Origin of the sequence: Caballeronia zhejiangensis, from assembly GCF_000698575.1 — a bacterium.
Lineage (GTDB): Bacteria > Pseudomonadota > Gammaproteobacteria > Burkholderiales > Burkholderiaceae > Caballeronia > Caballeronia zhejiangensis.
Genome location: NZ_JFHD01000020.1, coordinates 56,364 through 113,635 on the forward strand (window position 1 = coordinate 56,364; position 57,272 = coordinate 113,635).

The 57,272-nt window shown below is 64.1% G+C and carries 53 protein-coding genes and 1 tRNA gene (2 of these 54 cut by a window edge); 33 read left to right on the forward strand and 21 right to left on the reverse strand.

Translation table 11 applies throughout. From position 1 onward, the window contains the following. From BG60_RS23000 to pssA, 5 genes are all read left to right on the forward strand, one after another. A protein-coding gene (locus BG60_RS23000) for an acetolactate synthase 3 catalytic subunit (protein WP_008341907.1) crosses the window boundary here: on the forward strand, positions 1-1,084 show its 3' portion. Its footprint begins 680 nt before the window's first position; the window shows 1,084 of its 1,764 coding nt (coding positions 681-1,764); its start codon lies off the left edge, out of view; its stop codon occupies positions 1,082-1,084. A 108-nt stretch (positions 1,085-1,192) separates the two neighbouring features. Beyond that, positions 1,193-1,684: an acetolactate synthase small subunit gene (gene ilvN, locus BG60_RS23005; protein WP_008341906.1), complete on the forward strand. Its 492-nt coding sequence runs from the start codon at positions 1,193-1,195 to the stop codon at positions 1,682-1,684. 65 nt (positions 1,685-1,749) lie between these two features. Next, entirely contained in the window at positions 1,750-2,766 is a 1,017-nt protein-coding gene (gene ilvC / locus BG60_RS23010; RefSeq protein ID WP_008341903.1) for a ketol-acid reductoisomerase, read from the forward strand. A gap of 106 nt (positions 2,767-2,872) precedes the next feature. Next, entirely contained in the window at positions 2,873-3,517 is a 645-nt protein-coding gene (locus BG60_RS23015) for a phosphatidylserine decarboxylase (RefSeq protein WP_034473054.1), read from the forward strand. Positions 3,518-3,530: 13 nt separating this feature from the next. Then, positions 3,531-4,397: a CDP-diacylglycerol--serine O-phosphatidyltransferase gene (gene pssA / locus BG60_RS23020; RefSeq protein ID WP_034473055.1), complete on the forward strand. Its 867-nt coding sequence runs from the start codon at positions 3,531-3,533 to the stop codon at positions 4,395-4,397. 71 nt (positions 4,398-4,468) lie between these two features. Here pssA and BG60_RS23025 read toward each other — a convergent pair whose 3' ends face one another. From BG60_RS23025 to BG60_RS23050, 5 genes are all read right to left on the reverse strand, one after another. Then, positions 4,469-5,197: a glycine zipper 2TM domain-containing protein gene (locus BG60_RS23025; protein WP_034473056.1), complete on the reverse strand. Its 729-nt coding sequence runs from the start codon at positions 5,195-5,197 to the stop codon at positions 4,469-4,471. 285 nt (positions 5,198-5,482) lie between these two features. Continuing rightward, a complete protein-coding gene (lysS, locus tag BG60_RS23030; protein WP_034473058.1) occupies positions 5,483-7,009 on the reverse strand; it encodes a lysine--tRNA ligase in 1,527 nt (508 codons plus the stop codon). 76 nt (positions 7,010-7,085) lie between these two features. Then, positions 7,086-8,190, reverse strand: a protein-coding gene (gene prfB, locus BG60_RS23035) for a peptide chain release factor 2 (RefSeq protein ID WP_144403574.1) whose coding sequence is annotated in 2 segments (ribosomal slippage) — positions 7,086-8,108 and positions 8,110-8,190 — 1,104 coding nt in all. Because the reading frame shifts where the segments join, the coding sequence is not laid out codon by codon here. Between the two features lie 83 nt (positions 8,191-8,273). Next, positions 8,274-9,977 carry a single-stranded-DNA-specific exonuclease RecJ gene (gene recJ / locus BG60_RS23045; RefSeq protein ID WP_034473059.1) on the reverse strand — a complete coding sequence of 568 codons (1,704 nt, stop codon included), beginning with the start codon at positions 9,975-9,977 and terminating at the stop codon, positions 8,274-8,276. Positions 9,978-9,988: 11 nt separating this feature from the next. Further along, complete coding sequence (locus BG60_RS23050; RefSeq protein ID WP_008341889.1) at positions 9,989-11,083, reverse strand: hypothetical protein; 1,095 nt, start codon at positions 11,081-11,083, stop codon at positions 9,989-9,991. Between the two features lie 156 nt (positions 11,084-11,239). On the opposite strand from BG60_RS23050, the gene BG60_RS23055 reads away from it, so the two are divergent. The 9 genes from BG60_RS23055 (at position 11,240) to ftsB (ending at position 22,303) form a co-directional block, all read left to right on the forward strand. Further along, complete coding sequence (locus tag BG60_RS23055; RefSeq protein ID WP_033535777.1) at positions 11,240-12,493, forward strand: lipoprotein-releasing ABC transporter permease subunit; 1,254 nt, start codon at positions 11,240-11,242, stop codon at positions 12,491-12,493. Then, positions 12,486-13,199, forward strand: coding sequence for a lipoprotein-releasing ABC transporter ATP-binding protein LolD (gene lolD, locus BG60_RS23060; protein ID WP_008341887.1), 714 nt, complete (start codon positions 12,486-12,488; stop codon positions 13,197-13,199). The genes BG60_RS23055 and lolD overlap by 8 nt, the downstream gene beginning before the upstream one ends. Positions 13,200-13,225: 26 nt before the next feature. Continuing rightward, complete coding sequence (locus tag BG60_RS23065) at positions 13,226-14,014, forward strand: TatD family hydrolase (RefSeq protein WP_034473060.1); 789 nt, start codon at positions 13,226-13,228, stop codon at positions 14,012-14,014. Positions 14,015-14,075: 61 nt separating this feature from the next. Next, positions 14,076-16,562, forward strand: a complete 2,487-nt coding sequence (locus tag BG60_RS23070; protein WP_034473061.1) for a DNA internalization-related competence protein ComEC/Rec2 — start codon at positions 14,076-14,078, stop codon at positions 16,560-16,562. Positions 16,563-16,586: 24 nt separating this feature from the next. After that, on the forward strand, positions 16,587-17,408 hold the full coding sequence (locus tag BG60_RS23075; RefSeq protein WP_008341881.1) for an alpha/beta fold hydrolase: 822 nt from the start codon (positions 16,587-16,589) through the stop codon (positions 17,406-17,408). A gap of 161 nt (positions 17,409-17,569) precedes the next feature. Further along, complete coding sequence (locus BG60_RS23080; RefSeq protein ID WP_008341880.1) at positions 17,570-19,258, forward strand: CTP synthase; 1,689 nt, start codon at positions 17,570-17,572, stop codon at positions 19,256-19,258. Beyond that, on the forward strand, positions 19,255-20,109 hold the full coding sequence (kdsA, locus tag BG60_RS23085; protein ID WP_008341878.1) for a 3-deoxy-8-phosphooctulonate synthase: 855 nt from the start codon (positions 19,255-19,257) through the stop codon (positions 20,107-20,109). The genes BG60_RS23080 and kdsA overlap by 4 nt, the downstream gene beginning before the upstream one ends. Before the next feature lie 329 nt (positions 20,110-20,438). After that, positions 20,439-21,722 carry a phosphopyruvate hydratase gene (eno, locus tag BG60_RS23090; protein ID WP_008341877.1) on the forward strand — a complete coding sequence of 428 codons (1,284 nt, stop codon included), beginning with the start codon at positions 20,439-20,441 and terminating at the stop codon, positions 21,720-21,722. Between the two features lie 113 nt (positions 21,723-21,835). Further along, positions 21,836-22,303, forward strand: coding sequence for a cell division protein FtsB (ftsB, locus tag BG60_RS23095; protein ID WP_008341875.1), 468 nt, complete (start codon positions 21,836-21,838; stop codon positions 22,301-22,303). 86 nt (positions 22,304-22,389) lie between these two features. Here ftsB and BG60_RS23100 read toward each other — a convergent pair whose 3' ends face one another. The 3 genes from BG60_RS23100 to BG60_RS23110 all read right to left on the reverse strand — a co-directional run bounded on the left by BG60_RS23100 (position 22,390) and on the right by BG60_RS23110 (position 24,430). Next, positions 22,390-22,740 carry a hypothetical protein gene (locus BG60_RS23100; RefSeq protein WP_008341874.1) on the reverse strand — a complete coding sequence of 117 codons (351 nt, stop codon included), beginning with the start codon at positions 22,738-22,740 and terminating at the stop codon, positions 22,390-22,392. Positions 22,741-22,904: 164 nt separating this feature from the next. Continuing rightward, a complete protein-coding gene (gene hslO, locus BG60_RS23105; protein WP_034473062.1) occupies positions 22,905-23,855 on the reverse strand; it encodes an Hsp33 family molecular chaperone HslO in 951 nt (316 codons plus the stop codon). Positions 23,856-23,905: 50 nt separating this feature from the next. Further along, complete coding sequence (locus BG60_RS23110) at positions 23,906-24,430, reverse strand: gamma carbonic anhydrase family protein (protein WP_008341871.1); 525 nt, start codon at positions 24,428-24,430, stop codon at positions 23,906-23,908. Positions 24,431-24,605: 175 nt separating this feature from the next. On the opposite strand from BG60_RS23110, the gene BG60_RS23115 reads away from it, so the two are divergent. From BG60_RS23115 to BG60_RS23160, 10 genes are all read left to right on the forward strand, one after another. Continuing rightward, positions 24,606-25,445, forward strand: a complete 840-nt coding sequence (locus BG60_RS23115; protein WP_034473064.1) for a ferritin-like domain-containing protein — start codon at positions 24,606-24,608, stop codon at positions 25,443-25,445. Between the two features lie 58 nt (positions 25,446-25,503). Next, a complete protein-coding gene (locus BG60_RS23120; RefSeq protein ID WP_034473065.1) occupies positions 25,504-26,388 on the forward strand; it encodes an alpha/beta fold hydrolase in 885 nt (294 codons plus the stop codon). Between the two features lie 85 nt (positions 26,389-26,473). After that, entirely contained in the window at positions 26,474-27,304 is an 831-nt protein-coding gene (locus BG60_RS23125; RefSeq protein WP_008341867.1) for a 3',5'-nucleoside bisphosphate phosphatase, read from the forward strand. Between the two features lie 157 nt (positions 27,305-27,461). Further along, entirely contained in the window at positions 27,462-28,091 is a 630-nt protein-coding gene (locus tag BG60_RS23130; RefSeq protein WP_008341865.1) for an L-threonylcarbamoyladenylate synthase, read from the forward strand. 130 nt (positions 28,092-28,221) lie between these two features. Then, complete coding sequence (locus BG60_RS23135) at positions 28,222-28,887, forward strand: site-2 protease family protein (protein ID WP_008341863.1); 666 nt, start codon at positions 28,222-28,224, stop codon at positions 28,885-28,887. Positions 28,888-28,891: 4 nt separating this feature from the next. Beyond that, positions 28,892-30,094 (forward strand): tryptophan--tRNA ligase, encoded by a 1,203-nt coding sequence (locus tag BG60_RS23140; protein WP_008341861.1) that lies wholly within the window; start codon positions 28,892-28,894, stop codon positions 30,092-30,094. Next, a complete protein-coding gene (locus BG60_RS23145; protein WP_034473067.1) occupies positions 30,094-30,681 on the forward strand; it encodes a class I SAM-dependent methyltransferase in 588 nt (195 codons plus the stop codon). The genes BG60_RS23140 and BG60_RS23145 overlap by 1 nt, the downstream gene beginning before the upstream one ends. Positions 30,682-30,744: 63 nt before the next feature. After that, positions 30,745-31,650, forward strand: coding sequence for a 4-hydroxy-tetrahydrodipicolinate synthase (gene dapA, locus BG60_RS23150; protein WP_008341856.1), 906 nt, complete (start codon positions 30,745-30,747; stop codon positions 31,648-31,650). 182 nt (positions 31,651-31,832) lie between these two features. Continuing rightward, a complete protein-coding gene (bamC, locus tag BG60_RS23155; protein ID WP_034473069.1) occupies positions 31,833-32,975 on the forward strand; it encodes an outer membrane protein assembly factor BamC in 1,143 nt (380 codons plus the stop codon). Positions 32,976-32,998: 23 nt separating this feature from the next. After that, on the forward strand, positions 32,999-33,772 hold the full coding sequence (locus BG60_RS23160) for an MBL fold metallo-hydrolase (RefSeq protein ID WP_008341854.1): 774 nt from the start codon (positions 32,999-33,001) through the stop codon (positions 33,770-33,772). Between the two features lie 127 nt (positions 33,773-33,899). On the opposite strand, the gene BG60_RS39660 is transcribed toward BG60_RS23160, so the two are convergent. Further along, complete coding sequence (locus BG60_RS39660) at positions 33,900-34,154, reverse strand: hypothetical protein (RefSeq protein ID WP_074168913.1); 255 nt, start codon at positions 34,152-34,154, stop codon at positions 33,900-33,902. A gap of 268 nt (positions 34,155-34,422) precedes the next feature. Then, positions 34,423-35,661, reverse strand: a complete 1,239-nt coding sequence (locus BG60_RS23165; protein ID WP_034473071.1) for a cupin domain-containing protein — start codon at positions 35,659-35,661, stop codon at positions 34,423-34,425. A gap of 33 nt (positions 35,662-35,694) precedes the next feature. Between BG60_RS23165 and BG60_RS23170 the strand changes: the two genes are divergently transcribed. Beyond that, the gene (locus BG60_RS23170) at positions 35,695-36,243 is read left to right on the forward strand and encodes an FKBP-type peptidyl-prolyl cis-trans isomerase (protein WP_008341850.1); all 549 of its coding nucleotides are present in this window, start codon (positions 35,695-35,697) and stop codon (positions 36,241-36,243) included. 43 nt (positions 36,244-36,286) lie between these two features. Here the strand turns inward: BG60_RS23170 and BG60_RS23175 are convergent, their stop codons facing one another. The 5 genes from BG60_RS23175 to BG60_RS23195 all read right to left on the reverse strand — a co-directional run bounded on the left by BG60_RS23175 (position 36,287) and on the right by BG60_RS23195 (position 43,400). Beyond that, the gene (locus tag BG60_RS23175; RefSeq protein WP_034473072.1) at positions 36,287-37,564 is read right to left on the reverse strand and encodes a hypothetical protein; all 1,278 of its coding nucleotides are present in this window, start codon (positions 37,562-37,564) and stop codon (positions 36,287-36,289) included. 49 nt (positions 37,565-37,613) lie between these two features. After that, positions 37,614-40,307 carry a DNA mismatch repair protein MutS gene (mutS, locus tag BG60_RS23180; protein WP_034473073.1) on the reverse strand — a complete coding sequence of 898 codons (2,694 nt, stop codon included), beginning with the start codon at positions 40,305-40,307 and terminating at the stop codon, positions 37,614-37,616. Between the two features lie 222 nt (positions 40,308-40,529). Next, positions 40,530-40,898: an ElaB/YgaM/YqjD family protein gene (locus BG60_RS23185; RefSeq protein WP_008341847.1), complete on the reverse strand. Its 369-nt coding sequence runs from the start codon at positions 40,896-40,898 to the stop codon at positions 40,530-40,532. Between the two features lie 204 nt (positions 40,899-41,102). Then, the gene (lplT, locus tag BG60_RS23190) at positions 41,103-42,401 is read right to left on the reverse strand and encodes a lysophospholipid transporter LplT (RefSeq protein WP_034473075.1); all 1,299 of its coding nucleotides are present in this window, start codon (positions 42,399-42,401) and stop codon (positions 41,103-41,105) included. Positions 42,402-42,596: 195 nt separating this feature from the next. Continuing rightward, positions 42,597-43,400 (reverse strand): inositol monophosphatase family protein, encoded by an 804-nt coding sequence (locus BG60_RS23195; RefSeq protein WP_008341842.1) that lies wholly within the window; start codon positions 43,398-43,400, stop codon positions 42,597-42,599. A gap of 251 nt (positions 43,401-43,651) precedes the next feature. Between BG60_RS23195 and BG60_RS23200 the strand changes: the two genes are divergently transcribed. Then, positions 43,652-44,422: an RNA methyltransferase gene (locus BG60_RS23200; RefSeq protein WP_033535788.1), complete on the forward strand. Its 771-nt coding sequence runs from the start codon at positions 43,652-43,654 to the stop codon at positions 44,420-44,422. 127 nt (positions 44,423-44,549) lie between these two features. Beyond that, positions 44,550-45,356 carry a serine O-acetyltransferase gene (gene cysE / locus BG60_RS23205; protein ID WP_008341838.1) on the forward strand — a complete coding sequence of 269 codons (807 nt, stop codon included), beginning with the start codon at positions 44,550-44,552 and terminating at the stop codon, positions 45,354-45,356. Here the strand turns inward: cysE and BG60_RS23210 are convergent. The 4 genes from BG60_RS23210 to BG60_RS23225 all read right to left on the reverse strand — a co-directional run bounded on the left by BG60_RS23210 (position 45,353) and on the right by BG60_RS23225 (position 48,049). Then, positions 45,353-46,156 (reverse strand): UDP-2,3-diacylglucosamine diphosphatase, encoded by an 804-nt coding sequence (locus BG60_RS23210; RefSeq protein ID WP_008341837.1) that lies wholly within the window; start codon positions 46,154-46,156, stop codon positions 45,353-45,355. The two genes, cysE and BG60_RS23210, sit on opposite strands and share 4 nt — an antisense overlap. A 13-nt stretch (positions 46,157-46,169) precedes the next feature. After that, positions 46,170-46,661 (reverse strand): peptidylprolyl isomerase, encoded by a 492-nt coding sequence (locus BG60_RS23215; protein ID WP_008341836.1) that lies wholly within the window; start codon positions 46,659-46,661, stop codon positions 46,170-46,172. 74 nt (positions 46,662-46,735) lie between these two features. Next, entirely contained in the window at positions 46,736-47,317 is a 582-nt protein-coding gene (locus BG60_RS23220; RefSeq protein WP_008341835.1) for a peptidylprolyl isomerase, read from the reverse strand. A 54-nt stretch (positions 47,318-47,371) separates the two neighbouring features. Continuing rightward, positions 47,372-48,049, reverse strand: coding sequence for a tetratricopeptide repeat protein (locus BG60_RS23225; protein ID WP_167561861.1), 678 nt, complete (start codon positions 48,047-48,049; stop codon positions 47,372-47,374). A 555-nt stretch (positions 48,050-48,604) separates the two neighbouring features. Here BG60_RS23225 and cysS point away from each other — a divergent pair. The 6 genes from cysS (at position 48,605) to BG60_RS23255 (ending at position 55,476) form a co-directional block, all read left to right on the forward strand. Further along, entirely contained in the window at positions 48,605-50,002 is a 1,398-nt protein-coding gene (gene cysS / locus BG60_RS23230) for a cysteine--tRNA ligase (RefSeq protein ID WP_008341833.1), read from the forward strand. 47 nt (positions 50,003-50,049) lie between these two features. Further along, the gene (locus BG60_RS23235; protein ID WP_008341832.1) at positions 50,050-51,069 is read left to right on the forward strand and encodes an endonuclease III domain-containing protein; all 1,020 of its coding nucleotides are present in this window, start codon (positions 50,050-50,052) and stop codon (positions 51,067-51,069) included. Between the two features lie 119 nt (positions 51,070-51,188). Next, positions 51,189-52,160, forward strand: a complete 972-nt coding sequence (locus BG60_RS23240) for an acetyl-CoA carboxylase carboxyltransferase subunit alpha (protein WP_008341830.1) — start codon at positions 51,189-51,191, stop codon at positions 52,158-52,160. Positions 52,161-52,203: 43 nt separating this feature from the next. Further along, the gene (gene tilS, locus BG60_RS23245) at positions 52,204-53,631 is read left to right on the forward strand and encodes a tRNA lysidine(34) synthetase TilS (RefSeq protein WP_034473076.1); all 1,428 of its coding nucleotides are present in this window, start codon (positions 52,204-52,206) and stop codon (positions 53,629-53,631) included. A gap of 327 nt (positions 53,632-53,958) precedes the next feature. Next, complete coding sequence (locus BG60_RS23250) at positions 53,959-55,209, forward strand: aspartate kinase (protein ID WP_008341825.1); 1,251 nt, start codon at positions 53,959-53,961, stop codon at positions 55,207-55,209. A 174-nt stretch (positions 55,210-55,383) separates the two neighbouring features. Beyond that, positions 55,384-55,476, forward strand: a tRNA-Ser gene (locus tag BG60_RS23255). Positions 55,477-55,682: 206 nt separating this feature from the next. Here BG60_RS23255 and loiP read toward each other — a convergent pair. Together loiP and mdcH are read right to left on the reverse strand one after the other, a co-directional pair. Beyond that, positions 55,683-56,441 (reverse strand): metalloprotease LoiP, encoded by a 759-nt coding sequence (loiP, locus tag BG60_RS23260; protein WP_033535773.1) that lies wholly within the window; start codon positions 56,439-56,441, stop codon positions 55,683-55,685. 169 nt (positions 56,442-56,610) lie between these two features. Further along, positions 56,611-57,272, reverse strand: partial view of a malonate decarboxylase subunit epsilon gene (mdcH, locus tag BG60_RS23265; protein WP_033535786.1) — the 3' portion only. Its footprint extends 274 nt past the window's final position; only the last 662 of its 936 coding nucleotides appear in the window; its start codon lies off the right edge, out of view; it ends in the stop codon at positions 56,611-56,613.

Sequence of the window (57,272 nt, forward strand, 5' to 3'; positions counted from 1 at the left end):
TACCGGCGGCGGCATCATCCTCGCCGATGCATCGCGCGAGCTGAACCAGTTCGCCGATCTGCTCGGCTATCCCGTCACCAACACGCTGATGGGCCTCGGCGGCTATCGCGCATCGGACAAGAAGTTCCTCGGCATGCTCGGCATGCACGGCACGTACGAAGCCAACATGGCGATGCAGAACTGCGACGTGCTGATCGCCATCGGCGCGCGCTTCGACGACCGCGTGATCGGCGATCCGAAGCACTTCGCGTCGTCGCCGCGCAAGATCATCCATATCGACGTCGACCCGTCGTCCATTTCCAAGCGCGTGAAGGTGGATATCCCCATCGTCGGCGACGTGAAGGAAGTGCTCAAGGAGCTCATCGAGCAGCTTCAGCACGCCGAGCACGGCCCGGACACGCAGGCGCTCGCGAAGTGGTGGGACGAGATCGAAGGCTGGCGCTCGAAGGATTGCCTGTCCTACGACCGCAAGAGCGAGATCATCAAGCCGCAGTACGTCGTCGAAAAGCTCTGGGAACTGACCGACGGCAACGCGTTCGTGTGTTCCGATGTCGGCCAGCATCAGATGTGGGCGGCGCAGTTCTATCCGTTCAACAAGCCGCGCCGCTGGATCAACTCGGGCGGTCTCGGCACGATGGGCTTCGGCCTGCCGGCGGCGATGGGCGTGAAGATGGCCTATCCGGACGACGAAGTGGTCTGCATCACGGGCGAAGGCTCGATCCAGATGTGCATTCAGGAGCTCTCGACGTGCAAGCAGTACAACACGCCCGTCAAGATCATCTCGCTGAACAACCGCTATCTCGGCATGGTGCGCCAGTGGCAGCAGATCGAATACAAGAAGCGCTATTCCAGTTCGTACATGGACGCGCTGCCCGACTTCGTGAAGCTCGCTGAGGCGTACGGTCACGTCGGCATTCGCGTCGAAAAGACGGCGGACGTCGAGCCGGCGCTGAAGGAAGCGCTGCGCCTGAAGGATCGCACCGTATTTCTCGACTTCCAGACCGATCCCACCGAAAACGTATTCCCGATGGTGCAGGCAGGCAAAGGCATCACGGAAATGCTGCTCGGGTCTGAGGATCTATAACGCGGCTTCGACTCGCGAGGCCCGCGCGCGCCTGTCTTCACAAAGGACATGTGACGCGCGCGGGTTTTTCGGACGAACGCCTCTTCTGGACACATTCGGGAAAAGACAATGAAACACATCATCTCCGTTTTGCTGGAGAACGAACCGGGCGCGTTATCGCGCGTCGTCGGGCTCTTTTCGGCACGCGGCTATAACATCGAAACGCTGACGGTGGCGCCGACCGAAGACAGTTCGCTGTCGCGGCTGACCATCGTCTCCATTGGCTCGGACGACGTGATCGAACAGATCACGAAGCACCTGAACCGCCTGATCGAGGTGGTGAAAGTGGTCGACCTGACAGAGGGCGCCCACATCGAGCGCGAGCTGATGCTCATCAAGGTAAGGGCGGTCGGCAAGGAACGCGAAGAAATGAAGCGCATGGCGGATATCTTCCGCGGCCGCATCATCGACGTGACCGAGAAGACCTACACGATGGAACTGACGGGCGCGTCCGACAAGCTCGACGCGTTCATCCAGGCGCTCGACGCCACGGCGATCCTCGAAACGGTTCGCACGGGCAGCTCAGGCATCGGCCGGGGCGAGCGGATTCTCAAGGTCTGACGCCTTTCCAGTCAAAACGAAGCAAAGTAGCGCAACCAAATTCAACGCACGATCAAGGAACCACCATGAAAGTTTTCTACGACAAGGACGCCGACCTCTCCCTCATCAAGGGCAAGCAAGTCACCATCATCGGTTATGGCTCGCAAGGCCATGCACACGCGCTCAACCTGAAGGAAAGCGGCGTGAACGTGACGGTCGGCCTGCGTAAGGGCGGCGCATCGTGGAGCAAGGCCGAGAACGCGGGCCTCAAGGTGAAGGAAGTGGCCGAAGCCGTGAAGGGCGCGGACGTGGTCATGATGCTGCTGCCGGACGAGCAGATCGCTGAAGTCTACAAGAACGAAGTGCATGACAACGCCAAGCAGGGCGCGGCGCTCGCGTTCGCGCACGGCTTCAACGTGCACTACGGTCAGGTGATCCCGCGCGCCGATCTGGACGTCATCATGATCGCGCCGAAGGCGCCGGGCCACACCGTGCGCAACACGTACACGCAAGGCGGCGGCGTGCCGCACCTGGTCGCCGTGGCGCAGGACAAGTCCGGCTCCGCGCGCGACGTGGCGCTGTCGTATGCGGTGGCGAACGGCGGCGGCCGCGCGGGCATCATCGAAACGAACTTCCGTGAAGAAACCGAAACGGACCTGTTCGGCGAGCAGGCCGTGCTGTGCGGCGGCACCGTCGACCTGATCAAGGCCGGCTTCGAAACGCTGGTGGAAGCCGGCTACGCGCCGGAAATGGCGTACTTCGAGTGCCTGCACGAACTGAAACTGATCGTCGACCTGATCTACGAAGGCGGCATCGCCAACATGAACTACTCGATCTCGAACAACGCCGAATATGGCGAATACGTGACGGGTCCGCGCATCGTCACGGAAGAGACGAAGAAGGCGATGAAGGCCGTGCTGAAGGACATCCAGACGGGCGAATACGCGAAGAGCTTCATCATCGAGAACCGCGCGGGTGCGCCGACGCTGCAATCGCGCCGCCGTCTGACTTCGGAGCATCAGATCGAGCAAGTCGGCGAGAAGCTGCGCGCGATGATGCCGTGGATCGCGAAGAACAAGCTCGTCGACCAGTCGAAGAACTAAATCTTTCGCTAGTCACGCTTTTTGCTGCATCGAAAGCCGCCCGGATGCCCTGTGCGCCGGGCGGCTTTTGCTATCCTACGGTTTTTATAAAACACAGAACTCGTTCATGAACTATCCTCATCCGATCATTGCCCGCGAAGGCTGGCCGTTCATCGCCATCGCGGCTGTCGTCGCCATCCTCGTGCAGGCGATCGGCGGCTTTGGCTTCGCCTGGATCTTCTGGCTGATCGTGATTTTCGTCGTCCAGTTCTTCCGCGATCCGGCCCGCCCGATTCCGACCCAGCCCAACGCGGTGCTGTGTCCGGCGGATGGCCGCATCGTCGCGGTCGAAACCGCGCACGATCCGTACGTGGGCCGCGAAGCGCTCAAGATCAGCGTGTTCATGAACGTGTTCAACGTACACTCGCAGCGCTCGCCGGTGGACGGCGCCATCACGAAGGTGCAGTACTTTCCGGGCGCGTATTTGAACGCGGCCGTCGATAAAGCGTCGACCGAGAACGAGCGCAACGCGGTCGTGCTGCAGACGGCGGGCGGGCATACCGTGACGTCGGTGCAGATCGCGGGCCTCATCGCGCGACGCATTCTCTGCTACGTGCATGTGGGCGAGCCGCTCACGCGCGGCCAGCGCTACGGCTTCATTCGCTTCGGCTCGCGTGTCGACGTGTATCTGCCGGTTGGCAGCCGGCCGCGCGTGTCGATCGGCGAGAAGGTTTCGGCTTCGTCGACGATCCTCGCCGAATTCGCGGAATAACGCGGAGGATTCGATGGCGGCATTCAAACCGCGCCGTAATCGCGCGAACGCGACGCCTCCGCGCGCGTTCCGCCGCAACAAGGCCGCGCAGGACGTCGGCGCCGTGGAGACGCGGCGCGCGAAGCGGCAGCAGTTCCTCAGAAAACGCGGCATTTACCTGCTGCCCAACGCGTTCACCACGGCCGCGCTTTTTTGCGGCTTCTTCGCCGTCGTTCAGGCGATGAACGTGCGTTTCGAGATCGCGGCCATCGCCATTTTCGTCGCGATGGTGCTCGATGGCATGGACGGACGCGTCGCGCGCATGACGCACACGCAGAGCGCGTTCGGCGAGCAGTTCGACAGCCTTTCGGACATGGTGTCGTTCGGCGTCGCGCCGGCGCTCGTCATGTACGAATGGGTGTTGAAGGATCTCGGGCGCTGGGGCTGGCTCGCCGCGTTCGTCTACTGCTCGGGCGCGGCGCTGCGGCTCGCGCGCTTCAATACGAACGTCGGCGTGGTCGACAAGCGGTACTTCCAGGGCTTGCCGTCACCGGCCGCGGCTGCGCTGATCGCCGGTTTCGTCTGGCTCGCGACCGACAATCGCGTGCCGCTCAAGCTCGTGTGGCTGCCGTGGGTCGCGTTTGCGCTGACCATCTACGCCGGCGTGACGATGGTATCGAACGCGCCGTTCTACAGCGGCAAGGCGCTCGACGTGCGCTATCGCGTGCCGTTCGCGGGCGTGTTGCTGATCGTGGTGGCGTTCGTACTGGTGTCGTCGGATCCGCCGGTCATGCTGTTCTGCCTGTTCGTGCTGTACGGCTTCTCGGGCTATATCTGGTGGGGCTATCTTGCGATGCGCGGACGGCCGAATCCCGCGCGCAGTTCGCAGCGGGAACACTAGGCCTCGACGCTTTCAAACAAAAAAGGCGGCAACCGATGAGGTTCGCCGCCTTTTTGCTTTTTGCGCGCCGATCAACCCGCGACCAGCGTGCCGTTCTGAATATGCACGCGCTCGCCTTGCTGGAACGGCGGCGGATTCTTGTACGTGAAGGTCCGAGTCTTGCCGTTTTCCATCCGCACGTGCACCGAGTAATCGGTTTCGCTGCGGATATGCTTTTCGACCGAATTGCCGGCCAGACCGCCGCCGAGCGCGCCGAGCAGCGTCATCGCCGTGCGCCCGCCGCCACGGCCGAACTGATTGCCAACGACGCCGCCCGCCACCGCGCCGCCGACCGCGCCGATGCCGGTGCCGTGGCCTTCATGCTTGACGGCTGAAATCGACTCGACGGTGCCGCACGTCGAGCAATACGCCGGATGCTGCGGCGGTTGCTGCGCATACGATGGCTGCGCGGGTCGTGGCTGCGCCGGGGCCGGTTGCGCCTGCTGCTGTGCCGCTTGCTGTTGCTGGGCGGCTTGTTGCTGCGCCGCCTGCTGTTGAGCGGCGGCTTGCTGCTGCGCCGGGCTCGGCGCGGTGGAATCGACTACTGGCTGCTGCGCGACCGCCGCCGTCTGTGTCTGCGGGTTCTGCGGGGAATTGCTCGATGCTCTCGGGAACAGTCCCGTCATCGCGGCGGTAGCCACGAGGCTCGCGACGATGACTGCGCCCGCCGCCGTGGCGATGAGCGGATGCAGACGCCGCTGCGGCGGCTGAGCGCTGCCGGAAGAGGGTGACGTGCTGAGTTTGCTGGTTCCGTTATCCATTATCGAACCTCCGTTTCGAGGCGAACTGCCGCTACCGATGTCGGCAATCACGCCCATTCTCGGGGAAGCGCCGACTTTCCGCTTTTTCGGCGTGTAACAAATTCGCGGAGATTGTCTCTTTCGAGGAAAGCAGGAGCGATGCCAATCCCGATGGCTCGAGCTGTGCGCCCTTCCGGGCCGAATACGGCTTGAAATTTTTACCAGCGGTTACAACAACGATCGTTCCATCGAAAAAAACGCGCCTCGAAAGGCGCGCTTTTTTTCGCTGAAACCCGAGGCGAAAGCTCAGTCCTCGCGACGCAGATGCGGGAACAGAATCACGTCGCGAATACTCGGGCTGTCGGTCAGCAGCATCACCAGACGGTCGATGCCGATGCCGCAACCGCCCGTCGGCGGCATGCCGTATTCGAGCGCGCGGATGTAATCGGCGTCGAAGTACATCGCTTCTTCGTCGCCGGCGTCCTTCTGGTCGACCTGCTTCTGGAAGCGCGCGGCCTGATCTTCCGGATCGTTCAGCTCCGAGAAGCCGTTGGCGATTTCGCGGCCCGTGATAAAGAGCTCGAAACGCTCGGTGATGCCCGGCACCGAATCCGACGCACGCGCGAGCGGGGACACTTCGATCGGATAATCGACAATGTACGTCGGCTCCCACAATTGCGATTCCGCCGTCTCTTCGAACAGCGCGAGCTGCAGCGAACCGAGACCGGCGTTGAGGAACGCGGGCTGCGTCGTATCCACACCGAACTTCTTCAGTTCCGTGCGCAGGAACGCGGCATCGGACAACTGCGCGTCGGTGTATTGCGGCGCGTACTTCTGAATCGCCTGATTGATCGTCAGACGATGGAACGGCTTGCTCAAATCAAGCTCGCGCCCCTGATACGTGATGGTGGCGGTGCCGAGCGCATCGATCGCGGCCTGGCGGATCAGTTGCTCGGTGAAGTCCATCAGCCAGCGGTAATCGGTGTACGCGGCGTAGAACTCCATCATCGTGAACTCCGGATTGTGACGCGGCGACACGCCTTCGTTCCGGAAGTTACGGTTGATCTCGAACACGCGCTCGAAACCGCCGACGATCAGCCGCTTCAGATACAGCTCGGGCGCGATGCGCAGGAACATTTGCATGTCGAGCGCGTTGTGATGCGTGGTGAACGGCTTGGCCGCCGCGCCGCCGGGAATGGGGTGGAGCATCGGCGTTTCGACTTCCATGAAGCTCGCCTGCGCCATGAAATTGCGGATCGACGTGACGGCTTTCGTGCGCGCCATGAAGGTCTTGCGCGATTCCGGCGTGACGATCAGATCGACATAGCGCTGGCGATAGCGCGTTTCCTGATCGGCGAGGCCGTGGAACTTGTCCGGCAGCGGACGCAGCGCCTTCGAGAGCAGACGCAACTCCGTGCAGCGCACCGACAGCTCGCCCTTGTTCGTGCGGAACAGCACGCCCTTGGCGGCGACGATATCGCCCAGATCCCACTTCTTGAATGCGTCGTAGGTTTCGGCGCCGACGTCCGCGGGCGTCACGAAGAACTGGATCTGGCCGCTGCCATCCTGAACCGTCGCGAAGCTCGCCTTGCCCATCACGCGCTTCAACATCATCCGGCCGGCGATCGCGACGGGCAGGGGATTCGCTTCGAGCGCGTCTTTATCCGTTTCGGCGTAGTCGCTCTGCAGCGCGGCGGCCTGATGCGTCGGGCGGAAGTCGTTCGGATAGGCGATGCCTTGCTCGCGCATCGCGCGCAGCTTGTCGCGTCGCTCGCCGATGATCTGGTTCTCTTCCAGTTCGGGAGCGGCGCCCGGTTGAATCGGTTCGGTCATGATGATTGTGGCTTTTTGATGCGAGGCGGGCTGAATTGAAAACGCGGATATCGAAGTCGATACCCGCGTCGGCGAATTAAACGCCCTGTTTCAGACTCGCGCTGATGAAGTCGTCGAGGTCGCCGTCGAGCACGGCGCGCGTGTTGCTCATTTCCACGTTGGTGCGCAAGTCCTTCACGCGGCTCTGGTCGAGCACGTAGGAGCGGATCTGATGGCCCCAGCCCACGTCGGTCTTGCTCGATTCGAGCTTGTCTTGCTCGGCCTGACGCTTGCGCATCTCGAATTCGTAGAGACGCGCCTTGAGCATTTGCATGGCTTCCGCGCGATTGCGGTGCTGCGAGCGGTCGTTCTGGCACTGCACGACGATGCCCGTCGGCGCGTGCGTGAGTCGCACGGCGGAGTCGGTCTTGTTGATGTGCTGGCCGCCCGCGCCGGATGCGCGATACGTGTCCGTGCGGATATCGGCGGGATTGATCTCGATCTCGATCGAATCGTCGATTTCCGGATACACGAACACCGACGAAAACGACGTGTGACGCCCACCCGACGAGTCGAACGGCGACTTGCGCACGAGGCGGTGAATGCCGGTTTCGGTGCGCAGATAGCCGTATGCGTATTCGCCTTCGACCTTGATCGTCGCGCTCTTGATGCCCGCGACGTCGCCTTCGGACTCTTCGAGCACTTCGGTCTTGAAGCCCTTGCGTTCGCAGTAGCGCAGGTACTGGCGCAGCAGCATGGACGCCCAGTCGCACGCTTCGGTGCCGCCCGCGCCCGCCTGGATGTCGATGAAGCAGTTGTTCGGGTCGGCCGGGTTCGAGAACATCCGGCGGAATTCCATGTCTTCGACGCGCAGGCGCAGCGCATCCGCATCGGATTCGGATGCGACGAGCGTGTCCTCGTCGTTTTCCTCGCGCGCCATGCCGAACAGTTCGTCCGCGTCGCGCAGGTCGTTGTCGAGGGCGGTGAGTGCGGAGACCACGCCGTCGAGCAGCTTCTTTTCGCGACCGAGCGCCTGGGCGTTCTTCGAGTCGTTCCAGACGTTCGGGTCTTCGAGTTCCTTATTGACTTCGGCTAGACGCGCGGACTTGGCGTCGTAGTCAAAGATACCCCCGTAGCTCGCCCGCGCGGCGGCGCAGGTCGGCCAGAAGGCTTTCGATCGCGTTGAGACGTTCCGCTTCCATTGTCGATCTTCGGCTTCGTAAAAAGATGAAATTATAGCCGATCGACAGGGTTTCCCCGGCCTTCGGGGTGCGCGGCGGGCCGCTCAGCCCGCGTGCTCCACGATCAGCTGCACCCGCGCGACGCCGTTCCACGAATCGCTGACGAGCCGGTACGCGACGGTCGCGCGGGGCGGCAGCGGATCGACGTGGTTGAACCAGATCGCGTTGAAACGCTGCCGCCCGCGCAACAGTGACAGCTTCAGATGCTTGTCCTTCACGAGCGCCTGCGACGCGACTTCGAACTCGCCGGAGAAGGTCGGCGCGGGAAAGCCCTGTCCCCAGACGGCGGCGTCGAGCATTTCGACGAATTGCGGCGTGAAGTACGCGTCTTCGAGTTCGCCATCGGTTTCGACGGTGCGCGACAGCGCTTCGGCCGTCAGCCATTCGCGCCCGATCGCTTCGAACGCGGCGGTGAAGCGCGGGATGTCGGCGGTGGAAAGCGTCAGGCCCGCGGCCATTGCGTGTCCGCCGAACTTGTGGATGAGGCCGGGCTCGCGTTTGGCGATCAGATCGACGGCGTCGCGCAGATGAAAGCCCGGAATGGAGCGGCCGGAGCCCTTGCTGAGCGTGCCGCTGTCGTCGGCGTGCGCGAACGTGAACGATGGCCGATGAAACCGCTCCTTCAGCCGCCCCGCGACAATGCCGATCACGCCCTGATGCCAGCTCGCGTCGTAGAGCGTGAGCGTGGCGCGCTCGCCCGGATCGATCGTCTGCAATTCGGCGAGCGCCTGCTGCTGCATGTCGGCTTCGATTTCGCGACGCTCGCGGTTCATCGAATCGAGTTGCTGCGCGAGCTCCCAGGCGCGGCCGACATCGTCGGTCGTCAGGCATTCGATGCCGAGCGACATGTCCGACAGCCGTCCCGCCGCGTTGAGGCGCGGCCCGAGTGCAAAGCCGAGATCGAAACCCGACGCCGCGCGCGCATCGCGGCCGGCGGCGCGAAAGAGCGCGGCGATGCCCGGCTGCATGCGGCCCGAGCGAATCCGCTTCAGGCCTTGCGCGACGAGAATGCGGTTGTTGCAGTCGAGCTTCACGACATCGGCGACGGTGCCGAGCGCGACGAGATCGAGCAGGCCATCGAGACGCGGCTCGGGTGTGCCATCGGCATAAGCGCCGCGCCGCCGCAACTCCGCGCGCAACGCGAGCAGCACGTAGAACATGACGCCGACACCCGCGATGCACTTGCTCGGAAACGCGCAGCCCGGCTGATTCGGATTGACGATCGCGCGCGCGGCGGGCAGCTCGTCGCCGGGCAGGTGATGATCGGTGACGAGCACGTCGATGCCGAGCGCGTTCGCCGCCGCGACGCCATCGACGCTCGCGATGCCGTTATCGACCGTGATGAGCAGATCGGGCAGGCCGCTCTTCGAACGCGACGCCAGCTCGACGATTTCCGGCGTCAGCCCGTAGCCGTATTCGAAGCGGTTCGGAACCAGATAGTCGATGTTCGCGCCGAACATCCGCAGCCCGCGCACGGCGACGGCGCATGCGGTCGCGCCGTCGCAATCGTAGTCCGCGACGACGAGCATGCGCTGTCCCGAGACCAGCGCATCGGCGAGCACGACGGCGGCGGCGTCGCAGCCTTTCAGGCCGGCGGGCGCGTGCAGGCGCTTGAATTCGGTTTCGACTTCATCGGGAGAAGTCACGCCGCGCGATGCGTAAAGACGCGCGATGACGGGATGCAGGCCGTGGCGCATCAGCGCTTCGGCATCGGCGGGAGAAGAAGCGCGCGTAACGATTCGCGTCATTGCAAAGTGCCTTATTCGATGAAGAGCGCCGCGATCGGCCGGCGCCGCCAGAACTTGCGCAGATCGGCGCGCGTGACCGAGAGCGTGACCGAGCCGGTATCGCCGCAAAGCGTGAGACTCAGGCGGCCGAGCGAGCCGTCGAGAAGCGCCTGCAGCGCGGGCGCGAACCACGCGTTTTCCAGCGCCTTGAGCGCATCGTTCCAGCGCGCCCAATCCTGTTCGATGAACGGCGCGGAGAACGCATCGAGCTCGACGAGCGTCGCGTCCTGCGCGTCGTCTTTCGAGAGCGATGCAAACGACGCCGGCGGCATCGACGGCTTCACGCCGGAAGCGAGCGCGAGACCGCGCGTTGCGGCCGCATCGGACATCACGCGCGCGAACGGGCTTTGCACGGGCCGCATCGCGCCTTGTCCGTGGAGCCAGATCGAATTGATCGCAGGCAGGCCGCGCGATTCGCGTTCCAGATTCAGCGGATGTTCGAACCATGCCATCTGCACTTCGTTCTGCAGCTTCATCCACGCGCGCGAGCGATCGCCGGTGCGGGCCTCGTGCGGCAGCCAGATTTCGATGTTGCGCCCGGTCGCGCGCAACGGCGATGCGCCCGCGAGCGCGCCCAGCGCTTCACCCGACACGTACCAGCGTAATGGCGTCGGCGCTTGCAGCGTCACGCCGAGCGCTTCGATCACCGGCCGCGCGGTCTGGAGCAGGGCGCGCGCTTCTTCCGTGTGCACGCCGAGCGTGTCGGGATCGATCAATACGAGATGATCGTGCGCGATACGGACATGAACCGGCTCGATGCAGGCCCAGAGCGCATCGCCGGGCGTGCCGCCGTCGGCGAGCAGCATGAAGGGCGCGAGCGGGGCGTCGTCGGCATAGCGCTGATCGGCGGGCGTCACCGCGCCGAAGCGGCGCGCGATCCAGCGTTCGTGCGGCAGCGTGCGCTGAAAATCCTCGCCGATGACGCGTTCTTCGAGCGTGGCGCGGGCGAGCAGCTTGTCGAGCGCCGCGCTCTCCAGTCCGTGCAGGGCGGTGGCGGCGTCCGCGGCCGAAGGCAGGGCGAACGGCAACAGGAGATGGAGATGATGAACGGGCATGATGCTCGGCATTGTAGGGCAAAGCGCCTTCTCCGATCAGGCTCGGCGCGCCGTTCCCGCCTCGCGGACGAAGGCTGCCAGTGCGTGGCTTTCGCGACATATGGCAAACTTTCGCAAATTTGCTTCACCGGACTCAACAACGCTGGAACAGCAGCAGAAAGGAATCGCTTGAAACTTCCGTACGAATGGCAGATCGGCTGGCGCTACACGCGCGCCAGCAAACGCACCACGGGCAACGGCTTCATCTCCTTCATCGCGCTCGTTTCGATGGCGGGCATCGCGCTCGGCGTCGCCGCGCTGATCGTCGTGCTGTCGGTCATGAACGGCTTCCAGAAGGAAGTGCGCGACCGCATGCTGTCGGTGCTCGCGCACGTCGAAATCTTCTCGCCGACGGGTTCCATGCCCGACTGGCAACTGACCGCGCAGGAAGCGAAGCGCAATCCGGAAGTGATCGGCGCCGCGCCTTATGTCGAAGCGCAGGCGCTGCTCACGCGTCAGGGCGCCGTGAGCGGCGTCGCGCTGCGCGGCGTGGAGCCCACGCTCGAGCCGGAAGTGTCCGACATCGGCAAGGAAATGCGCGCGGGCAAGCTCACGGACCTGAAGCCGGGCGAGTTCGGCATCGTGCTCGGCAAGGATCTCGCGGCCAACCTCGGCGTGACGCGGGGCGACAAGATCACGCTCGTCGCGCCCGAAGGCACCATCACGCCGGCCGGCATGATGCCGCGCCTCAAGCAGTTCACCGTCGTCGGCGTTTTCGAGTCGGGGCACTACGAATACGATTCGACGCTCGCGCTCATCGAAATCCGCGATGCCGAAGCGCTCTTTCGCCTGCCTGCGCCGACCGGCGTGCGCCTGCGCCTGAAGGACATGCAGCGCGCGCCCGAAGTCGCGCGCCAGCTCGCGGGCACGCTGTCGGGCGATCTGTACATTCGCGACTGGACGCAGCAGAACAAGACGTGGTTCTCCGCCGTGCAGATCGAGAAACGCATGATGTTCATCATCCTCACGCTGATCATCGCGGTAGCGGCGTTCAATCTCGTGTCGTCGCTCGTGATGACCGTCACCGATAAGCAGGCCGATATCGCCATTCTGCGCACGCTCGGCGCGCAGCCGGGCTCGATCATGAAGATATTCGTCGTGCAGGGCGTGACGATCGGCTTCATCGGCACGGCCCTCGGCGTGACGCTCGGCTGTCTGATCGCGTGGAGCATTCCATGGCTCGTGCCGATGATCGAGCATCTTTTCAACGTGCAGTTCCTGCCGTCTTCGGTGTATTTCATCAGTGAACTGCCGTCTGAGCTCGTGCCGGGCGATGTCGTCAAGATCGGCGTCATCGCATTTTTGTTGTCGTCGCTCGCCACGCTCTATCCGAGCTGGCGCGGCGCGAAGGTTCGTCCGGCGGAGGCGCTGCGCTATGAGTGATCTGATTCCGGCCAACAACATCGTGCTGCGGGCATCGGCGATTTCGAAGACGTTCGTGCAGGGCGGCTTCAACGTGCAGGTGCTCAACAACGCGCAACTCGACGTGATGAAGGGCGAAAAGCTCGCGATCGTCGGCGCATCGGGCTCGGGTAAAAGCACGCTGCTGCATGTGCTCGGCGGGCTCGACGAACCGAGCGCGGGCAAGGTCTCGCTGCTCGGCAAGCCGTTCACCGAACTGAAGGAAAAGGAACGCAACGAGCTGCGCAATCGCGCGCTCGGTTTCGTGTATCAGTTCCATCATCTGCTGCCGGAATTCACGGCGCTCGACAACGTCGCGATGCCGCTGCGCATCCGCCGCATGCCCGAGGAAGACGCGCGCAAGGAAGCGCTCGTCATGCTGGAGCGCGTGGGCATCGGGCATCGGGCGAAGCATCGGCCGGGCGAATTGTCGGGCGGCGAGCGTCAGCGCGTGGCGATCGCGCGGGCGCTCGTCACGCATCCCGCATGCGTGCTCGCCGACGAACCCACCGGCAATCTCGACGGCGGCACCGCCGATACCGTCTTCAACCTGATGCTGGAGCTGTCGCGCACGCTCGAGACGAGCTTCGTGATCGTCACGCACGATCCCGATCTCGCCGCGCGCTGCGACCGCATCCTGCGCCTGCGCGACGGCGTGCTGCACGAAGAGCCGGTCGTGCCGGTCTGAATCTTTCGCGACGCGCGGAGGCCGCCATGTGGATCGATACGCACTGTCATCTGGATGCCGGCGAATTCGATGCCGACCGCGATGCCGTCGCCGATGCCGCGCTCGATGCGCTCGTGACGCGCATCGTGATTCCGGGCGTCGGGCGCTTCAACTTCGACACGGTGCGGGCGCTGGCGCATCGCATCGAAGGCGGCGCGTACGCGCTCGGCATTCATCCGCTCTTCACGCCGGGCGCGCACGAAGACGACCTGCGCGCGCTGCGCGAGGAAATCGAAGCGAGCATGGACGATCCGCACTTTGTGGGCATCGGCGAAATCGGGCTGGATTACTTCGTGCCGACGCTCGACGACGCCCGCCAGCAGTTCTTCTACAACGAGCAACTGAAGCTCGCGCGCGAGTTCGATCTGCCGGTCATCTGTCATGTGCGCAAGTCGCAGGACAAGGTGCTGAAGGGCTTGCGCGCGCACGACATTCATCGCGGCATCGCGCATGCGTTCAACGGCAGTTTCCAGCAGGCCGAGGCGTTCATCGCGCAAGGCATGCATCTCGGCTTCGGCGGCAATCTCACGTTCGAGCGCGCGCGGCAGATCCGCCGGCTCGCGACGGAGCTGCCGCTCGACGCGATCGTGCTCGAAACCGATGCGCCCGACATCGCGCCGTCCTGGCGCTACAAGCAACGCAACACGCCGGACCAGGTCGCGCGCATCGCGCAAGTGCTCGCGCAACTGCGCGGCATCGACGAAAACGTGCTTTCCCTAGGCACAACGGCTAACGCTCACGCTGCGCTCCCACGGCTCGCGCTCGCCTCTTCATAATCGTTTCGATGGACGCATCGGCTGCATGCGTTCGCCGTGACGAGGAACGAAGAGGGAAGATGTGCGGGCGATTCTGCTGGGATTTGCATTGGGTGTCTGGTGGTTGCAGCAGCAGGCTCGCTTGCCGGATGTCATCGCGTGGTGCGCGTGCTGCACGGCGTTCGTCATCGCGATTGCGTCGGGCGCGATCGAGCCGCGTGCGCGCATCGCGAGCTTCGCGCTGGCTGCTTGCGCGCTGGGTTTCGCGTATGCGGCGATACGCGCGGATGTGCGGCTGCGCGAACAATTGCCAGCACGCTACGAGCAGCGCGACATCGAACTGACGGGTTTCGTGCGCGGCATGCCCGAGCGACGCGCCGACGGTACGCGCTTTCTCTTCGAAGTCGAGGCCAACGGCGCGAAATTGCATGACTTTCCGCGCGTCGTGCGCTTGCTTTGGATGTCGGGCGATCATGTTCCGGACCTGCACGCCGGCGAGCGATGGAGCTTGATGGCGCGTTTGAAGCGTCCGCATGCCAACGCCAACTTCGGTCTGCGCGATGCCGAAGCAACGCTGCTCGAACGCGGCATTCGCGCGACGGGTTATGTATCGGCAGCACGCGAGCCGCGCCGTTTGCACGCCGATGCGTCGGGTCCGCGGCTGACGATCGACCGGCTGCGTGCGCGCGCACGCGAACGCATCGAGACCGTGCTCGGCGATGCGCCGCATCGCGGGATCATCGTCGCGCTCGCGGTGGGCGCGCAGGACGCCGTCAGCGATGCCGACTGGACCGTCATGCGCGCGACCGGCACGAGTCATCTCGTTGCGATATCGGGCTTGCATATCGGCTTCGTCGCGGGGCTGGCGGCGTTGATCGTCGGATTCGTGTGGAAGCGCGTGCGCGTGCGCGGCCTGAGCGCGCCGTTGATCGCGGCCACGCCGAAAGCGGCGGCCATCGGCGCGACCGTGTTCGCTGCGTGCTATGCCGCGCTCGCCGGTTTCAACGTGCCCGCGCAACGCACGCTGTGGATGCTGCTGGTCGTTGCGCTCGCGTTTTTCTTTGGACGACGGCCGTCGTCGTCGCTCGTGCTGCTTTGGGCGCTCGCGTTCGTGCTGATCGCGGATCCGTGGGCGGTGACAGCGCCGGGATTCTGGCTGTCGTTCTGCGCGGTGGCGGCGATTCTGCATGCGATCGCGTCGGCGGGACGTCGCGCGTCGCGGGCGCAAACGGAAGAACGGGACGACGTCGATCAATGGGATCGCGTCGATCCGAGCGAAGTCGGTCATCGTCCGCAACATGTCGCGAAGCGCAGGCCGCTCGCGATCGTCGCGCGGTTCGCCGCGCGCGCGCGGCGGTATATCGCGTCGAGCGCGCGTGTGCAGTACGCGGTGACGATCGCGCTCGCGCCGCTCACCGCCTACTGGTTCTCGCAGATTCCGCTGCTCGGTCCGCTCGCGAATGCGTTCGCGATTCCGTGGATCAGCGCGCTCGTGACGCCCGCGACGCTCGCCGGTCTCATGCTTCCCGCACCGCTCGATGCGCCGATGCTTCACGTCGCCCATGCCGCGTTGTCCGTGCTCTGCGACATGCTCGCGCGTCTCGCGAATGCCGCGCCCGCGTCGCTCTGGCTTTTGCCCCGGCCGGATGCGTTCGCGCTCGCGGCATCGTGCGTCGGCGTCGCATGGGCGCTCGCGCCGCGCGGCTGGCCGTTGCGCTTCGCCGCGCCGCTGACGTGGCTGCCGCTGCTCGCGCCCGCGATGCATCCCGCGCCGGTCGGCGCGTTTCGCGTCACCGCGCTCGATATCGGCCAGGGCTCGGCGCTCGTCGTCGAAACGGCGCGGCACACGTTGCTCTTCGACGCCGGTCCCGGTCCCGAATCGACGCATGCGGGCGAGCGGATCGTGGTGCCGTATCTGCAGGCTGCGGGCGTGCGCGCGCTCGATGCGCTCGTCATCAGCCATTCCGATTCGGATCACGCGGGCGGCGCGCCGGCGGTGCTGCAATCGATCGCCGTGCGGCAACTGCTCGCGTCGCTGCCCGCGCAGGACGCGTCGTGGTCCGATGCGCGCGCACGCGGCGCGCAGACGCTGCGTTGCGCGGCGGGGCAGCGCTGGACGTGGGACGGCGTCGAATTCCGAATGCTGTGGCCCGAGCCGGGACCGCTTTCGGGCAGGCCGAATCGGCAGTCGTGCGTGCTCAAGGTGACGAACGGGGCGGGACGCTCGGCGCTCTTCGCCGCCGATATCGAAGCGGACGTCGAACGCATGCTGATCGCGCGCGACGCGTCAGACCTGCGCGCCGATGTGCTCATCGTGCCGCATCACGGCAGCCGCACTTCGTCCACCGAGCCTTTCCTCGATTCTGTCGGGCCGTTGGCCGCGATATTTCAGGTAGGCTATCGCAACCGTTTTCATCATCCGCATCCGACCGTTTTCGCGCGCTACCGGATGCGCGACATCGTGCTTTCGCGCAGCGACGAAGACGGCGCGGCGCGTATCGAAATCGGTTCGCAGATTACGTTCGAGCGCTACCGGCAAAGCCACGCGCGCTACTGGATGGCGCGCTAAACGCTAAAAAAACAAGAGACACGCTTGAAAGACATCATCCATTTCTCGCACGCGAACGGTTTTCCCGCATCGACGTATCGCACGATGTTCGCGGAGCTTTCCGACGAATACGAAGTTCGCAGTATCGAGCGCATCGGTCATGACGCGCGCTTTCCCGTGACGCGCGACTGGCCGTATCTCGTCGATCAGCTCATCGACGACATGAGCCGCTATCGGCGCGAAGCCGACGGCGATCATCCGAAGGTGTGGCTCGTCGGGCATTCGCTCGGCGGCTATCTGTCGCTGATGGCGGCGCTGAAGCGCCCGGAATGGGTGAAAGGCGTGGTGATGCTCGATTCGCCGGTGATCGCGGGCTGGAAGAGCGGACTCCTGCGCGTCACGCAATGGACCGGGCTGGACGAGCGCCTGTCGCCCGCCGCCGCGACGCGCAAGCGCCGCACGCAGTGGGCGAGCCGCGACGAGGCGTGGCGGCATTTCCTGTCGAAACCGGCGTTCGCGCGCTGGGACGAACGCATGCTGTCGGACTATATCGATTTCGGCATTCCGCAGACCCATGCGAACGGCGCACGCTCGCTCGCATTCGATCGCCATGTGGAATATCTGATCTATCGCACGCTGCCGCACACGCTCGGCGCGCGGCTCGCGCACGGCGCGCCGGTGCCCGTCGGTTTCATCGCGGGGACGCATTCGCGCGAAGTGCGCCAGGTCGGGCTCGGGATGACGCGGCGCATCGCGGGCGAGCACATCGAATGGATGGAAGGCAGCCATCTCTTTCCGATGGAGCGCCCGATCGACACCGCGCGCGCCGTGCAGCGGCTGCTCACGGCCATGCAGACGGCGCGCTGAAAAGGGCGCGAGCACGCGCGCGGGACTTGACGAACGGCCCGCGTCACGTTCCGCAAAAATGACGCCGAAATGCGCGGATTTGTAGCCAATATCCGCGCCGGGCGCGCTTCGTGGGAACCGGCCTTTACGGTATAATCCGTTTTTCCCGCGAGCATCTAGCGATGACCAAATATGTATTCGTCACCGGCGGCGTAGTTTCGTCCCTTGGCAAGGGTATTGCCGCCGCCTCTCTCGCCGCGATCCTCGAATCGCGCGGTCTCAAAGTCACTCTCCTCAAGCTCGATCCCTACATCAACGTCGACCCCGGCACGATGAGCCCGTTCCAGCACGGGGAAGTGTTCGTGACGGAAGACGGAGCGGAGACCGACCTCGACCTCGGCCATTACGAGCGCTTCATCAGCACGAAGATGCGCAAGGCCAATAACTTCACCACGGGCCAGATCTACGAATCGGTGATCCGCAAGGAACGCCGCGGCGAGTATCTCGGCAAGACGGTGCAGGTCATTCCGCATATCACCAACGAAATCCAGGCATTCGTGGAGCGCGGCGCCGCTGCGGCGACGTGCGGCCAGCCGGACGTGGCGATCGTGGAAATCGGCGGCACGGTGGGCGACATCGAATCGCTGCCGTTCCTCGAAGCCGCGCGTCAGATGAGCCTGCGCATGGGCCGCAACAGCGCGTGCTTCGTGCACCTCACGCTCGTGCCGTTCATCGCGACGGCGGGTGAACTCAAGACAAAGCCCACGCAGCACAGCGTGCAGAAGCTGCGCGAAATCGGTATCTATCCGAACGTGCTCCTGTGCCGCGCCGACCGCCGCATTCCCGACGACGAGCGCGCCAAGATTTCCATGTTCTCGAACGTGCCCGAAGACGCGGTCATTTCCGTTTGGGACGCGGACAGCATCTACAAGATTCCGCAGATGCTCAACGACCAGCACCTCGACGACATCATCTGTGAAGAGCTGAAGCTCGCGCCGCCGCCGGCCGATCTGGCGATGTGGTCGAACCTCGTCGAGAAGCTCGAAAATCCGAAGCACGAAGTGACCATCGGCATGGTCGGCAAGTACGTCGAGCTCACCGAATCGTACAAGTCGCTGATCGAAGCGCTGCGTCACGCGGCCATCCATACGTCGACGAAGGTCAACATCGAGTACATCGATTCCGAGCAGATCGACGCCGAAGGCACCGACGCACTGAAGCACCTCGACGCCGTGCTGGTGCCGGGCGGTTTCGGCCGTCGCGGCACGGAAGGCAAGATCAAGGCGATCCGCTACGCACGCGAATCGAAGACGCCGTATCTCGGCATCTGCCTCGGCATGCAGCTCGCGGTGATCGAGTTCGCGCGCGATGTCGCCGGTCTCGCCGATGCGAATTCCACCGAGTTCGATCAGGACACGGGCAACCCGGTCGTCGCGCTCATCACGGAGTGGTACGACCGCGCGGGCCGCATCGAAAAGCGCAACGAAGAGTCGGATCTCGGCGGCACCATGCGCCTCGGCTCGCAGAAGTGCCCGATCAAGCCGGGAACGATGGCCGAGCGCATCTACGGCAGCGATGTGAACGAGCGTCATCGTCACCGTTATGAAGTCAATAACCGTTTCGTGCCCCAGCTCGAAGCCGGCGGGCTTATCATCAGCGCCCGTACGCCGAGCGAGGATCTGCCCGAGATGATGGAGTTGCCGCAGTCGCTGCACCCGTGGTTCGTCGGCGTGCAGTTCCACCCCGAATTCACGTCGACGCCGCGCGACGGGCATCCGCTCTTCAAGGCATTCGTCGATGCAGCTCGCGCGCACGCCGAAGGCAATGGCGTGAAGGCGCCGGCGAAAGCCACCGCGGGAGCGCAAGCATGAAGCTGTGTCATTTCGAAGCGGGCCTCGACAAGCCGTTCTTCCTGATCGCGGGCACGTGCGTCGTCGAGTCGGAGCAAATGACCATCGACGTCGCCGGCCGGCTGAAGGAAATCACGCAGAAGCTCGGCATTCCGTTCATCTACAAGTCGTCGTTCGACAAGGCGAACCGCAGTTCGGGCAAGTCGTATCGCGGTCCGGGCATGGACGAAGGCCTGCGCATTCTCGGCGAAGTGAAGAAGCAGCTCGGCGTGCCCGTTCTCACGGACGTGCACACCGAGGAAGAAATCGAAGCGGTCGCATCGGTCGTGGACGTGCTGCAAACGCCCGCGTTCCTATGCCGTCAGACCGACTTCATCCACGCGTGCGCGCGCTCGGGCAAACCGGTCAACATCAAGAAGGGCCAGTTTCTCGCGCCGCACGACATGAAGAACGTGATCGACAAGGCGCGCGACGCCGCGCGTGAAGCGGGTCTGTCGGAAGACCGCTTCATGGCGTGCGAGCGCGGCGTGTCGTTCGGCTATAACAACCTCGTGTCCGACATGCGCTCGCTCGCGATCATGCGCGAAACCAACGCGCCGGTCGTCTTCGATGCCACCCATTCGGTGCAGTTGCCGGGCGGGCAGGGCACGAGCTCAGGCGGTCAGCGCGAATTCGTGCCGGTGCTGGCGCGTGCGGCGGTCGCGACGGGCGTGGCGGGCCTCTTCATGGAGACGCATCCGGACCCGGCCTGCGCGAAGTCCGACGGCCCGAACGCGGTGCCGCTGCATCACATGGAAGCGCTGCTTTCGACGCTCATCACGATCGATCGCGCGGTGAAAAGCGGTTCGTTCCTCGAGAACGACTTCAACTGAGCGTCGGCAGCAAAAAGTAGTACGGCGCGGGCGTCATCATGGGCGCCCGTGTTGCGAGATCAGGCCGTCCGGCGTCATCCGGGCAACGGAGGAGCGTGCAACGCATCGGGGCGGCATCCGCAACCGGCGGATGAGACGCCCGCTCCCCACGAAAGCGATGCGGACCGGATTCGATCCGGTCCCGAAACGACCGCTCTTTGCGCCGGAGCTGAACCCGGCGGTCATCGAATGGGTCTGAGCGAAGCCAGTGAAGCGTGTATCGAAGTGTAAAAACAGGCGGCGCGCTTCGTTGTGACTGACAGAATTCATCGTCATTTCTTGAGGAAACCATGAGTGCTATCGTAGATATCATCGGCCGCGAGATTCTCGATTCGCGAGGCAATCCGACCGTCGAATGCGACGTGTTGCTCGAGTCGGGCACGATGGGCCGCGCGGCGGTGCCTTCGGGCGCATCCACCGGCTCGCGCGAGGCCATCGAATTGCGCGACGGCGAAGCGGGCCGCTACGGCGGCAAGGGCGTGCTTAAGGCCGTCGAACACATCAACACCGAGATTTCCGAAGCCATCATGGGCCTCGACGCCTCGGAACAGGCTTTCCTCGACAAGACCCTGCTCGAACTCGACGGCACCGACAACAAGTCGCGTCTCGGCGCGAACGCGATGCTCGCGGTGTCGATGGCGGTCGCGAAGGCTGCCGCCGAAGAAGCCGGCCTGCCGCTGTACCGCTACTTCGGCGGCTCGGGCGCGATGCAGCTTCCGGTGCCGATGATGAACATCGTCAACGGCGGCGCGCACGCGAACAACAGCCTGGACATCCAGGAATTCATGATCGTCCCGGTGAGCCAGCCGACGTTCCGCGAAGCGCTGCGTTGCGGCGCGGAAGTGTTCCACGCGCTGAAGAAGATCCTGGCCGAGCGCGGCATGAGCACCGCGGTGGGCGACGAAGGCGGCTTCGCGCCGAACTTCGGCAGCAACGACGAGTGCCTGTCGACGATTCTGCAAGCCATCGAGAAGGCCGGTTATCGCGCCGGTGAAGATGTGCTGCTCGCGCTCGACTGCGCGGCGAGCGAGTTCTATCACGACGGCAAGTACCAACTGGCTGGCGAAGGCTTGCAACTGTCGTCGACCGAATTCGCGGATTACCTCGCCACGCTCGCCGACAAGTTCCCGATCGTGTCGATCGAAGACGGCATGCACGAGTCGGACTGGGAAGGCTGGAAGACGCTGACCGACAAGCTCGGCAAGAAGATCCAGCTCGTCGGCGACGATCTCTTCGTCACGAACACGCGCATTCTGAAGGAAGGCATCGAGAAGGGCATCGCGAACTCGATCCTCATCAAGATCAACCAGATCGGCACGCTGACGGAAACCTTCGCGGCGATCGAAATGGCCAAGCGCGCGGGCTACACGGCGGTCATCTCGCACCGCTCGGGCGAGACGGAAGATTCGACCATCGCGGACATCGCGGTCGGCCTGAACGCCGGCCAGATCAAGACCGGCTCGCTGTCGCGCAGCGATCGCATCTCGAAGTACAACCAGTTGCTGCGCATCGAGGAAGATCTCGGCGATATCGCCAGCTACCCGGGCAAGTCGGCGTTTTACAACTTGCGCTAAAGCTTTTGCCGCTTTAGTCGATAAGGACGCTTAGTGGTCTTTGAAGCGTCATCTTTTGAAGCCCGTCGCCCGGGGCAGCTTGCCGCCGGGCGGCGCTTATTTCGGCTACGTGAATGCGGCTCGTAACTGTCGTTCTGGTTCTTTTGCTGGTGCTGATCCAATACCCGCTCTGGTGGGGACATGGCGGCTGGCTGCGCGTGCATGAATTGCAGCAGCAGCTCGCGCAGCAGACGGACAAGAACACGAATCTGAGACTGCGCAACGAGCGCGTCCAGGGCGAAGTGCAGGACCTGCAAAACGGCACCGCCGCCGTGGAAGAGCGCGCGCGCTACGAGATGGGCATGGTGAAGGACAGCGAGGTGTTCGTGCAGTTCGTCTCGCCGAATTCGAACGCGCCCGTCAATTCCGCGAACGTGCCGGGCATGAACGGCTCGACGCGCGGTCAGGTTTCAGCGGCGCCGCTGCGCGTGGTGCCGAATCCCGTGTCGCGCTCGAAGCAGGAGTTGCGCGAGCTGGACAAGAAGGCGCAGAAGGAAAAAGCGGCCGAAGCGAAGAAAAAGCAGCAGGGCGCGGCGCAGTAAGACGCCGGCTGGTTGAGAGAAAAAATGGCGCGGTCACGACCGCGCCATTTTTGTATTTGGCAAACAAAGGTGGATGGCCGCCTCGCCTACCACGAAGTGCCGAATCCGATGCCGGTGCCCCAGTACGGGCCGCCCCAGCCGCCGCTCGAATAGCCGCCGTAGACCGACACCGGCGCGGGCGCGTAGAACTGCGACATCGTCTTCGCGGCGTTGCCAGCCGCGGCTGCCTGCTGCGATTCGTTGAGCGCCTGCTTGTCGATGGCGTTGTAGCGGTCCATCTCCTGCTGCGGCGTGAGCGTCTGTTGCGGCGCAGGCGATGTGTCGGGCAAGCGGCTATAGATCGGCGACGGGCCGGGCGGATCCATCATGCAGCCGGCGACGAGCGCGACCCCGGCCAGACACGGCAGCAATTTCCAGTTGAGTGTTGCGGTTTTCATTTTGCGACCTCCAGCGGGCCAGACATCTGTGCAGGAGTCCCATCATAGCTTGCGGAATCTGTCGTGAGAGCCGGGCCGAAAGCAGGCCGCAAGCGGCGCGCCGTGCTTCGAGCGCCACCGGCGCGCGTGGCGAAACCTCGACTGGACAAGGCTTGCGCGGCGTTTCAGTGGCGCCGGTGCGACGCCGGGCTCACACCTTGTGAGAGTTCGTTTGCGACAAAAAGTTGCGCAACGTCGACGGAGTCGAAGTCATAGCGCTGGTTGCAGAACTCGCAATGCACTTCGACATTGCCGCGCTCCACGATCACGCTGTCGACTTCCTCGCGGCCGAGCATCTTCAGCATGCCGCCGACCTTCTCACGCGAACACGTGCACTGGAAGCGCGCCGCTGCCGGCTCGAAGTGCTGGACGTTTTCTTGCCAGAAAAGGCGCTTGAACACGGTATCCGGCTCTTCCTTCAGCAATTCCTCGTTGGAAAGCGTGCTGCCGAGATGGCAGACGCGCTGCCACGTATCGGCGTCGTGCTCGCCCGGATGCGGAACGATGCCGCCATCGCCCGGCAGCTTCTGCAGCAGCAGGCCGACGGCGCGGTCGGTATCGGCGGCGAGCCACAAGCGTGTGTCGAGCTGCTCGGAGTGATGCATGTAGTGCTCGAGCACTTCGGCCATCGACTTGAGCGCGCCATGCTCGTCCGACAGCGGCACGATGCCCTGATACGGTTGCTGCCCCGGCTTTTTGTCGGAGGGATCGAGCGTGATGACGCAGCGGCCGCGCCCGTGACGGTTCAGCAGGTCCGGCAGCGACATTTCGCTGTCGAGCTCGCTCTCGCCGCCATCGGCCAGCTTCGCCGTGGCGCGCAGCGACAGGTTGGAATTGCACTGCACGACCAGCATCTTCACGGGGCCGTCGCCGTAGATCTGCATGATGAGCGTGCCGTCGAACTTTAGGTTCGCGGACAGCAGCGCGCATGCGGCCATCATTTCGCCGAGCACGTTGCGCACGGCCACGGGATACGAGCGGCGCGCGAGCACTTCCTGCCACGTATGACGCAACGAGACGATCTCGCCGCGCACCGGCGCCGCGTTGAACATGAATTTCTGCAACTGGTCGTTCACAACTCTTCCTTGGGTGTTGAGGCTGCTGCGCCGTCTCGTGCGGCGTCCGTTCAGCCGATACGCACGAGGTGCGCCTTGTAATATTCGCGACGGTCGGCATAACTCGCCGTGGCCGCACGCATGCGGGCGATATCCGCCTCGCCGATTTCCCGCACTGCCTTTGCGGGCGCGCCGAGAATCAGCGTATTGTCCGGAAACACCTTGCCTTCGGTGACGACAGCGCCCGCGCCAACCAGACAGTTGCGGCCGATCACCGCGCCATTCAAGACCACCGCCTGGATTCCGATCAGCGAGCCTTCCTTGATCGTGCAGCCGTGCAGCATTGCCTGATGGCCGACGGTGACATCGCTCTCGATCGTCAGAGGAAAACCCGGATCGGCGTGGAGTACCGCGCCTTCCTGCACGTTGCTGCCGCGTCCGACGACGATCGGCTCGTTGTCGCCGCGCAGCGCCGCGCCGGGCCAGACACTCGCGTTTTCCTCGAGCGTCACCCGGCCGATGATGGTCGCGGTGTCCGCGAGAAACACGCTTTCGTGGATGGTCGGGGCGTCGTCGCCGAGTTTGTAGATGGCCACATTGTCTCCTGAGGCGTGATGTCGTGAAGGTGGGACTACAATGCGCGCCTGCCGGTGAGGCGGCGCACGCGCATTGTTGCGCGTTTTGAGGCGTCCGCCGGGATTACCATTTTAGCTGTTTGCCGTAAGCGTCCGCTGGAACGCAGTGTTCGACGCCCGTTTTCGAGACAGTCCGATGCACGACCTTGTCATTTCCCCGGAAGCCGATGACTGCGCCCGCCGCGCAGCGCTCGCGGTCCTGCGCGAGCGCGATCCCGCGACGAAAGCCGCGCGCGCCCGCGCACTTTTCGATGCGGCGCGCGCCCAGCCGTCGCGGATCGATCCACGAGCCGCGTTCGCGGAACCCGGCGATCTGCCTGGCCGGCCCGAGCGTCCGGCGCTCGTGGAGCCATCGTCGCTGAAGCGTCGCAGCATGCAGTCGGATGCGGGGCGCGCCGTGCTGTTGCACGCGCTCGCGCACATCGAATTCAACGCGATCAATCTCGCGCTCGATGCCGTCTGGCGATTTCCGTCGATGCCGCAGGATTTTTATCTCGACTGGTTGAAGGTGGCGGCGGAGGAGGCGCATCACTTTTCGCTGCTGAGCGCGCGCCTCGCCGATTTCGGCCACGCTTACGGCGACTTCCCGGCGCACGATGGGCTGTGGGACATGGCGCAACGCACGCGCGGCGATGTGCTGGCGCGCATGGCGCTCGTGCCGCGGACACTGGAGGCGCGCGGGCTCGACGCGTCGCCGCCGATCAGAAAGCGTCTCGCGCAGGCGGGCGATCACGCGTCCGCGGCGATCCTCGACGTCATCCTGCGCGATGAAGTCGGCCATGTGTTGATCGGCAATCGCTGGTTCCGGTTTCTGTGCGACGCGCGAAATCTGGACCCGCACACGACTTACGAACGCCTCGCCGCGCAATATCACGCGCCGAAGCTGCGCGGCCCGTTCAATTTCGAAGCACGCCGCGACGCCGGTTTCGACGAAGCCGAACTGCGCGCACTCGCCGGCCTCGACGATGCGAAGTAGGGCAGGTTCTTCGTCGCTATAATCGAACGATCATCCTTTTTTACTTCGAGACGACACCATGAAAGATTCGCGCTCCGAATTCGTCGACGCGCGCGGCGTGCGCCTGCACGTACGCCGCTGGGGCTCGCCCGACGCCCCGATGCTCTTCATGCTGCACGGCTGGATGGATATCGGCGCGTCGTTCCAGTTCGTCGTCGATGCACTCGTGGGCGACTGGCAAGTGCTCGCGCCCGATGCGCGCGGCTTCGGGCTCTCCGACTGGCCGGTCGCGCAGAAGGGCGGCGGCCATTACTACTTTCCCGACTATCTCTCCGATCTCGACGTGCTGTTCGACCATTACGCGCCGGGCGGTCAGGTGAACATCGTCGGCCACAGCATGGGCGCGAATGTCGCGCTGCTGTACGCGGGCGTGCGGCCCGCGCGCGTGCGCCGCGTGGTCGATCTCGAAGGCTTCGGATTGCCGGCGGCGCGCGCGTCGCAATCGCCGGGGCGCATTTCGCAATGGCTCGACGATCTGCGCGCGCCGCCCGCGCTGCGCAGCTACGCGAGCCTCGACGAAGTCGCCGACCGGCTGATCCGCACGAATCCGCGTCTGCCGCTCGCGCGTGCGCGCTATCTCGCGCAACACTGGTCCCGCGAGGAAGCGGATGGGCGCTTCCATCTGCTTGCCGATCCGGCGCACAAATTGCGCGGACCGACGCTGTATCGGCTCGACGAGGTGAGCGCGGCGTGGGCGCGCGTGGCGGCGCCCGTGCTGCACGTCGAGGCGAAGGATTCGCCGACGCTCGCGGCTTTCGCGGGCGAGACGCCCATCGCCGAATTCAAGGCGCGCTTTCAGGCGTTTCCCGACTGGCGCGAGGAAATCGTCGACGAGGCCGGTCACATGATCCATCACGATCAGCCGGAGCGCGTCGCGGCGCTCGTCGAATCGTTCTGCGCGTGAGCGGCGCAGCACGGAACGAAGGAACTACATAATCGGCTTGTCGCGCCGATACAGTTAGAATGTGAGTGAAGCCCGATAAACGACGATGAACGCCGATCTGCATTGCCATTCCACCGTGTCCGACGGACAGTTTGCGCCCGCCGATGTCGCCGCGCGCGCGCACGCGAACGGCGTCACGCTATGGTCGCTGACGGATCACGATCAGCTCGGCGGGCAGGACGAAGCGAAGAAGGCCGCCGAGGCGCTCGGCATGCGCTATCTGCCCGGCGTCGAGATTTCGGTGACGTGGGCGTCGCGCACGGTGCATATCGTCGGCATGAACGTCGATCCGCATAACGATGCGCTGCGCAAGGGGCTCGAATCGACGCGCAACGGGCGCGCGGCGCGCGGCGTGGCGATCGGCGAGGCGCTCGCGGCGGTCGGCATTCCGGATTGCTACGAAGGCGCGCTGCGCTTCACCGACGATCCCGACATGATCTCGCGCACGCACTTCGCGCGGTATCTGGTGGAGGCGGGGTATGCGCAGTCCACGTCGGATGTGTTCGCGCGCTATCTCGGCGACGGCAAGCCGGGTTTCGTCGGGCATTGCTGGGCGAAGCTCGCGGACGCCGTGAAATGGATCAAGGATGCGGGCGGCGAGCCGATCATCGCGCATCCGGGCCGCTACGACTTCACGCCGGTCGAATTCGCCGCGCTCTTCGATGAATTCATCGAGCTCGGCGGCCGGGCCATCGAAGTCGTGACGGGCAGCCATACGCCCGACCAGTACCGCGAATACGCCGATGTCGCGCGCCGCTATGGGTTCGAGGCATCGCGCGGCTCGGACTTCCACGGCGCGGGCGAAGGGCGCGTCGATCTCGGCCTGCTTCCGCCGTTGCCCGACGATCTCACGCCTGTCTGGGAGCGCTGGCTTTAGCGTTCCCGCGGCGCGCGTCTTTCTGCTCGCGCGCACGGTCTTTGCATCACCTGTGATTTTCCGCACGCTCATCGCGCAGGGCGCGCTCGCGCGCGAGACAAGAAGTCGCGCGCCGCTCGGCCCATCGCGATAACGATCGAAACAATAAGGCGTCGCCATGTCTCAATTCTTTCGCATTCATCCGGATAATCCGCAGCCGCGGCTCATCAATCAGGCCGTGCAGATCATCAAGGACGGCGGTCTCGTCGCGTTGCCGACCGATTCGAGCTACGCGCTCGGCTGCCATCTCGACGACAAGGACGCGGTCGAGCGATTGCGACGCGTGCGCGGCATCGACGACAAGCAGTTGCTCTCCCTGCTCGTGCGCGACCTCTCCGAGCTGTCCAATTTCGCCATGGTCGACAACCAGCAGTATCGGCTGATCAAGTCGGTGACGCCTGGGCCTTACGTTTTCGTGCTGCAGGCGACCAAGGAAGTGCCGCGGCGGCTTTCGCATCCGTCGCGCAAGACGATCGGGCTGCGCGTGCCCGATCACGCGATCACGCTCGCGTTGCTGGAGGCGCTCGGCGAACCGCTGCTTGCATCGACGCTGATCCTGCCGCCCGACACCGAGCCGCTCAACGACGCCGAGGAAATCCGCGAACGCCTCGAAAAACAGATCGAACTCGTGATCGATGCCGGCGCGTGTCCGGCGGAGCCGTCCACGGTGATCGATCTTTCTTCGGGGGAGCCAGTGCTCGTGCGCGCGGGGAGAGGCAGTCTCGAACCGTTCGGGCTCACGGCGTAAGCGCCGCGCAGTAGCGCACACGGGCATAAGTCCCGATTAAGCGTTTGCTCACACCATGGGCGAAATAGTGCGCGCCCGGCGCCGCCGTGCGTGTCGGATCCAACCTGCCTGCTTGTTACAATACCGCCCTATGGATGCTTCCCTGATACAGACCATCGCGGTCTACGCGCTTCCCGTGATTTTCGCGATCACGCTGCACGAGGCCGCGCATGGCTACGCCGCGCGACTGCTCGGCGACAACACGGCCTACGTTCTCGGCCGCGTTTCGATGAACCCGATGCGCCACATCGACCCGATCGGCACGATCGTCATTCCGATCGTCCTTTACTTCGTGACGAGCGGTGCGTTCATGTTCGGCTATGCGAAGCCCGTGCCCGTGGCGTTCGGCAACCTGCGCAATCCGCGCTGGGGCAGCCTGTGGGTCGCGGCGGCCGGGCCGGGCAGCAACTTCGCCCAGGCGATCGTCTGGGGCGTGATCTTCGTGCTGCTGCGGGCCTTTCACATCGACGAGCCGTTCTTCACGGGCATGGCTCAGGCGGGCATCAGCGTGAATCTCGTGCTCGGCGTGCTCAATCTCTTTCCGTTGCCGCCGCTCGACGGCGGCCGTGTCGTCATGGCGCTTCTGCCGGTGCGCGCGTCCATCGCGTTTTCGAAGCTCGAGCCGTACGGCTTCTTCATCGTGATGGCGCTCGTCGTGACCGGCGTGCTGACGCGCTTCTGGCTCGGGCCGCTCGTGAACGTCGGCTATACGGCGGTGTCGGCTATCTTGAATCCCCTCGCTTCACTATTCCCATAACATCATGTTCCCTGACCGTATCTTCTCCGGCATGCGGCCCACCGGGTCGCTGCACCTCGGCCACTATCACGGCGTGCTGAAAAACTGGGTGCGGCTGCAGTCCGAATATCCGTGCTTCTTCGCAGTGGTCGACTGGCACGCGCTCACGACGCACTACGAGACGCCCGAGGTCATCGAGAAAAACGTCTGGGAAGTGCTCATCGACTGGCTGGCGTCCGGCATCGACCCGGCACAGGCGACGCTCTTCATCCAGAGCCGCGTGCCCGAGCACGCCGAACTTTCGCTGCTGCTCGGCATGGGCACGCCGCTCGGCTGGCTCGAACGCGTGCCGACCTACAAGGAGCAGATCGAAAAGCTGCGCGAAAAGGATCTGTCGACGTACGGCTTCCTCGGCTATCCGGTGCTGATGGCGGCGGACATCCTGCTGTATCGCGCGTCGCTCGTGCCGGTGGGCGAGGATCAGGTGCCGCACGTGGAAATGACGCGCGAGATCGCGCGCCGCTTCAACTATCTCTATGGCAAGGAGCCGGATTTCGAGGAGAAGGCGCTCGAAGCGGCCAAGAAACTCGGCGGCAAGCGCTCGAAGCTGTATCACGAGCTGCGCGTCGCGTATCAGCAGGAAGGCGACGACGAAGCGCTCGAACAAGCGCGCGCGATGCTGCAGGAATCGCAAAGCCTGTCGATGAGCGATCGCGAGCGTCTGTTCGGCTATCTCGAAGGCGCGCGCAAGATCATTCTGGTCGAGCCGCAGGTTCTCCTGACCGAAGCGTCGCGCATGCCGGGCCTCGACGGCCAGAAGATGTCGAAGTCGTACGGCAACACCATCGGCTTGCGTGAGGACGCGGCGACCATCGAGCAGAAAGTCCGCAAGATGCCGACCGACCCGGCGCGCGTGCGCCGCACCGATCCGGGCGATCCCGACAAGTGTCCGGTGTGGCAACTGCATCAGGTCTACACCGACGAAAACACGCACGAATGGGTGCAGAAGGGCTGCCGCAGCGCGGGCATCGGCTGTCTGGAGTGCAAGCAGCCGGTGATCGAAGGCATTCTGCGCGAGCAGCAGCCGATGCTGGAACGCGCGCAGAAGTACATGGACGATCCGTCGCTGTTGCGCGCGATCGTCGCGGACGGCTGCGACAAGGCGCGCAAGTTCGCGACCGAAACGATGCGCGACGTGCGCGAGGCCATGGGGCTGTCTTACAACTGATGGAAAGCGCGATCAGTCCGTGGGTCGCGCGCTGGGCGCATCTCGTCGCGCCCGGCGGCGCGGTCCTCGACGTCGCCGCGGGCAGCGGGCGCCACGCGCGCTGGTTCGCGGCGCGCGGTTTTTCCGTGCTGGCGGTCGATCGTGACGCGGACGCGCTCGCGTCGATGGCGGCGCTCGAAGGCATCGAAACGCTTGCCGCCGATCTGGAAAACGGCGCGCCGTGGCCGCTTTCGGACGATCGAAAGTTCGATGCCGTCGTCGTCACCAACTATCTGCATCGGCCGCTGTTCGGGCACTTCATCGACGCGCTCGCGCCCGGCGGCGTGCTGATCTACGAAACGTTCGCGGCGGGCAACGGCAGTATCGGCAAGCCGTCGAATCCGGCGTTTCTGCTCGAACCCGGCGAACTGCTCGAAGCGGTGCGAGGGCGACTGCGCGTGATCGGCTACGAAGACGGGTTCGTCGATGACCCGCGCCCTGCCTACGTGCAGCGAATCTGTGCGGTTCGCGCATCGCAGTCAGCGGAAAACCCACTCACGATTAGTAACATACCCCCGGGTCCGCCACGTTACGCGCTCGGCGGCTAATCCGCTACAATCGCGTAATATCGCTTTTTGCGATTAAATTCACGATTAAATTCATAGAGTTTCATGACAAACGGAACACACGGCGGCATCCAGATCCGCGGCAGTATCCCTGCCATCGTCACACCGATGCACGAGGACGGTAGTCTCGATCTGCCGGCGTTTCGAAAACTGATCGACTGGCACGTCGAACAAGGCTCGAACGGACTCGTCGTGGTCGGCACCAGTGGCGAGTCGGCCACTTTGTCGGTCGAAGAACACATCCTGATGATCCAGACGGCCGTCGAGCACACGGCCAAGCGCTTTCCGATCATCGCGGGCGCGGGCGGCAATTCGACCGCCGAAGCCATCGAGCTCTCGAAGCAGGCCAAAAAGGTTGGCGCCGACGCCACGCTGCAAGTCGTTCCGTATTACAACAAGCCGACGCAGGAAGGCATGTATCGCCATTTCAAGGCGATCGCCGAAGCCGTCGATCTGCCGGTGCTGCTCTACAACGTGCCGGGCCGCACCGTTGCCGACATGAGCAACGAAACGATCCTGCGCCTCGCGGACGTGCCGGGCATCATCGGCGTCAAGGAAGCGACGGGCAACATCGATCGCGCTGCGCATCTGATCAAGCACGCGCCGGCGCATTTCAGCATCTTCAGCGGCGACGATCCCACGGCGATCGCGCTCATGCTGCTCGGCGGACACGGCAACATCTCGGTGACGGCCAACGTCGCGCCGAAGGAAATGAGCCAGCTCTGCCGCGCCGCGATCGAAGGCGATGCGATCACCGCGCGCCGCATCCATCTGAAGCTGCTGTCGCTGCACAAGCAACTCTTCTGCGAATCGAATCCGATTCCGGCCAAATGGGCGCTGCAGGCGCTCGGCCGCATGGAAGGCGGCATCCGGCTGCCGCTCACGCCGCTCGACGCGCGCTATCACGACGTGGTGCGTGGCGCGTTGCGCGACGCCGGGCTCCTCGCCTGATCGCATGGGGCGGCGCGCCGAGTCACAAGGAATCGAAAGCCGCGCCGCCGCACGTGATCGAAATGAACCACACCTTCAGTCATCAACCGCCGCTCATTGGCCTCGACATTGGCCTCGCTGAGCCGCTCGCCTAGAGCGGGTTCGGCGCGAGGCAATGCGCATCAGCAGCAAAGAAGGACCTCATGAAACGTTCCGCTCTTCTTACTCGTGCCAAACGCCTGGGCGTGCTGTCGCTCGGCGCCGGTGCGGTCTTCGCGCTCGCGGGTTGCGACACGCTCAACGACTGGCTCGCGCCGGATCGCGTCAACTACAAGGCTGCTGAAACCGCACCCTCGCTGGCCGTTCCGTCCGACCTGACCACGGCCGACATCAGCCAGCGTTATGCCGCGCCGCCCAAGATCAACTCGCTCGGCGGCGCCGCGGAGCGAGCGGTCACGCCGGCCGGCAACGCGACGCTCGGCGTGCCGAACGCGCAGGATCCGTTCGGCATGCACATCGAAAGCGATGGCGATCACCGCTGGCTCGTCGTCGATGGCCGTTCGCCGGACCAGGTCTGGGGACCGCTGAAGGAGTTCTGGGAAGAGAACGGCTTCACGCTCAAGACCGATGCCCCGCAGACGGGCATCATGGCGACGGACTGGGCCGAAAACCGCGCGAACATTCCGAACGACTGGTTCAGGAACAGCGTGGGCAAGCTGCTCGACTTCGCGTACTCGTCGGGTACGCGCGACATGTTCCGCACGCAGGTCGATCGCGCATCCGATGGCTCGACCGACATCTCCGTCACGCACAGCGCGATGGAAGAAGTGCTGACGGGGCAGGACAAGACGTCGTCGCGCTGGGAGGCGCGTCCGCGTAATCCGCAGCTCGAAGCCGCGGTGCTCACGAAGCTGATGCAGAAGTTCGGCCTGACCGAAAAGCAGTCGCAGCAGTTGATGGCGCAAGCGCATCCGATCGGCGCGAAGGTCGCGGTCGACCCGAGCGCGGGCGGCTCCACGCTCGATCTCGCCGAGCCGTTCGATCGCGCCTGGCTGCGTGTGGGCCTCGCGCTCGATCGCACCAACTTCACGGTCGACAATCGCGATCGCGACAAGGGCATCTATTACGTCCATTTTTCGGACTCCATGGCGGAGCTGAAGAAGGATGGCCTCTTCGGCAAGTTCTTCTCGAGCAACACGCCGAAGCCGACGCGCCAGTTCCTCGTCAACGTGAGGCCGAAGGCCGACTCGGTCACGCAAGTCGGCGTCGTCGATGCGAACGGCCAGCCGGACACGTCGTCCGATGCGCAGCGCATCGTTTCCTTGCTGCACGCGCAGTTGAACTAACGACATCCTGAAGTGAAGACATCGTGAGATTCGCCAGTCTCGGCAGCGGCAGCGAGGGCAATGCATTGCTCGTCGAGGCATCGAGCGGTACGACGACGACGCGCGTGCTGCTCGATTGCGGATTCTCCGGCAAGGAGGTCGAGCGCCGTCTCGCGCGTCTGAACTGCCGTGCCGAAGATCTCGACGCCATCGTCATCACGCATGAGCACACGGACCATATCGGCAGCGCGCTGACGCTGGCGCGCCGCTGGTCGATTCCGCTGTACATGAGCTGGGGCACGGCGCGCGCCATCGGCGCCGATGAAGCCAAGGTCGAATTGAACGTGCTATGGGGCGATGAAAGCGTCGCCATCGGCGATCTGAGCGTGCTGCCGTACACCGTGCCTCACGATGCGCGTGAGCCGCTGCAATACGTGTTCTCCGACGGCGCGAGCCGGCTCGGCGTGTTGACGGATGTCGGCGTGTCGACGCCGCATATCACGAGCGTGCTGAGCGGCTGCGACGCGCTCGTGCTCGAATCCAATCACGATGTCGAGATGCTTGCCGCGAGCCGCTATCCGCCGATGCTCAAGGCGCGTATTGGCGGCACGCATGGACACCTGAATAACGAAGCGGCGGCGGCCATTCTCGCGTCGCTGGATCGCTCCAAGCTGCGCCATCTCGTGGCCGCGCATCTGAGTCAGCAAAACAATCTGCCGCACCTCGCGCAGGCGGCGCTTGCGTCCGTGTTGGGCGCGAGTGCGGTGGACGTCGTCGTCGCGACTCAGGCGGAAGGCTTCGACTGGCTCACGCTCTGAATCGAAGACGCCTTGCGCGCCGACCGACGCCGCAAGCAGATACAAAAGCAGATACAAAAAAACCGGCCCAAGGGCCGGTTTTTTCGTTGGCAGACCGCATGAAGCGGCCTGCGGCGTAGCGCTAGCCTTACTGGCTTGCGCCCGATGCCGGAGCGGCAGCCGAAGCGGCAGCGTCCGAAGCTGCGCCAGCAGCCGAAGCTGCGTCGCTTGCAGCGGCCGAAGCGCTCGATGCAGCAGCGTTTGCGTCCGAAGCAGCAGCAGCCGGAGCCGAAGCAGCCGACGTATCGCTTGCAGCGCTCGGAGCAGCCGTTTCGCTAGACTTGTTGCATGCAGCCAGAGCAACAGCAGCCAACAGGGATGCTACGAGGAGGGATTTCTTCATGATCACGTCCTTTTATGGTTAAAGGTAAGCAACAGCGCAAAGTACCGGTAATGTGTGCTCCAACACCGACCTGGGCCGCTGTGGAGACTCACAATTCTTTTTTATGTGAGACTTCCTACGGCTTGGCCGGAAATTATAGGCACTTTCGTAACGACCGTCGATAAATCAGGGGACGATACGTTGTCTTTCTCATACAAATTTTCATATTGCGGAACAGCAAATTTCTAGCATCTGCTGTATTCCGTGAAATCCTGTAAAGGCACGCCCGTCAAGGCAAAGCGCCCAAAAGAATCCAGCCCGCACGATACCATTCGTGTAGCAGCGCTGTCATTGTCGATTCGTCTGTAAGTGTTACAAAGCGTTTCGCCTCCAGAGACCGAGTATCGGCCAATTCAGGGAGCCACTTTTTCAGCTTCGACGACAAGACTTCCGCTTCGCCATTTACGAAATAAGAACGGGCGTTGTAGAGCAAACTGGTCTTTCTATCCAGCCTGACGCCTGTCTTTTTCGCTCGTTCTACAAATTTTTGCTCATTCAGCGCACGGTCGGGTGCATCGAACACGACGTTCGCTTTCGGCTCGCTCAGATAAGTACCCAGAAACTCCGCGATGTCCTTTTCGTTCCAGTTCACGTTCGCAAGTATCGCGCCAACGCGGTCGATCAGCAGCGCGGGCAGCGCCGCCGGATTCGACACCGGCTCCTGCGCCGGATCGCGATACCGCGCGTTGCCGCGAGCACCCTCCGATGCTTCACCGGCGCGCTCGGCGAGGTGATAGAGGAACTGAGCCGTGAGCTCGTGCGACGAGGGCGCGCGAAAGCCTATCGATGCCGTCATGCATTCGCCCTCGGCGATGCCGTCGTGTGCGATATGCGGCGGCAGATAAAGCATGTCGCCCGGCTCCAGCACCCATTCTTCCTCGGGCTCGAAGTGCTGTAAAACTTTCAACGGCAGTCCGGGTTTTAGCGAAAGGTCGCGCTGCGCGCCGATTCGCCAGCGCCGCTTGCCATGGACCTGAAGCAAGAACACGTCGTAAGAGTCGAAGTGCGGTCCGACGCCGCCGCCATCGGTCGCATAGGAGATCATCAGATCGTCGAGGCGCGCGTCCGGAATGAAGCGGAACCGGTTCATCAGCGCGTGTGCGCGGTCGTGATGCAGGTTCACGCCTTGCACGAGCAGCGTCCATTCACGCTTTTTGACCGATGGCAATTCGTCGGGCGCGAACGGTCCGTGCTCCAGATTCCACGCATTGCGAAAATGCGTGATGAGCCGTGCCTCGACGTCGTCGAGATCGGCAAGTTCGAACAGTTCGTCGCGTGCGAGCGGCGCCGCGATATCGGGAATCGCCTGCCGGATCAAGAGCGGTTTCTTCTGCCAGTAACGCCGCATGAACTGTCGCGGCGTACGGTTGCCCAACAGCGGTGTGAGTTCGTCCGGCAAAGGCGCGCGGGCATGCTCGGGAAGGCCGGAAACGGGGGACGGTGTTGCGTATGAGGGCCGCTTGGGCATCGTATAATCGAGGCTTGTATCTTGGAGGATCCAATGAAAATTGCGAAAGACACTGTCGTTTCGGTCGCTTACAAGCTATCGGATGCGCAAGGCAATCTGATCGAGGAGAGCGACGAGCCGATGGTCTATCTGCACGGCGGCTATGATGGCACGTTCCCCAAGATCGAGGAAGCGCTCGACGGTCACGAGGCGGGCTATGAAACGCTCATTCAACTCGAGCCGCAGGATGCATTCGGCGAGTACGATCCCGAGCTCGTGAAGGTCGAAGAGCGCAGCCGTTTTCCGGAGCCGCTGGAAGTCGGCATGCAGTTCGAAGGCACGCCCGAAGACGGCGATGACGATATCGACTCGCTCATCTACACCGTGACCGACGTCGCCGAAGACAAAGTGGTGCTCGACGGCAATCATCCGCTCGCCGGCATGGCGCTGCGTTTCGCGCTGTCGGTGCAGGAAGTGCGCACGGCGACGGACGACGAAATCGAACATCAACACGCGCACGGCGCGGACGGCCTGCATGTCGTCGATGACGACGAAGACGATGACGACGCACCGCCCAAGGACGCAGGTCCGACGCTGCACTGAGCGCGTCGGCCGATGAAGAAAGCGCAGCTACGGCTGCGCTTTTTTATTGCCCGTTCGTCGCGCCGGTCCCGTTCTGCACGCCCGACGCGGGCACGGGATAGATCGGCGGCAACGACTGCGGCGGCGTGAGGATCGGCGGCAGGTCGGATGCCGGCAGGGGCATCGACGGCGGCGCCGGCAGCGACTCGGGCAGGTCGTTACGCGGCAACGCGGGCGGCGCTGATGCGGGCATCGTCGGCTGAGGCGCGGGGTAGGGCGCGGGGTAAGGAGCCGGGTAGGATGCAGCTGGCGTCTCTGGTGGCGCGACCGGTTCACGCGTGCGCGTGTCCTTCACATTCACATTCACATCGCGCACGCGCAGACGAAACGGCGGATGCCACTGAGCATCGCTCTGCACTTCGAGCCATTGCGATTGCGGCTTCTTGAACGCAATCGCGACGCGCGTGAGATTCGTAACGATCAAGCCCTTGTCGTTGCGCAAAGGTTGATCGATGTGAAAGCCGTTCGGCTCGGGCGCATCCGTGCCGTGAATCACGATCACGGGCCCGCGAAAACTTTCGGCCGCTTTCACGAGGCTGCGTTTCAATTCGAGAAAGCCATCGCGCGGCTGGTTCGTGCGCGAGAAGCGCAGCCACGCGAAGCGCTCGCGCCGTTCGTAGCGCGAAAAATCGGGATCGCCCTGCAACAGGATGACGAGCGCGCGCATCTCGGAACGTCGCGCCGATTCCGCCGCGTGTTCGAGCCAGAATGTTGTCGCGACGGCGCGATCCTCGAACTCGCCGTTGCGCCCGCCCGCGGTCAGATAGTGATTGTTCGGACTCGGTGCATTCAGCCCGATGAACGCGACGCCTTGCGCCTGCCAGCGCACGATTTCCCGGAAGGTCCGAAAACGCGCGACATCGCTTTCGCGCGAGAGCGTAAGCGGGTTCTGCCCGAGCGACCCGGCATCGGCGAAAAAGAGCTGGCGCACGAAGTCGAGCCGCTCGACCGGATCGTAGGCACCCGCATGCGCGAGTCCGCAATCCGCCCAGTCGTGCTGGCCGAGCAGCAGCACGAGCGGCGTGCGCGACGCGTCGAGCAGATCGTGCCGCGACTGATAGACGCTGTCGCGGCACGGTTCGGCGCCGTCCTTCAAATTGCCGTCGTAGACGATGAACGCGATGTTGGGGTCGCGCCCGATCGCGTCGAGCATGCGGCGCACGGGCGCTTCGTCGGCGGGGCGGGAAATGGCGCCGGACAGAACCGCGAAGCCGAGCGGCGCGCTGCCCTCGGCGCGCGCCTGCGCGATCGTGCCGCACGCGAGTGCGGCGCCGATCGCCATGACGCGCGTCAAACGTGTCGCGGCACGCCCAACGCGCGAAGTGTCACGCTCAACGCGAGGCATCCGGCGCAAGCTTCGCCAGTTCATGCAGTTCGTAGAGCAGATCGAGCGCCTCACGCGGCCGCAGATCGTTCGGATCGAGCGCGCGCAGTTTTTCCATCACCGGATGTTCGGGCGCTTCCTTCGCTGGCGCTTCATCTTCATAAGGCGTGTAAGGCTGGCTCGCGAACAGGTCGAATTGCGCGGCGGGCTGGCTGATCGACTGCTGCTCCAAATGGACGAGATGCTTGCGCGCCGCGCGGATCACGGCGCCTGGCACGCCGGCGAGCTGCGCGACCTGCAGACCGTAGCTCTGATTGGCCGGACCTTCGCTCACCGCGTGCAGGAACACGATGCCGTGATCGTGCTCCACCGCCGACAGATGCACGTTGGCCGCCTGCGCAAATTCCGCGGGCAACTGCGTGAGCTCGAAGTAATGCGTGGCGAAGAGCGTGTAGCAGGCGTTGTGCGTGAGCAGATGCCGCGCGATCGCCCATGCGAGCGCGAGGCCGTCGAAGGTCGACGTGCCGCGTCCGATCTCATCCATCAAGACAAGGCTCGACGCGGTCGCGTCGTTGAGAATCGCCGCTGCCTCCGTCATCTCGACCATGAAGGTCGAACGTCCGCCCGCGAGATCGTCGGCGGCGCCGATGCGCGTGAAGATGCGATCCAGCGCGCCGAAACGCGCGCGCTTTGCGGGCACGTAACTGCCGACGTGCGCCATCAGCGCGATCAGCGCGGTCTGACGCATGAAGGTCGATTTACCGCCCATATTCGGGCCGGTGATGAGCAACAGCTTGCGGTCCTGGCTGAGACAACAGTCGTTGGCGATGAACTGCTCGACCTGCGCCTCGACGACGGGATGCCGGCCCTGTTCGATATCGATGCCCGCGTCGGCGCTGAATTCCGGTGCGACCCAGTCGAGCGCGCGGGCGCGTTCGGCAAACGCGCACAGCAGATCGAGTTCCGCGAGCGCGCTTGCGACGCGCTGACAATCCGCGATGAAGGGCAACAGGTTCTGCAAGAGCGCGTCGTACAGCGCGCGTTCGCGGGCGAGGGCGCGTTCCTGCGCGGAAAGCGCCTTGTCTTCGAACGCCTTCAGTTCGGGCGTAATGTAGCGCTCGGCGTTCTTGAGCGTCTGACGGCGGCGATAGTCGTCGGGCACCTTGTCGGTCTGCCCGCGCGTGACCTCGATATAGAAGCCGTGCACCTTGTTGTACTCGACACGCAGATTCGCGATGCCGGTGCGCGTGCGCTCGCGCGCTTCGAGATCGATCAGGAACTGATCGCAGTTCTCCGAAATATCGCGCAATTCGTCGAGATCGGGATCGTAGCCGCGCGCGATCACACCGCCGTCGCGAATCAGCGCGGCGGGTTCCGCTGCGATGGCGTTCGTCAGCAGATCGAGACATTCGTGCGGCGGTTCAAGCCCGGCGTCGATGCGCTCGAGCGCCGGCGCATGCGTGGCGACTGCGGCGACGAGGGCGCGCAGATCGGGCAGCGCGGCGAAGGTATCGCGCAGGCTCGACAGATCACGCGGACGCGCCGACAGCAACGCGAGACGGCCCGTGATGCGCTCGATGTCCGAAATCTTGCGTAGCGCGCCGCGCAGCGTGTCGAGGCCGCCGCTCGTGGGCGCGTCGAGCACTGCGCCGATCGCCTGCTGGCGCGCCTGAGCGATCGACGCATCGCGCGGCGGATGATGCAGCCAGTGGCGCAACAGGCGGCTGCCCATCGTCGTACAGCAAGTGTCGAGCAGCGAGAACAGCGTCGGCGATTCGGTGCCGCGCAGTGTTTCGGTGAGTTCGAGATTGCGTCGCGTGGCCGGATCGAGCCCGATGTACTCCGATTCGTATTCGACTTTCAGACTGCGCACGTGGCGCAACTGCTGGCCTTGCGTGGCGGCGGCATAGAGCAGCAGCGCGCCGGCCGCACCGCACGCGCAGGTGAGCGTTTGCGCGCCGAAACCGTCGAGGCTCGCGACATCGAGTTGCTCTCGCAAGCGCTGCGTGCCCGAGCCGACGTCGAAGTGCCACGCCGGCACGCGCGTGGTCGCGCCGGGATGCGTCACGCCGAGCGACGCCTGAACGTCGGTGATCGAATCGGCGATGAGCGTTTCCGCCGGACGAATGCGCTCGAGCGCCGCGCTGACCTGATTCGGCGCGACTTCCGCGAGACGCAATGCGCCGCTCGCGAGATTGAGCCACGCGAGGCCGACGCTCGTCACCACGCCGCGACGGTTGTGCGCGGGGCAGAGCGCCAGCAGATAGACATCGCTCTTATCGGAGAGCAGGGCTGCGTCGGTGAGCGTGCCCGGTGTGACGACGCGCACGACCTTGCGCTCGACCGGACCTTTAGATGTCGCCGGATCGCCGATCTGCTCGCAGATCGCCACCGATTCGCCCAGCTTCACGAGCTTCGCGAGATATTGTTCGCATGCGTGATGCGGCACGCCCGCCATCCTGATCGGATTGCCGCCCGATGCGCCGCGCTGTGTGAGCGTGAGATCGAGCAGACGCGCGGCTTTCTCGGCGTCGTCGAAGAAAAGCTCGTAGAAATCGCCCATCCGGTAGAAAACGAGCGTGCCGGGATGCTCCGCCTTGATGCGCAGATACTGCTGCATCATCGGCGTGTGCTGCGACAGGTCCGCGAGCGGCGCGGCGGTGTCTGGTGAGGTGTCGGGAGTTGCCGTTTGAGTGCCCATCTTGCGTGCTTTGAAGGCCAGAATGACTAAACGGCCGGGCGCGACGTGCGCTGGCCGTCGTTCAGCCGATAGAGCAGGAGTTTAACCTGTCGCGAGATGACGGCGAGTCGGCCGAATGGCCAACGAGATGTGTCTAGTCGATATGCATTGCCCACGCGAACGCCGCCGCCGGCACGGACGCGATGCCGTGCCGGCGGCGATTTCCGATGACGCCGGAGCGCGTCACGCGCGCCCGGCGAGATATCCGACGAGCAATGCGAGACCCGCCACCGCGCCGAGCGTGTGCCACGGCTTGTCGTGAACGAACTCGTCGGCGTAACCGGCTGCGTCGTTCAGTCTGCCGGTGAGCGCCGTGCCCGCGCCGTTCATCTGCGAACGGGCGGTCTTGAGGCGCGATTGCAGTTCCTTGCGCAGCTTGTCGGCATCGACGTCCCTTGCGCCGGAGATCGAGCTTTCCAGATCATCGAGCAGGCTGCGCAACTGGCTGCTCGCCGAATCGACCGCGTCGCTCGCACCGCGTACCGCGCGCTGGCCGACATCGGCTGCGCCATTGATCTTGCTGTCGAGCGTCGAACGTGTGAACAATCCCATTTCCATGCTCCTTTATTGACGTTTGCCGAGGAATGAATATCGCCGGGTCCGTCCGCGATGCGCCATGCGGATGCCCGCGATCGGCCGCGCCGGGCCGTACATGGCGTTACGACCCGACCCCGCCGCCGGCGTTCCTCCATGGTTTCCTCGTGAGCCGGCGCCGGGGCATGAACCCAGAATACACCGTTCACCGTGGAGCAAGGTTCATTCCTCGACGAGCGCGACGAGATCGGTTTCGCGCTCGTTGTGCGTGTGGCGGCGCATCGCCAGCGCCATCATCAGGCACACGAAGACGCCGAACGCGACGATGATCCACTGCACCGGCACCTTCTCCGTCAACAGCAAGGCGTAAGCGCCGAGCATCGCGAGCACGGCGAGATTCTGGTTGAAGTTCTGCACCGCGATGGAATGTCCGGCCGACAGCAGCGTCGCGCCGCGATGCTGCAGGATCGCGTTCATCGGCACGATGAAAAAGCCCGACAGGCCGCCGAGCGCGATCATCAGCGGATAGGCCATCAGGATGTACGCCGGCGCGAAGAGCGGACCGATATGCACGCCCGCGCCGGCCGGAAAGAGGTCCTTGTTGTAGAACGCCATCGCGACCGCGACCGCGCCGATCAGCACGCCGACCGGCAGCACTTTCAGCGATTGGCGCAGCACGATCCACGCGGACGCCGCCGCCGCGCCGAGCGCGATGCCCACGCCCGTCACGCCCTGCAGCACGGCGGCTTTGGAGAGCGACAGGCCGAGGTTCGCATCGGCCCATTTCAGCACGAGCAATTGCAGCGTGACGGCCGCGCCCCAGAGCAGCGTCGTGACCCACAGCGCGATCTGCGCGAGCTTGTCCTTCCACAGCACCATGAAGCAGCGCGAGAAATCGTGGACGAGCTTCGTCGGTTCGTTCAGCAGATTCGGATAGCGCGCGCCGGTATCGGGGATGAATACGTTGATGACGGCCGCCGACGCGTAGATCACCATCACGGCGAAGAGCGCGGCGTGCGCGGCGCTGCTCACGAACGGCAGATGCGCGTGCTCGACCCAGCGCCCGACGACCTGGCTCACGAGCGCGCCGCCGATCACGGTGCCGAGAATCGTCGAGCCGACCGTCGCCGATTCGAGCCACGCGTTCGCCACGATCAGCTTTTGCGGCGGCAAGAGCTCGGTGAGAATGCCGTATTTCGCGGGCGAATAGGCCGCCGCGCCGAGGCCGACGACGCCATACGCGATCATCGGATGCACGCCCGCGATCATCATCGCGCAGCCGGCCGCCTTGAGCGCGTTCGACGTGAACATGACGTGGCGCTTCTGGATCGCATCGGCGAATGCGCCGACGAATGGCGCGAGCAGAACATACGAAATCGTGAAGAAGATCTGCAACAGCGGCGTGACCCACGGCGCGGAATGCACGACGGCGAGCATGGCGATCGCCGCGATCAGGAGCGCATTGTCGGCGAGCGACGAAACGAACTGCGCGGCGATGATCGTATAGAAGCCTTTCTTCATGAGCGGGAATGACGTGGGGCGCGGCGCGCGGCGTGAGAGCGGGGCAGGCGGAAGAAAGCGCGCATCGCCGTTGCCGGAACGAGGGCAAAGCTTGCACTGTAACGGAGCCCTGCATTCGGTGCAGAGCAGGCGGCGCGCCCGGGATGCGGAAGAGGTCAAACAAAAGGGGCGCAAGACGCGCCCCCTCGATGCTGCTTATTCGCCGGTCAGGCGCGTGCGCGAGTACATGTCGAGGATCTTGACCATCTGCGCGTAGACCTTCGGATTGGCGGCGACGATTTCGTTTCTGAACAGGAAATCCGATTCGCCGGTGTAGTTGCCGACGAGTCCGCCCGCTTCGGTCACGATGAGGCTGCCCGCCGCCACATCCCACGGATGGATGCCTTGCTCGAAGAAGCCGTCGAGACGGCCGGCCGCGACGTTCGCGAGATCCAGCGCCGCCGCGCCCGGACGGCGCAGCCCTGCGCACGACAGCGTCATTTCGCTGAAGAGGCGCATATAGGCGTTCAGACCCTGGCCGTCGCGGAACGGGAAGCCGGTGCCGATCAGCGCATCCGACAGACGGTCGAGCTTGCCCACGCGAATGCGTCGCTCGTTCAGATACGCGCCGCGGCCGCGCGATGCGGTGAAGAGGTCGTTGCGCGTCGGATCGTAGATGACCGCCTGCTGCACGACGCCCTTGTGCGCGAGCGCGATCGACACGCAGTAGTACGGAAAGCCGTGGATGAAGTTGGTGGTGCCGTCGAGCGGATCGATGATCCACTGAAACTCCGACTCGCGATCCGTCGCGCCGGATTCTTCGGCGAGGATCGAGTGATCGGGATAGGCGGTGTGCAGCGTCTCGATGATCGCGGCTTCGGACGCCTTGTCGACTTCCGTCACGAAGTCGTTGTGCTGTTTCTTGCTGACCTGGAGACGATCCAGATCGAGCGACGCGCGGTTGATGATCTGTCCGGCGCGGCGGGCGGCCTTGACAGCGATATTGAGCATCGGATGCATGAGCGAAATCCTCTGACCGCCCAGCAGCTTCGTGTGGACGGGAAAATTGGCGACAACGACTATGTCGACGAAAGACGAATTGAATAAGAGCGGGGCGTTCGCGCGAAGGTTCTTTGGAAGCCACGCAAGAACCGTTCGCCGCGCGCGAAGGCGCCATTTTACCCGAAAGTGGCCGCGCGGTTCCGGCGCATGGCCAAAGCGCGTTAACATATCGGGTCGCACTTTCTTCAAAATTCAGCACGAACCGCGCCTTGGAACCCAACGAACTTTCCGCGCCCGCCGGCGGCTTCACGTCGACGCGCTTCATCCTGGTCGAGCCGAGTCATCCGGGCAATGTCGGCGCGGCCGCCCGCGCGCTCAAGACGATGGGCTTCGCGCGCCTCGTCCTCGTCGCGCCGCGCGTGACCGACGTCAAGAACGAGCCCGAAGCCATCGCGATGGCCTCCGGCGCCGACGACGTGCTCGCGTCCGCGCATGTCGTCGACACGCTCGCCGATGCGCTCGTCGGCGTGCGCTGGTCGGTCGCGCTGACCGCGCGTATGCGCGAATACGGGCCGCCGCAGATGCCGCCGCGCGCGCTCGCCGAACGCGCGCATGAATTCGTGCGCCACGGCGATATCGCGCTCGTGTTCGGCAACGAGCGCACCGGGCTTTCCAACGCGGACGTCGAAAGATGCAGCGCGCTCGCACATATTCCGGCCAATCCAGCCTACAGCTCGCTCAATCTCGCGCAGGCCGTGCAGGTGCTCGCGTATGAACTACGCGTCGCGTTCCAGACGTCCGCGAGCCCGCTTGCCGTGGTGGAATCGGCGGGGCAGAGCGCATCGAGCGATGAAATCGAAGGCATGTACGCGCATCTCGAAGACGCGCTCGTCGCGCTCGATTTTCTCGATCCGGCCAATCCGAAGAAGCTGATGTCGCGCGTGCGGCGGATGTTCGCGCGTTCCGGGCTCGAGCGCGAAGAAGTGAATATTTTGCGCGGCATCGCGAAGCACATCCTCCTTCGGACGAAAAAGGACTGACCGCGCTGGCGTCGGGGGCATCGGGCAGACTGCGCGCGCTCGTCCTACAATCGGCGAAAAACGGCGAACGCCGATAAGCTTTGCGCGATTCGTGCAAAGCACTCGTCCCCCTTTCAGAGACATCGCCATGTTCGACCGACTTCGCGAAGACATCGCCGCCATCCGCGAGCGCGATCCCGCCGCCCGCAGCGCCTGGGAAGTCGTCACCTGTTATCCGGGGCTGCACGCGATCGTCCTGCATCGCATCGCGAACGCGTGCTGGCGCGGACAGTGGCGCTGGCTCGCGCGGTTCGTGTCGCAGATCGCGCGCTTTCTCACCGGCATCGAAATTCATCCGGGCGCGACGCTCGGACGGCGCGTGTTCATCGATCACGGCATGGGCGTCGTGATCGGCGAGACGGCCGAAATCGGCGACGACTGCACGATCTATCAGGGCGTGACGCTCGGCGGCACGTCGCTCACGCGCGGCGCGAAACGTCATCCGACGCTCGGGCGCGGCGTGATCGTCGGTGCGGGCGCGAAGGTGCTCGGCGGCTTCACGGTCGGCGCCGATGCGAAGATCGGCTCGAATGCGGTCGTCGTGAAGCCGGTGCCGGCGGGCGGTACGGCGGTGGGCAATCCGGCGCGCATCGTGATGCCGGCCGTCGCGAAGAAGCCATCCGATGAAACCGCGAAGAGCGGCTTTTGCGCTTACGGCATTACGCCGAACGCGGACGATCCCGTGTCGCTCGCGATCCACGGGCTGATCGATCACGCGTCGACGCAGACGCAGCGCATCGACGACATCGTCGCGGCGCTCGAACGGCTCGGCGCGCGCGTGGAAGCGCTCAACGCCGTCGATGGCGCCGCGCTCGTCGATCTCAAGCGCCTGTGCACGTCGATGGATGGCAAGGCGGCGGACGAGCGCGCCGCGTCGCTCGAACGCGCGAGTTAAAGCGGCAGCGGGCGCACGCCTTCTTCATCGACGCGCAGATAGCCGCCGCGCGGCGGGTCCGCGTCGAGTTCCCAGTCGGGCAGAACCCAGCGCACGCCTGCGACTTCGCGATGCATCGCCGGACGATGCGTGTGGCCGTGAATCAGCGTGTTCGTGCGGCTATTGATGAAGAGTTCCGCGACCGCTTTCTTCGTCACGTCGTACTTCGCCTTGACGCCGGTGGTCACGCGCGCGCCCTCGCTTTTCGAGCGCATGCGCTGGCCGATGCCCAGGCGCGTGTCGAGCGGCAACGCCAGAAAGAGCCGTTGCGCGAGCTTGTTGCGCGCGAACGAGCGAAAGGCTTGATAGGCGCGATCGGCGGTGCACAGGCCATCGCCGTGGGCGAGCACGATGCGCTTGCCGAACGCGGTGATGACGAACGGATCGGGCAGCGGCAGCGCGCCTGCATCTTTCATGAAGCGCTTGCCCAGCAGGAAATCGCGATTGCCGTGCATCACATATAGGCCGATGCCGCGTTCCGAGAGCGTATGCATGAGGCGCGTCATGCGGCGCGCGAAGCTGGCGCGCGGGTCGGTCGCGGGGCCGTCGAGAATGTCGTCGCCGATCCAGAACTCGAACAGGTCGCCGAGGATGAAGACCGAATCGGCGTCGTTCGCCGTGACCTCGATGAAATGCTCGAAGGCCGCAACCGTTTTCGGAATCGCTTCGGAAAGATGCAGATCGCCAATGAAAAACAGCGGGCGCGCGTTTTTCGCTGTGCCCGCTGCTTCGCGATCGAATGAAGTCTTCGTATCGATCATGCAATGACCGTGATCAGACCACGACGGCCTTCTCGATCACCACGTCGTCGACCGGAACGTCCTGGTGGAAGCCCTTCGAGCCGGTCTTCACCTTCTTGATCTTCTCGACCACGTCCATGCCTTCGACAACCTTGCCGAACACGGTGTAGCCCCAGCCTTGCGGCGTCGGCGACGAGTGGTTCAGGAAGTCGTTGTCCTTCACGTTGATGAAGAACTGTGCAGTCGCCGAATGCGGGTCGTTCGTGCGCGCCATCGCGATCGAGCCGTTTTCGTTCTTGAGGCCGTTGTTGGCTTCGTTGTCGATCGGCGCATCGGTCGGCTTCTGCTTCATGCCCGGCTCGAAGCCGCCGCCCTGGATCATGAAGCCATCGATCACGCGATGAAACACGGTGTTGTCGTAATGACCCTTCTTCACGTAGTTGAGGAAGTTCTCGACCGTCTTCGGGGCCTTGTCGGCGTCCAGTTCAATCTTGATGACGCCGTGGTTCGTATGCAGTTCGACCATGATGATGTTCTCTCCATTGTGTTTGATTGAGCCCTGGCGCAGCGCGCGCCAGGTCAGCGACAGGCGCTTACGGATTACTGCGGGACCACGGTGGCCGACTCGATCACGGTCGGCTTTTGCGGCACGTCCTGCATCGGGCCGCGCGTGGTGGTCGGGCTGCCTTCGATCTTCTTCACGACGTCCATGCCCGCGACGACCTTGCCGAACACGGCGTAGCCGTTGCCGTCCGGGCTCGGATAGTCGAGACCCGCATTATCGACGGTATTGATGAAGAACTGCGCGGTGGCCGAATTCGGATCGCTCGTGCGCGCCATCGCGAGCGTGCCGGTGGCGTTCTTCAGACCGTTCTTGCTTTCGAGCGGAATCGGCGCGCGCGTCGGCTTCTCGGCGAAGCTCGTGCTATAGCCGCCGCCCTGGATCATGAAGCCCGGAATCACACGATGAAAGATCGTGCCGCTGTACTGACCGGACTTCACGTAGTCGAGAAAGTTCGCGACCGTCTTCGGCGCTTTCTCGGGATACAGCTCGACCTTGATGTCGCCTTGCGTGGTCTTGAAGAGCACGGTGGGGTGCGCGGCCTGCGCGTTCGGCTGCGCTAACGCAGGCGTGGTCGCGATCAGGGCAGCGCTCGACAGCGCCAACATCAGGAATTTCATGAAGGATCGATCCTCGTGTGGTGAATGCAAACAGTCGGCCGCGAATGCGCCTGCTTATGGCTGCGCTTGCGGCGCGACGTATGGCGTGGCCGGCAGCGGGCTCGTCGGGCCGCCGAACGGCGCGTAATCGTCGGGACCGGGCATCGTCGGCGAGGCGGCTCCGGATGCCGGCGCCCATTCGTCCGCGGCCGGACTTGGCGCAATTGCCGCGCCCGTTCCCGATGCGCCTTCTGCCGCGCCCGCGCGCTTCTTCGGCGGGTTGTAGATGTTCTGAATCGCCGTGATGCGCTGGCGCGTGAGCGGACTCTTCGAGCCGAGCGATTGCGCGCGCTTGTACGACTCGCTCGCGAGACGAAGATAAAGATCGCCCAGGTTGTCATAGGCGAGCGCGTAGCCTGGATTCGCCTTGACCGCGGTTTCGAGCGCGACGCGTGCATCCTCGTAGCGGCCCTTCTTCGCGTAGAGCGCGGCGAGGTTGTTGTACGGCTCCGGCAATTCGGGATAGGCTTGCGTGAGCTCGGTGAAGGCGGCGATGGCTTCGTCGTCGCGATTCAGGCGCGCGAGCACGGTGGCGCGCTTGAACTTTGCCTGCACGTCGCGCGGGTTGCTCGCGATGCGCGCATCGAGTTGTGTTAGCGCGGCGTTCCAGTCCTTGCCCGCGATGGCCGAATCGATCTGCGGCGTGTCGTCGCGAGTTGCGGTCGAGGTCTGCGCGAGCGCGGCCCCGGACATGCCGACACATGCGAAGCCGAGCGCCGCGATGGCGAGCGTCCGGGAAACGAGCCGGCAAGAGAGTTGCAGAGGCGTGCGCGCGTGGCGATGAGTCACTTGGAATCGAGTCAATGAATGAGGCTGCGAAAGAAGCCGTGAAAGCGGCGAAAGGGACGGCGAGCGCCCGAGCACGCGAAGGCGTGCGAGCACTGGAGAACGAGCGGAAATGCCCGATGCGGCGTCGTGTCCGGCAAGGCTTTCGGCCCGGCCCGGAGCGCGGCTTGCCATGCCCGCCGCGCGGCCGCTTCGAGATTTCATAGGCTCAAGTCCCGGTGTTATACTCCGACCCATTCTAACAAAAGGTCTGCACGTCCCGCGCACGAGTCTTGCGCCTGGATCTCCAGGCGAGCATCTCGCGCCGACTCCAGACTGTCTTTCGCCACTCGTGGCCGTCTCCGTCCTGGTCGCATGACCGTCGTGTTCGCGCTCGCGTGTGGGTCTCTTCGCTCCCGCGCGTATCGCTCACGGCGCTCGCTGCCCGGCACACGGTTGATTCCGGCCCATGCTTCGCCTTCTATGAACTCGCTGCGCATCTACAACACGCTCGCGCGTGACAAGCAAACCTTCACGCCGCTTCGCGCCGGCGAGGTACGCATGTATGTCTGCGGAATCACCGTGTATGACTACTGTCACGTCGGGCACGCGCGCATGTTCGTGGTGTTCGACATCGTTCAGCGATGGCTGCGCGAGATCGGCTACAAGGTGACTTACGTCCGCAACATCACCGACATCGACGACAAGATCATTCGCCGCGCGGTGGAGAACAACGAATCGATCAAGTCGCTCACGCAGCGTTTCATCGAGGCGATGTATGAGGACATGGACGCGCTCGGCGTCGCGCGTGCGGACATCGAGCCGCGCGCGACCGAGTTCGTGCCGCAGATGCTCGGCATGATCGATGCGTTGCACGCCAACGGTTATGCATATCAGGCCAAAGACGGCGACGTGAATTACTCGGTGCGCAAGTTCACCGACTACGGCAAGCTGTCCGGCAAGTCGATCGAAGACTTGCGCGCGGGCGAGCGCGTCACGGCCAACGACGCCAAGGAAGATCCGCTCGACTTCGTGCTGTGGAAGCAATCGAAGGCGGGCGAGCCGGAAGACACAGGCTGGAACTCGAAGTGGGGCCGCGGGCGTCCCGGCTGGCACATCGAATGTTCCGCGATGGGCTGCACGTTGCTCGGCGAACAGTTCGACATCCACGGTGGCGGCATGGATCTCCAGTTCCCGCATCACGAGAACGAGATCGCGCAGAGCGAAGGCGCAACCGGAAAGCAGTTCGTGAACTACTGGATGCACAACGGCTTTGTGCAGATCGACAGTGAAAAGATGTCGAAGTCGCTCGGCAACTTTTTCACGATCCGCGAAGTTCTTGAAAAATTTGATGCTGAAGTCGTGCGCTTCTTTATTGCGCGGGCACACTATCGGTCGCCGCTGAATTACAGCGACGTGCATATCGACGACGCAAAGAACGCGTTGACGCGCCTATATACGGCGTTGAAGGATGTCGAGCCGGACAATCAGCAACTTGACTGGAGCGAGGCGAACGCGCAGCGTTTCCAGTCTGCGATGAACGACGACTTCAACACGCCGGTGGCCGTGTCGGTGTTGTTCGATCTCGCGAGCGAAGTGAATCGTACGCGCGATGCCGCGCTCGCTCGTCAGCTCAAGGGTCTTGCGGGCGTGCTCGGACTGCTTCAGCGCGAGCCGCGTGCGTTCCTGCAGCGGGCGAGCGGCGCAGGCTCGAGCGAGGGACTCTCGCCGCAAGAGATCGAAGCGAAGATCGCCGAGCGCATCGCCGCGAAGCGGGCGAAGAACTATGCCGAAGCAGACCGGATTCGCGCTGCATTGCTCGAAGCCGGTATTGCGCTTGAAGACAAACCGGGTGGGTCGACCGAATGGCGCCGCGTTTGAGCGCGGCCCTTCGAACCCTCTGATCGACTCACCAGGCAGGAGGCAAGATGGCAACGGCCAGGAAGACGCCGGTCAAGCGACCCGCGTCTGTCAGCGATGCGTCGGGCGCAACGAAGCGCGCGAGCAGCGCACAAACGAAAGTGAACACGCAGAAGATCGATGGCGCAGGTGCGGCGGCCGGCAAGACGGCGAAGCCGGCGCGCAGCGTTGCGCTCAAGGCCGCGAAGCCGGAGACGGCAACGCGCCTGAACGGCGCTGCGCGCGCATCGAAAGCGGGCACGGAAGAAGCCGAAGCGTCGCCCGCGAAGGGCAACGGCCGCGCGATCGCAGGCGATGGCGCGCGCGCTCAGGCGCTCGTCGCCGAACGCGGCGAAGTGGTGCGCAAGTCGCGCGTCGTCACATCGGATGCCGCGGTGCCCGTGCAGATCGGCGGACTCACGCGCGAAGCCGTTCGTCCCGACTACTGGGACCGCGCGTGCGCAGATTTGATGCGACGCGACCGCATACTCAAGAAGCTGATTCCGAAGTTCGGCGAGATTCATCTCGTCAATCTCGGCGATCCGTTCTCCACGCTCGCGCGTTCCGTTGCCGGCCAGCAGATTTCGGTGAAGGCCGCGCAGGCGATCTGGGAACGGGTGAAGGGCGCATGTCCCGAGGTTCATCCGGCGCACTTCATCAAGCTCGGTCACGAGAAACTGCAGGCGTGCGGCTTATCCAAACGCAAGGCCGAGTACATTCTCGATCTCGCGCAGCATTTCGAATCGGGCGCGCTGCACGTCGACGCATGGACGTCGATGGACGACGAAGCCGTCATCGCCGAGCTCACGCAGATTCGCGGCATCGGCCGATGGACGGCGGAGATGTTCCTCATCTTCAATCTGTCGCGCCCGGACGTCCTGCCGCTCGACGATCTCGGCCTGATTCAGGCGATCAGCGTCAACTACTTCAGCGGCGAGCCGGTGACGCGCAGCGAGGCGCGCGAAGTGGCGGCGAACTGGGAACCGTGGCGCACGGTCGCGACGTGGTACATGTGGCGCAGCCTCAATCCGATTCCGTCAGATCACTAAAATAACCACGCGAAAAGCGCGCGCTATCGTTGCTTTATAATCGATAGTTCACGCGCGAATTTTTGAGGGGCGGACGCGGTTAGAATACGCGCTGCCCGATGTTCCCAGGACTCGAACATATGAAGACCACGTTTCTGGATTTCGAGCAGCCGATCGCTGAACTCGAAGCGAAGATCGAAGAACTCCGCTTCGTTCAGGACGATTCCGCTGTCGATATTTCGGAAGAAATCGAGCGGCTGTCGAAGAAGAGCCAGCAGCTCACGAAGGATCTCTACGCAAACCTGTCGCCGTGGCAGGTTTCGCAGATTGCGCGTCACCCGCAGCGTCCGTACACGCTCGATTACGTCAGCGAGCTTTTCACCGATTTTCATGAATTGCATGGCGACCGCGCATTCGCGGACGACCTTGCGATCGTCGGCGGCTTCGCGCGCTTCAATGGCCAGCCGTGCATGGTGATCGGCCATCAGAAGGGCCGCGACACGAAGGAACGCGCGCTGCGCAACTTCGGCATGCCGCGTCCGGAAGGCTATCGCAAGGCGGAGCGCCTGATGCGTACCGCCGAGAAGTTCAGCTTGCCCATTTTCACGTTCGTCGATACGCCGGGCGCGTACCCGGGCATCGGCGCGGAAGAGCGCGGCCAGTCGGAAGCCATCGGCCGCAATCTCTATGTGATGGCGGAGCTCAAGACGCCGATCATCACGACGATCATCGGTGAAGGCGGCTCGGGCGGCGCGCTGGCGATCGCCGTCGCCGATACCGTGATGATGCTGCAGTTCTCCACGTACTCGGTCATTTCGCCGGAAGGCTGTGCGTCGATCCTGTGGAAGAGCGCGGCGAAGGCGCCGGAAGCGGCCGAAGCGCTCGGCCTCACGGCGCATCGTCTTAAGGCGCTCGGTCTCATCGACAAGATCGTGAACGAGCCGCTCGGCGGCGCGCATCGCGACGCGAAGGGCATGGCCGCGCTCCTGCGCCGCGCACTCGCCGATTCGCTGCGTCAGTTCCAGGGCATGAGCGTCAACGACTTGCGCGAGCGCCGCTTCGAAAAGCTGATGGCGTACGGCAAGTTCAAGGAATCGCTGCCGGGCGCGTAATCCGTTCCCGTCATCTTCGTCATCTCATCCATCACGAACTCTCGTGACATCCGATAACGAAACCCCGGCCGGCCGCCTCGTGTTACAGGCGGTGCGCGCGGCGGTTTCGGACGCGGACCTTTCCCCGGATTCACTTCTCGCGGTCGCATTGAGCGGCGGGCTCGACTCCACCGTGCTGCTCGACGCGGCCGTGAGTTGCTTCGGCGCGCGACGTGTGATCGCGCTGCATGTTCATCACGGTCTGAGTCCGAACGCCAACGCGTGGGCCGCGCATTGCGAGCGCTTTGCGGCGTCGCTCGGCGTGCGGTATGACGCGCGTCATGTCGATGTCGCGCGGACCGGCGGCGAGAGCCTCGAAGCCACGGCGCGCGACGCGCGTTATCGCGCGCTCGACGAGCTCTGCGATCAGCATGGCGCGGCGGCGCTGCTCATCGCGCATCATGCCGACGATCAGGCGGAAACCGTGCTGCTGCAACTGCTGCGCGGCGCGGGCGTCGCGGGCCTCGCGGCGATGGCGCCGCAACGCGCGGACGGCGCCGCGCCGCGTGTGCGTCCGCTGCTGCGCCTGCTGCGCGCGCAACTGGAGCAATACGCGCACGAGCGCGACCTGAGCTGGATCGACGACGAATCCAACGCCGACACGCGCTATTCGCGCAACGCGCTGCGCCATGACGTGCTGCCGATGCTCGCGGTGCATTTTCCCGGCTTTCGCGATGCCCTCGCGCGCACGGCATCGCATGCCGCGGCGGCGCAGCGGCTTTTGGATCAGCTTGCGCGCATCGATCTGGGACACGTTCAGAGCGCCGACGAAGAGGGCGCGCTCGTGCTCGACGCGTTTCTCGCACTCGACGACGAGCGCGCGATCAATCTCATGCGTTTCTGGATCCGCTCGCGCGGTTTGATGGCGGCATCGACGGCGCGCATCGCCGACATGTTGCGTCAGTTGCGCGATGCCGCCGCCGCGCGCGATGGCCACGCGCTGCGCGTCGATCATGCGGGGCACAGCTTGCGCGTGTATCGCAATCTGCTGTTCTGGGAAGCCGGCGACAGCGCCGATGCGCCCGATCTCGATGAAGGCGCGGCCGCGCTCAAAGTCGCGGCGGAACTGCTATGGCAGGGCGAAGAGGTGTGGCGTCTGCCGCAATGGCGCGGCTCGTTCGTGTTCGAGCCCGCTGATTCTTCCGCCGACGATGTCGTCGGGGAGGGCGTGTTGCGCGCCGCGCCGCTCGTCGCGCGTTCGCGTGCGGGCGGCGAGCGCATGCGCGTCGCGGCCGAAGCGCCGAGCCGCACGCTCAAGAACCTCTTTCAGGAGCGCGGCGTGCCGGCCTGGAAGCGCGATGTGCCGCTGCTTTTCATCGGCGAGGCGCTGCTGTTCGTGCCGCATGTCGGCGTGAACCGCGAGGCCGCGCCGAGCGCCGCGCACGGACCGCTGCGGCGCATTTCGTGGCGGCCGGATTTGCTGCTCGTGTGAGGCGCTTTGGGCAAACGTTGCGCCGAAGCCGGTAAAATCGCCGTCACCGGTGCCTCATCTTGTAATTTCAGCCTCGATCGGGTACGGTAACTCGTTTTCGCCCAAGCGCGTTTTTGCGCGGCATCTGCGTTCAAAAGACTCGATTTCGCCCGCAACGACGCATCCGCTCGCGTCGCTTATCAATGGCGCGAGCGTGCGAAGGGCGTGCGGCAGCGCCCGCGTATCGTAGCCGGCTTCGACATCCCCTGAAGCGATCGAGCGCGAGTCTCGAGCGTTCTCGCGTCAAAGCGCGTGAAGCGCGGTTTTCTCTCCAGTTCAAGAACGACAATGGCACTCATCGTACACAAATACGGCGGCACTTCGATGGGCTCGGTCGAGCGCATCAAGAACGTCGCCAAGCGCGTCGCCAAATGGCATAAGGCCGGCCACAAGATGGTCGTCGTGCCCTCGGCGATGTCCGGCGAAACCAATCGCCTGCTCGGTCTCGCGAAAGACATCAAGGCCGATCCGGACCCGCGCGAACTCGACATGATTGCCTCCACCGGCGAGCAGGTCAGCGTTGGCTTGCTGGCCATCGCGCTGCACGCGGAAGGCCTCGACGCCGTGAGTTATGCCGGCTGGCAAGTGCCGATCAAGACGGACAGCGCGTTCACGAAGGCGCGTATCAGCGAAATCGACGGCGAACGCGTGCTGAAGGACCTCGACGCGGGCAAGGTCGTCGTCATCACGGGCTTTCAGGGCGTCGATCCGGAAGGCCATATCGCGACGCTCGGACGCGGCGGCTCGGACACGTCGGCGGTTGCGATCGCGGCGGCGATGAAAGCGGACGAATGCCTGATCTACACCGACGTCGACGGCGTCTACACGACCGATCCGCGCGTGGTGGAAGAAGCGCGCCGGCTGGACCGCGTGACCTTCGAGGAAATGCTGGAGATGGCGAGCCTCGGCTCGAAAGTGCTGCAAATCCGCTCGGTGGAATTCGCCGGCAAGTATCAGGTGAAGACGCGTGTGCTCTCCAGCCTGACCGACCCGCTGATGCCGCTCGAAGCCGAAATGCACTCCGGCACCCTGATTACTTTTGAAGAAGACGAGAACATGGAAAAAGCAGTGATTTCTGGCATCGCGTTCCAGCGCGACGAAGCGCGCATCGCGGTCATGGGCGTGCCTGACAAGCCGGGCGTCGCGTATCAGATTCTCGGCCCGGTCGCCGATGCGAACATCGACATCGACATGATCATTCAGAACCAGAGCGTGAACGGCAAGACCGACTTCACGTTCACGGTCGGCCGCGGCGACTATCAGCGCGCGCTCGAAATCCTGAACAACCAGGTGAAGGGCCACGTCCAGGCCGAAACCGTGCTGGGCGACCCGAAGGTGTCGAAGGTGTCGGTGGTGGGCGTCGGCATGCGCTCGCACGTGGGTATTGCGAGCACGATGTTCCGCACGCTGTCGGAAGAGGGCATCAACATCCAGATGATCTCGACGTCCGAAATCAAGATCTCGGTGCTGATCGACGAGAAGTACACCGAACTCGCCGTGCGCGCGCTGCACAAGGCGTTCGAGCTGGATCGCGTGTAAGCGTGTGACGGAGATGTGAAGGCTCGCTGGCCTTCACATCGTTGCGGTTCGCTGAACGCGCGATTCCATATTGGCCGTTTCGAAAAAAATCGTCGTGTGAATTTGACCCCGGCCTGCGAACACGCTATTATCTCGATCTCGTTGCACTGCACTCCCGGTGCGGCGAAAAGTTTGGGAGACGTGGCCGAGAGGTCGAAGGCACTCCCCTGCTAAGGGAGCATCTGGCTAAAAACTGGATCGAGGGTTCGAATCCCTCCGTCTCCGCCAGTTGTCGTAGAAAGGCCCCGCAAGGTTAAAAACTTGCGGGGCTTTTTCTTTTTGCCGCGTTAGTCGGCGAAGTGCATTGCGGCGAAGTGCATTGCGGCGAAGTGCATTGCGACGAAGTGCATTGCGACGAAGTGCATCGCTTCGTCATCCTTCTGAATCGTCGCCGAAGAGAACGCGAGCGTCGCCGCTCGCGCTCAGTCACATCCTTACTTCCCCGACGCGATCCGGTCCTCGATATGCTTCGCGCGCGCCGGCGACGACGGATGCGAACTCAGCATGCTCGACTTGCCGCCATCGATGGTCGCGAGCTTCTGGAACGCCGTGACCAGTCCTTTCGGGTCGTAGCCCTTCTTCTTCTGCGTATCGAAGGAGTAATCGTCAGCGGCCGATTCCTGCGTTTGCGAGAACTGCGCGTTGACGAATTTTTCCGACAGATCGCCGAGCTGCGACGCCGACAGGCTTCCGACCATACCGCCCGCCGCCGAAGCCACCGTGCGCGCCGCCGACGTCGCGTACGCCACCTGCATCGCTTTCTTCGTATGGCCGAGCGCGACGTGCCCCATTTCGTGCCCGACGACACCGCGCACTTCGTCATCGTTCATCAGGTCCATGAGGCCGCTGTAAACGCGCACGCAGCCGTTCGCCATCGCCCACGCGTTGACGTCCTTCGTCAGATAGACCTTGTAATTGACCGGCACGCCGTTGATGTTGTCGCCGAGCTGCTTCGAAATCTTGTTCAAGCGCTGGGTGTACGGGCTGTTGGCCGCCGCGACTTTGTTTTCCTTGTCGAGTTCGGCACAGGACTTGTCGGACAGCGTGCGGACATCGGAGTCGCTCAGCGACAGCGCCTGAGTCGCCATTTGCCCGGATTGCATCAATTGGTTCGGATCCATGCTGCTCATGCTGCTGCACGACGCAAGTGTGAACACAGCGGAGGCCGCCAGCGCGATGCGGAAGATCATCATAGTTTTACCTTTCGAATGTTGTTGTGATCGTCGTTCTGCGCAGAGTGCGCGAACGCAGCGAAATGCTAATGACAGTCGATTCGTAAGCTATTCGAAAATTCCGATTTTGTCGGCAAAAAAGATGAAAACGCCAGCGGAAACCGTGCATCAGTCGCGCACGGAACGCGAATCAATCGGTCGCGCGCCTGCAGGCGGCGCGCACGCGTGCGGCGACGGATGCGGCGGGTGCGGCGTCCATCGCGATCGAAGCCGCGTCCGGCAAGGCTTCGGCGGCAAGCTGCGTGAGCGTCTGTCCCGGCGGCATCTCGACGAACACCTTCGCGCCGAGTTCGGCGAGCGCGATCGTCGATTCGTGCCAGCGCACCGGATAGCGCAGATTGGTGGCGAGGTCTTCGCGAATGGCGTCGGCGCGACGCAGCACGCGCGCGCCGCGATTGCCGATGTAGGCGATGCGCGGCGCCTCGATCCGCACCTTGCTCGCCGCTTCGCCGAGCCGTTGCGCGGCGCTTTCCAGCAGCACGCAATGCGAGGGCACGCTCACGCACAGCCGTTCGGCGCGCCGCGCGCCGCGCGACAGGGCGATGTCGCGGACTTGCGCGAGCGCGGCGTCGCTGCCCGAAAGGACGATTTGACGCGGCGCGTTCAGATTGCCGATGTAGGCGTCGGCGCCGCAATCGGCGATCGCGCGGGCGATCTCCCTTTCGTTGAGCCCGAGCACGGCGAGCATGCCGTAGCCGCTCGGATACGCGTCTTCCATCAGCCTGGCGCGCAGGCGCACGAGTTCGAGCGCATCGTCGAAACAAATCGCGCCGCACACGACCGCCGCGCCGA

Coding starts and splice junctions, on each gene's coding strand:
- cysS (WP_008341833.1), top strand. CDS start 48,605: ATGAACTCGCTGCGCATCTACAACACGCTCGCGCGTGACAAGCAAACC.
- ilvN (WP_008341906.1), top strand. CDS start 1,193: ATGAAACACATCATCTCCGTTTTGCTGGAGAACGAACCGGGCGCGTTA.
- BG60_RS23130 (WP_008341865.1), top strand. CDS start 27,462: ATGTCTCAATTCTTTCGCATTCATCCGGATAATCCGCAGCCGCGGCTC.
- lolD (WP_008341887.1), top strand. CDS start 12,486: ATGAGTGATCTGATTCCGGCCAACAACATCGTGCTGCGGGCATCGGCG.
- BG60_RS23220 (WP_008341835.1), bottom strand. CDS start 47,317: ATGAAATTCCTGATGTTGGCGCTGTCGAGCGCTGCCCTGATCGCGACC.
- BG60_RS23100 (WP_008341874.1), bottom strand. CDS start 22,740: ATGAAAACCGCAACACTCAACTGGAAATTGCTGCCGTGTCTGGCCGGG.
- BG60_RS39660 (WP_074168913.1), bottom strand. CDS start 34,154: ATGAAGAAATCCCTCCTCGTAGCATCCCTGTTGGCTGCTGTTGCTCTG.
- mutS (WP_034473073.1), bottom strand. CDS start 40,307: ATGGGCACTCAAACGGCAACTCCCGACACCTCACCAGACACCGCCGCG.
- BG60_RS23185 (WP_008341847.1), bottom strand. CDS start 40,898: ATGGGATTGTTCACACGTTCGACGCTCGACAGCAAGATCAATGGCGCA.
- BG60_RS23050 (WP_008341889.1), bottom strand. CDS start 11,083: ATGCCGAGCATCATGCCCGTTCATCATCTCCATCTCCTGTTGCCGTTC.
- BG60_RS23135 (WP_008341863.1), top strand. CDS start 28,222: ATGGATGCTTCCCTGATACAGACCATCGCGGTCTACGCGCTTCCCGTG.
- BG60_RS23025 (WP_034473056.1), bottom strand. CDS start 5,197: ATGGATAACGGAACCAGCAAACTCAGCACGTCACCCTCTTCCGGCAGC.
- BG60_RS23175 (WP_034473072.1), bottom strand. CDS start 37,564: ATGGCGATCGGCGCCGCACTCGCGTGCGGCACGATCGCGCAGGCGCGC.
- BG60_RS23170 (WP_008341850.1), top strand. CDS start 35,695: ATGAAAATTGCGAAAGACACTGTCGTTTCGGTCGCTTACAAGCTATCG.
- BG60_RS23250 (WP_008341825.1), top strand. CDS start 53,959: ATGGCACTCATCGTACACAAATACGGCGGCACTTCGATGGGCTCGGTC.
- recJ (WP_034473059.1), bottom strand. CDS start 9,977: ATGACGCGAATCGTTACGCGCGCTTCTTCTCCCGCCGATGCCGAAGCG.
- ftsB (WP_008341875.1), top strand. CDS start 21,836: ATGCGGCTCGTAACTGTCGTTCTGGTTCTTTTGCTGGTGCTGATCCAA.
- BG60_RS23195 (WP_008341842.1), bottom strand. CDS start 43,400: ATGCATCCGATGCTCAATATCGCTGTCAAGGCCGCCCGCCGCGCCGGA.
- BG60_RS23165 (WP_034473071.1), bottom strand. CDS start 35,661: ATGCCCAAGCGGCCCTCATACGCAACACCGTCCCCCGTTTCCGGCCTT.
- BG60_RS23140 (WP_008341861.1), top strand. CDS start 28,892: ATGTTCCCTGACCGTATCTTCTCCGGCATGCGGCCCACCGGGTCGCTG.
- BG60_RS23210 (WP_008341837.1), bottom strand. CDS start 46,156: ATGATCGATACGAAGACTTCATTCGATCGCGAAGCAGCGGGCACAGCG.
- ilvC (WP_008341903.1), top strand. CDS start 1,750: ATGAAAGTTTTCTACGACAAGGACGCCGACCTCTCCCTCATCAAGGGC.
- BG60_RS23125 (WP_008341867.1), top strand. CDS start 26,474: ATGAACGCCGATCTGCATTGCCATTCCACCGTGTCCGACGGACAGTTT.
- lplT (WP_034473075.1), bottom strand. CDS start 42,401: ATGAAGAAAGGCTTCTATACGATCATCGCCGCGCAGTTCGTTTCGTCG.
- loiP (WP_033535773.1), bottom strand. CDS start 56,441: ATGATGATCTTCCGCATCGCGCTGGCGGCCTCCGCTGTGTTCACACTT.
- BG60_RS23215 (WP_008341836.1), bottom strand. CDS start 46,661: ATGGTCGAACTGCATACGAACCACGGCGTCATCAAGATTGAACTGGAC.
- BG60_RS23225 (WP_167561861.1), bottom strand. CDS start 48,049: ATGTCCGGGGCCGCGCTCGCGCAGACCTCGACCGCAACTCGCGACGAC.
- BG60_RS23235 (WP_008341832.1), top strand. CDS start 50,050: ATGGCAACGGCCAGGAAGACGCCGGTCAAGCGACCCGCGTCTGTCAGC.
- BG60_RS23145 (WP_034473067.1), top strand. CDS start 30,094: ATGGAAAGCGCGATCAGTCCGTGGGTCGCGCGCTGGGCGCATCTCGTC.
- BG60_RS23065 (WP_034473060.1), top strand. CDS start 13,226: ATGTGGATCGATACGCACTGTCATCTGGATGCCGGCGAATTCGATGCC.
- BG60_RS23015 (WP_034473054.1), top strand. CDS start 2,873: ATGAACTATCCTCATCCGATCATTGCCCGCGAAGGCTGGCCGTTCATC.
- cysE (WP_008341838.1), top strand. CDS start 44,550: ATGTTCGACCGACTTCGCGAAGACATCGCCGCCATCCGCGAGCGCGAT.
- BG60_RS23115 (WP_034473064.1), top strand. CDS start 24,606: ATGCACGACCTTGTCATTTCCCCGGAAGCCGATGACTGCGCCCGCCGC.
- BG60_RS23120 (WP_034473065.1), top strand. CDS start 25,504: ATGAAAGATTCGCGCTCCGAATTCGTCGACGCGCGCGGCGTGCGCCTG.
- dapA (WP_008341856.1), top strand. CDS start 30,745: ATGACAAACGGAACACACGGCGGCATCCAGATCCGCGGCAGTATCCCT.
- BG60_RS23080 (WP_008341880.1), top strand. CDS start 17,570: ATGACCAAATATGTATTCGTCACCGGCGGCGTAGTTTCGTCCCTTGGC.
- eno (WP_008341877.1), top strand. CDS start 20,439: ATGAGTGCTATCGTAGATATCATCGGCCGCGAGATTCTCGATTCGCGA.
- kdsA (WP_008341878.1), top strand. CDS start 19,255: ATGAAGCTGTGTCATTTCGAAGCGGGCCTCGACAAGCCGTTCTTCCTG.
- BG60_RS23240 (WP_008341830.1), top strand. CDS start 51,189: ATGAAGACCACGTTTCTGGATTTCGAGCAGCCGATCGCTGAACTCGAA.
- lysS (WP_034473058.1), bottom strand. CDS start 7,009: ATGACCGAACCGATTCAACCGGGCGCCGCTCCCGAACTGGAAGAGAAC.
- pssA (WP_034473055.1), top strand. CDS start 3,531: ATGGCGGCATTCAAACCGCGCCGTAATCGCGCGAACGCGACGCCTCCG.
- bamC (WP_034473069.1), top strand. CDS start 31,833: ATGAAACGTTCCGCTCTTCTTACTCGTGCCAAACGCCTGGGCGTGCTG.